This is a genomic window from Nonomuraea roseola (assembly GCF_039535395.1).
Lineage (GTDB): Bacteria > Actinomycetota > Actinomycetes > Streptosporangiales > Streptosporangiaceae > Nonomuraea > Nonomuraea roseola.
Genome location: NZ_BAAAXC010000015.1, coordinates 3,469,829 through 3,527,499, shown reverse-complemented (window position 1 = coordinate 3,527,499; position 57,671 = coordinate 3,469,829). Strand labels below are relative to the sequence as shown.

Genomic DNA, 57,671 nt, shown 5'->3' with positions numbered 1-57,671 from the left:
GGCCTCCTCCCAGCTCAGGTGGCGCGGCTTGGGCAGCAGCTGCGTCGCCTTCACCACCGCGAACTCCGCCAGCCCGCCGAAGTTCGTCTCGAACCCCCACGCGCGCAGGTCGGCGGCCAGCATGGAGTCGTGGTGGGCGACGGGGTCCTCGCTGTCCACGTACGCGGGGCTGGTCACCACCCTGTCGCCGACGTGCCACTGCCGTACGGCGGCGCCCTTCCGCACGACCACCCCCGAGGCGTCCGACCCGAGCACGTGCGTGTCCAGGTCGTGACGCGGGTCGCTCCTGCCCAGGCGTTCGAGGAAGGCGAAGGTCGGGATCGGCTCGAACATCGCCGACCACACGGTGTTGAAGTTGATCGCACTGGCCATGACCGCGACGAGCACCTCGTCCGGCGCGAGCTCCGGCATCGGCACCTCGCCCACGTGCAGCGACCTGCGCACGTCCTTGTCCACGCCCATCGTGCCGTGGGGCGCGCGGCCGAACATGCCGACCTCGTCCCTGCGGATGTGGGCGGCTCTGTAGACGGGCGGAACCTCTGCTCGCAGGAGCTCCTCCGGGTCGGCGCCCTCGATGACTGCCTGTGCCAGCGTCATAGGAGACCTCTCAGGTGTGCGGCGACGATCTCTACGTACGGGGGGTCGAGCAGGTTGAGATGGTGCGCCCCTTCGACGGGGACGATCTCGAGATTCTTGGCGTAGGGGGCGAACCCCCTGGCCGGATCGTTCTCGTGGGCGTAACGGGCGTCCCGCACGGCCCACGGGGTCGGCTCGGTGGAGCGGTAGAGGACGACTTTCCCGCCGTACGGCAGGCAGCGGTAGCGCTCGATCGCCCTGGTGTCCTCGTGGGAGGTCCGCTGGTGGCGCAGGATGGCGGGGCTGAGTCCTTCGAGCACGCCCGACTCCTTGATCCGCCGCTCGGTCAGGTCGAGCTGGGCCTGCTCGCCGAGGTGGGCGAGCTCCTCGTAGGAGAGGGTGACGGCGGCGCCGTAGGTCTCGCTCAGGTACCGCGAGAAGTCCACATACCGGCGCGCGTGGGCCGCTCGCAGCTCGTCCTCGGCCAGCTCGTCGGGCAGTCCCGAGTCGATCATCGCGACCAGCTCGACGTCGTCGCCGAGCTGCCTGGCGATCTCGAAGGCCAGGATGCCGCCGAACGACCAGCCGCCGAGCCGGTAGGGGGCGTGCGCGGTGCGCCTGACGGCGTCGGCGTAGACGGCGGCCCGGTCGGACACGTCCGCGGTGCCCTCCAGCCTCTCCAACCCGAGCACGGGGACACCGAGGAGCGCCGCGAGCCTGGTGTACACCCCTGTCGTGCCCCCCGCGGGGTGGGCGAGGAACAGCGGCCTCGCGGTCGACGGCGCAGCCGTCCCCGGGGTGAGCGCTCTGACGACCCGTCTGCCTGCCTCGCGCTCGTCCCACTCCCGCACCGCGTCCGCCACCTCGGCCACCGTCGCCGCCCCGTCGATCAGGGCCGCCTGGCCGAGCTCCTCCGCCAGGCCCTCCGCGACCAGGGGCAGCGCCTCGGCGGGGAGGGTCTCGCCGACGGCGGGGGCCCGGCCGAGCACCTCCTCCGCCACCCTGACCACCAGCCGCTCCGCCGCGTCCCTCGGCCCCGCCTCCTCCTGCGGCCCCCGGCCGAGCTCCGAGGCGACCATCCGGGCGATCTCCCCGAGGGTCGCGCCTCTCAGCAGGGGTCCCGCGGGCAGCGCCACCCCGAAGTCGTGCTCGATCGTCCCCCTCAGCCGCGTCGCCGCCAGCGAGTCCAGGCCCAGCTCTGTCAGCGCGACGCCCTCCCCGAGGCTCGGGGCGTCGAGCCCCAGCACCCCTGCCGTCCGCAACCTGACCCGCCCCGCGATCACCTCCAGCGCCTCGTCGTGCCCCAGCGCCGAGAGGTCCTCCCGCCCCGCCGTCCCCTCCACCACCATGGAGAAGTACGGCATGCGCCCCACCCGGGGGAACACCGCCACCGCCGTCGCGGGGTCCAGCCGCACCACTCCTGCCGACAGCTCCCGGCGCAGCAGCGCCTCCAACGCCTCCATCCCCTCGGAAGGGGTCAGCGGCGCGACGGCGGGCAGCGGGGCCGCCCCCGCCCACGTCCCCCAGCCGATCGACACCGCCGGGAGACCCTCGGCCCTGCGCAGCTCGCACAGCGCGTCCAGGTAGGCGTTGGCCGTCGCGTAGGCCGCCTGACCCGGCGAGCCCAGCAGCGCCGCCGCCGACGAGTAGGCCACCCACCAGTCGAGGCCGGCTCCACGCGTGGCCTCGTGCAGCCGCAGTCCGCCCAGCGCCTTGGCCCGCCACACCCGTTCCACGGACTCGGCGGTCAGGTCGGTGATCAGGCGGTCGTCCAGCACGCCCGCCGCGTGGACGACGCCGCGCAGCCGTATCCCTCCGTGGGTCGCCGCCTCCACCAGCCGCTCGGCCGTTCCCGAGGCGGCGAGGTCACCCGTGACCACCTCGGCCACGCCGATGCGCGCCAGCTCGGCGGCGGTCTCGGGCGAGGGGCCCGACCGGCCGTTCAGCACGACGCGGGCCGCGCCCCTGCCTGCCAGCCAGCGCGCGGCGAGCAGGCCGAGCGTGCCGTACCCGCCGGTGATCAGGTAGCCGCCGCCCTCCCGCACCACCTGCGCGCCAGGAGGATCGGGCAGGCCGGGCGGGTCGGGCAGGTCGGCGCGGCGCAGGCGGGCGGCGTAGCGGACACCGTCGCGCCAGGCCACCTCGTCGTCCCCCGTGTCCCGCGCGAGCTCGCTCGCCAGTGCGGACAGGTCGTCGACGTCGATCAGGGCCGTCCTGAGCTCGGGGTGCTCCAGCGCGAGCACCCGCACCAGCCCGCGCAGCGACGCGCCTGAGGGCTCTCCCCGCTCGCCGGGCAGCACCGGCTGGGCCCGTTCGGTGACGATCCTCAACCGTCCGCCCCGAGGCGCGAGCCTGGCCACCTGCAGCATCACCCGCAGGGGATCGGGGCGTGGCGGCACGAGGAGCAGCGGGTCGCCGTCGGGCGAGGTCGCGACGAGCGAGGCGAGGCGGCCCGCCCGTGAATCCCCCTCATCGGCCAGGATGAGCCATTCACGGGCCGGGACCGCCCCGCCCTGCGCCTGTGGCGCCTGCACCCAGATCCGTTCGACGAGCTTGTCCGCCAGCCTCACGGGGACCTCGTCCGCCCGGATCTCCTGCGTCACGATTCCCACACAGGCCCCGTCTACACCGGCGGTCGCCATCTTTTCGAGGGCGTGCTCCGACGGGCCCTCGCCCGCCGAGCCGTACATCCTCCAGACCCCCGCCGCGTCCTTGGCGTGCACCTCCACACGGCCGCCCGCCAGCGTGGTGGTGATCTGGGCGGGCAGCGGCAACAGGGCGTACAGCGCAACGTCGGAGACGGCCGGCCCGCCGAGCGCGGCCCTGGCCAGCTGGGCGACGGCCTCGATGGGCAGGACCGGGTGCCCGTGGCGGTGCCACACCTCCGCCGGCAGCCGCCACGGCGGCTGCGACAGGTCGTCGAGCGTGGTGGACCAGCAGTGACCCGCGGGCGTCTCCACGTGCGCGCCCAGCAGCGGATGCCCGCCCACGGGCCGCGGCCCGGCCGCCACCCAGTGCCGCTCGCGCCGCCATCGCGGCCGCGGCACGTCGGTGACGCGCCCCTCCACCCTCGGCGGTACGGCGGCCGCCACCCTGGCGACCTGCTCCTCGAACGCCTGTGGCCCGGCGTTCCTGACCAGCGAGTGGGTCACGAGGGCGCCGGGTGGAAGGGTGTCGCGCAGCGGCGCGGCCAGCACGGGATGCGGGCCGAGCTCGGTGAACACCGTGAACCCGTCCTCGGCTGCGGCCATCACGGCCTGCATGAGCCGTACGGGACGCCTGATGCCCGCCGCCCAGTAGGCGGGCTCGAACGTCGGAGTCTCGCGAGGATCCTCCAGCACGGTCGAGTAGAACGGCAGCGAAGGCTCGCCGGGCGCGATCGCCGCCAGCTCCGCGCGAAGCGCCGGCTGTAACGGCCTGACCTGCGGCGAGTGTCCCGCGCCCTCGGCCGTCAGCACCTTGGCCATGCGCCCGTGCGCCGCCACCTCGGCCGCGAAGGCCGCCACCCTGCCGGGATCGCCCGTGACCACGGTCTGGACGGGCGAGGAGTGGACGGCGACGTGCAGGTCCTCGGGAACCTCCTCGGCCGCCGCCTCCAGCACGGCCATCGCTCCGCCGCCGCCGAGCGAGCCGAGCAGCCTCGCCCTTCTGCAGATGACGCGCACCCCGTCGCTCACGCTGAGGCCGCCCGCGACGACGGCGGCGGCCACCTCGCCCATGGAGTGCCCGATGACGGCGGAGGGCGTGAAACCGTGGGCCTTCCACAGCCTGGCCAGGCCGAGCTGCACGGCGAAGATCAGCGGCTGGAGGGACGCGACGCCTTCGCCCTTCCATGCGTGGACGTCGATGCCCGCCTCGGCCGCCAGCAGGGGCGCCAGCTCGTCGACGGCCTCGCGGAAGGCGGGCTCGGCGGCGTAGAGGTCGCGGCCCATGCCCTGCCACTGCGTGCCGTACCCGCTGAAGACCCACACGGGGCCCCTGCCTCCGGCCTGGACCGGTTCGACGGAGGCGAGCGCGCGGGCCAGCTCCCCGGTGTCCCGTGCCACGACCGCCGCGCCGACCCTGCCTCTGCCCGCTCGCCTGGCGAGGGTGGCCGCCACGTCTCCCAGGGCAGCGCCCTTTCCTGCCTCGGTCCCGGCCCACGCCGCCAGGTCGGCGGCGTGGGCGCGCACCCTGTCGGCGGTGAGGTCGCTGAGCACGAAGACCCTCGCGGCGGGCTCGTCCTGCCGGGCGGCTGCGGGGAAGGCGTCGAGGACGACGTGGGCGTTGGTGCCGCCGAAACCGAACGACGACACGCCCGCCCGCGCTGCTGGGCGTGGCCATGGGGTCGGCTCGGTGACCACGGCCAGGCGGTCCCATGGGAGGTGCGGGTTCGGCTCGCGGAAGTGGAGGCTCGGCGGGATCACGCCGTGGTGCAGCGCCAGGACGGTCTTGATGAGGCCGGTCACCCCCGCAGCCGCCTCCAGATGGCCGAGGTTGGTCTTGACCGAGCCGACCAGGATCCTGCCCTGCAGGGCGACGGCGAGGGCTCGGCCCTCGATCGGGTCGCCGAGGAAGGTGCCCGTGCCGTGCGCCTCGACGTAGTCGGGCCCTCTGTCGAGGCCCGCGTAGGCGGTGCGGAGCAGCTCCTCCTGCGCCTCGGGGTTCGGCGCGACCAGGCCGTTGGAGCGGCCGTCCTGGTTGACCGCCGTGGCGCGGACCACGGCGAGCACGCGGTCGCCGTCGCGCAGGGCGTCGGAGAGCCGCTTCATGACGACCACTCCGCAGCCCTCCGCGCGGACCATGCCGTCGGCGGCGGCGTCGAAGGCCCTGCACCTGCCGCTGGGCGAGGTGCCGCCCGCCTGGTCGAAGGCCATCGTGACGACGGGCGAGAGCAGCAGGTTCACCCCCGCCGCCAGCGCCAGGTCGCTCTCCCCCGCCCGCAGGCTCGCCACGGCCAGGTGCACGGCGACGAGCGAGGACGAGCACGCGGTGTCGACGGCCATGGAAGGCCCGCGCAGGTCGAGGAGGTAGGAGAGCCTGTTGGCCGCGATGCTGAAGGCCGCGCCCGTCGCCGTCCACGCCTCCACCGAGGCGGGGTCGGCGGTGGTGAGGTGGGCGTACTCGTTGCCCGAGATGCCGACGAAGGCCCCCGTACGGCTGCCGCGCAACGACCTCGGCGCGATGCCGCCGTGCTCCAGCGCCTCCCACGCCGTCTCGAGCAGCAGGCGCTGCTGGGGGTCCATCGTGGCGGCCTCGCCTGGAGGGATGCCGAAGAAGACGGCGTCGAATCCCGCGATGTCGTCGAGGAAGCCGCCGTGCCTCGTGGTGCGGGCGATGGCGTCGGAGGTGCGGGCGCTGCCGTCGTCGAACGCCTCCCACCTGCCGTCGGGCACCTGCCGTACGGCGTCGCGCCCCTCCATCAGCAGCTCCCAGAGCGCCTCAGGCCCCTCGGCGCCCGGCAGGCGGCAGCCGACCCCGACCACGGCGATCGGCTCGCTCCCCCCGGCCCTGGCCACCGAGGAAGAGACCGGGGGAGAGGCGGTGACGGCGCCCGGCGCGAGGGCGGCGGCGAGGCGGTTGACCGTGGGGTGCTCCCAGACCAGCGTGGGCGGCAACTCCCTGCCCAGCAGTTCGGCGAGTTCCCCCGCGATCCCGACCGCGTCCCTCGACGACAGCCCGAACTCCTCCAACGGCCGGTCGGGGTCGACCTCCTGCGAGGGGAGAAGGGAGGCGATCCGCTCCGTGAGGAAGCGTCGGATGTCGCCTTCGCCGAGTACGTCCACACGCGCTCCCATACAGCCGGGTGATCGGTCAACTTACCGAGACGCACCTTTCAGGAGCAGCCCGTAGCCGAACATTCCTCCGGAGCGTTTTGTCACGGGGGTGATAATTGTCCGCGGAGCGCAACCGCCGGCCTCTTTTCGTTGCCCGCGGTGATAGCCCCCGCCCTTCACCAGGGCCTAGCCTCGCCTGCACGCTGAAGACGGTGGAGGGCATCATGCGATCCCGGAGCTTGCCGGCCGCGGCGCTGGCGACGGTGCTGGCGACGGTGCTGCTCGTGGGCGCGAGTGCCCCGCCCGTCCTCGCCGATCCGGGCTGGTCGCTGGTTCCCGAGGGCGAGAGCACGGCGGGGCCTTCGCAGGTGGCCCCCGTCCCCCAGGAGCAACCGCCTGCCGACCCCGGTGACGTGCCTCCGCAGGAGGCGCCGGACGACACGCGGCCGAAGCCGGGGCAGCCCGCGGAGGAACAGCCGCGCCCGCCGCGACAGCAGCCGCAGCCCCCGCGGCAGAACGGGCAGCCCAGGACGCAGGACAGCGGCGACGGGCGCTACGCCCCCTGGCAGCGGGCGCTGAAGGGCTCGGCGAGGGTGGTCAGGGAGCGCCGGCTCGGCCCCCGCATGCTCGACATCCTGATCTCCTCGCCCTCGGTCGGCCAGATGATGCCGGTGCGCCTACTCCTGCCCAGAGGCTGGTCCAAGTCGGCCAAGCGCACCTGGCCCGTGCTCTACCTGCTGCACGGCGGCGCCGACAACTACACCGCGTGGACCCGGATGACCGACGTCGTGAGCTTCACCGAGAACGTCGACGCGATCATCGTGATGCCGGAGGCGGGCAGGGCGGGCAACTACTCCGACTGGTACAACCGCGGCAGGGGCGGCACGCCGGCCTGGGCCACCTTCCACACCCAGGAGGTACGGCAGCTGCTGGAGATCGGCTACAGGGCGGGCACCCGCAGGGCGATCGCGGGACTGTCGATGGGCGCCTACGGAGCGGTGAAGTACGCCGCCCAGAACCCCGGCATGTTCTCCTTCGTCGGCGCCTTCAGCGGCATCATGGCCACCGAGCTGCCGGGCATTCCGCAGATCATCCAGAACGCCCAGCTCAGTGAGGGCCACGACCCCAACGCGCTGTGGGGCGACCCGTCCAGGGACAGGAAGATCTGGGCGGCGAACGACCCCTTGGTGCTGGCCCCGAACCTCAAGGGCACCGCCATCTTCCTGTCGAGCGGCACCAACAGCTTCGCGGGCCCCCTCGACCCGCCCGGCTCGCCATGGCACCCCGCGCACCTGGGTGAGCCGATCTCCGCCTACACCGCCAAGGCTCTGAGCAGGCGGCTCGACGCGCTCGGCATCAAGCACACCATGAACATGTACGGCAACGGCACCCACACCTGGCCGTACTGGAACAGGGAGTTCAAGAACTCCTTCCCCATGGCCCTGCGCGCCCTCGGGCTGAAGGGCGGCGGCGAGCCCGACGTGGCCACGATGAGGGACCAGCGCGAGTGGGAGTACGACACGCCGCTGCCGCCGATCACCCCGCCCGACGCCGTCCAGCCGGCCCCGCTCCCGCTGGGGGTGAAAGGCTGGACACTGGAGCCATGAACCTGCGCGACCGCAAGAAGGAACGAACCCGGCGGCTCCTGTCCGACACGGCGATAGAGATGTTCCTCGCCGAGGGGTTCGACCGGGTGGCGGTCGCCGACATCGCGGCGGCGGCGGAGGTGTCGAAGCCCACGCTGTTCCGCTACTTCCCCGCCAAGGAGGATCTGGTCCTGCACCGCTTCGCCGACCACCAGGGCGAGCCCGCGCGCGTCGTCGAGGGCAGGGCCGAGGACGAGAGCCCGCTGCGCGCCCTGCGCAGGCACTTCCTACGGGGCCTGGACGAGCGCGACCCTGTCACCGGCCTGTGCGACGTGCCCGAGGTGCTGGCCTTCCAGCGGCTGGTGTTCGGCACGCCCAGCCTGGCCGCCCGCCTGGTCGAGTACGGCACCGCCGACGCCGACGCGCTCGCGCGGGCGCTGGGCGGCCCCGCCCCCGGTCTGGTCGCCGCGCAGGTGATCGCCGTGCGACAGGTGCTGGCCAGGGACAACGTCGCCGCCATCTCGGCGGGACGCAGCGCCGACGAGGTCTACCCCGAGGCGGTCGAGGCCGCCGACACCGCCTTCGACCTGCTCAGCCACGGCGCCGCAGGGCGCGGCTACTGACCTCGGTCATGTCGGTGACGCCGATGGTCTGCTTGGTGAACGGGTAGCCCAGGGCGTCGAGCGCCGCGATCTGGGCGGCGGTGTCGTCCTCGGCGACGGTCTGGAAGCGGAAGGTGAACCACGTCAGCGCCCGGTCGTAGGCCAGCGAGCCCTCCTCGCTGAAGGCGATCAGGCAGCTGTCGACCCTGGCCAGCAGCCTCTCGCGCTGCTCGTCGCTCAGGCCGTCGAACTGGCCGCGGATGATCACTCGGTAGGTGTTCACGTTCTGCTCCCATAGGTGCGTACGCGCTCGCCGAGCAGGCTCTCGATGACGTCGAGCCGTTCCAGCGTCGCGATGGCTATGGCGGAGGGGTCCTGCCCCTCGGCCGTGCGTCTGCCGATCTCGCGTAGGACGTGCGCGTGAACCCAGCCGAGTTGCTCGGCGACGAGCGCGGGCATCGGATCGCCGGACCCGGCCTCCGCCTCCTCCGCCAGGACGGCGGCGAGGTCGTCGACCATCTGCTCGGCCAGGGTGACCAGCCTCGCGCTCAGGGTCGGGGCCGCGCGCATCATCTCGAGGAAGCGGCCGAACCCCTCGGCGAGGCCGAGGTTCCTGTCGCGCCTGCGCAGTTCGTCGCGCAGCGTGGCGAGGACGGCGTCGGCGGCCGACTGCCCTGGCCCGCGCCCGCGCACGATGGCGGCGAGCCTGTCGCGCGAGACGGGCGGGAGGACGAGGTCCTCCTTGACCTTGAAGTAGTTGTAGACGGTGTTGGCCGCCACGTCGGCCGCCTGGGCCACCTCGGCGATGGTGACCTGGTCGAAGCCCCGCTCGACGAAAAGACCAAGCGCCACCTCGGAGATGTGGCGCTTGGTCTCGGCCTTCTTGCGTTCCCGCAGACTCACTTAATGGAGTCTACTCCAAGTTTGGTGTCACACTACGGACAGGTACACCTGGCCGAAGGCCTCCGCGTACTTCTTCAGGTCCGTCGCCACGTCCACCTCGGGCGTGGCCGGGTTGTAGATCGTGGCCAGGCGGGGCTTGACCTCGCTCAGCCTGGTCAGCTGCTCCCAGGTGGCGTTGCCTGCGAGCTTCTCGCCGAGGACCCTGTTGACCGTGCCCTTCGGGTCCTGCCAGCGCGTCCACAGAGTGACCGTCTCGGCCGCGTCGGACTGCAGCGGCGCCGCCACCCGCTCCGTGATCGTCTTGAGCGCCTGGTCGGCGGTCAGCTGCGAGGAGCCGGGGGCGGTGAAGACCGCGTCCTCCGCGCCGATGGTGCCGTAGGCGTCCCACGCGCGGGCCCGCACCTGGATCCACTGGTTGCGCTGGGCGGTGACGGCGTCGATCTTCCAGGTGGCGTACTCGGTGGCCAGGTGGCCGTCGTCGAGCGAGAGCTGGTCCACCAGGCCCTTGGACAGCCAGGCGCCCACGCGCTCGGGGTCGAGCAGCGGGTACTTCTTGGCCAGCTCGGTCTTGCACGCCTCGTCGGCGCCGCAGCCGAGCACCGGCACGACCGTGTGCACGGCCAGCTTCCTGCCGGGGAGCGCGGCACGCAGCGCCTTGGTGGTCTCGGCCATGAACGTGTCGATCTCCTCGGCCGAGGAGAGGGTCTGGTTGTAGCCGAGCTGCGAGGTGAACCTGAGGCCCACCACGCCCTCCTGCATCGCCAGCGCGCCCACCCGCTTGACGGCCTCGGCGAGCTTGCCCGCCTTCCAGTCGTCGGCCAGGTCGGTGTCGATCCAGACCCGCAGCCCCGCCGCCGTCGCCGTCTTGACCGCCTGTCCCTCGGTGCTCTCGCCCGCGCTCTTCACCTCGGCCGCCGAGACCTCCGAGGGATCGACGTAGCAGTCCTTGCCGCCGCCCTCGCACTCGGGCGGGCCGCTCTCCTCGGGAGCCGGGCTGGGGTCGCCCCCGTCGCTCGACCCGCCGTCGTCGGGCACCTCGGGGCAGGTGTTGCCCTCCTCGGTGCAGTCGATCCACGGGCTGTCGGGCGGCCCCGCGTTCCTCATGTTCTCGCCGTCGTTGTCGAGCCAGAACCTGGCGATGTCCGCGGCCTCGTCAGGCGTCGCCATCCAGCGGCAGACGACGTAGGCGGGCGTGTCGCTGGACATCAGGTCGTTGCAGCTCCTGGGATCGTTGTCCGACCAGGCAGGCACCCCGATTCCCAGCAGGGAGAGCGCCAGACCGATGACGAAGATCTTGCGGAAACGCATGTCGCCTACTTCGCGGGGGGATCAAAGGTGGGCAAGTAGCACACTATCCGGACACTTCTAAGAGATCCACCGCTTGCCGTACGCCGTCTTCCTGCCGCAGCAGGGCTGACAGCCGCCGGTTCGGCACGGCCCTTGCGAGCCTCGCCGCCAGCTCTCCCGGCGTCAGCCGCCTGACCGGCAGCGCCTCAGGCCCTGCTCCCAGCGCCGCCACGCGAGCGCCCCAGAAGTGCTGGTCGGAGAAGAACGGGCAGACGAGGTTGGGCACGCCGGCCGTCAACCCCGTCGCGGTGGTGCCGGCCCCGCCGTGGTGGACGACGGCGGCGGTGAGCGGGAAGAGCGCCGCGTGGTCGGCCTCCTCGAGGAGGAAGAGCGTCGAGGACGCCTCCACGGGCAGCCCCTGGACCACCGCCCGCACACCGGCCAACTGCAGCGCCTCGACCACCCGCTCGCCAAGCCACGCGGGCGCGCTCATGCTGCCGAAGCCGACGTAGACGGGCGGCGGCCCCTCCTCGACGAAGGCCAGGAGCTCGTCCGGCAGCGGGCGCGGCGGCCGCCGCCAGTAGCCGGTGAGGTGGACGTGGCAGGGCCAGTCGCGAGGACGCGGCACGACCAGCGGGCTCACGCCGCACAGCACGGGTGTGTCGTCACGGCGGGCCCGCCGCGGGCCCAGGCCCAGCACGGTCGCCCTCAGGCGATTGACCATCCGGCCGAGGACCAACCAGCCCAGCCTCTCGATCAGCGCGTAGCTGGCCCTGTTGCCCCAGCTCCCGAGCGTTCTCAGCCGGACGAGGGGGTTGGGGAACTCGCGGGTGGGGTGGCTGGGCTGGAAGTGGAGTATCCGGTGCGGCATGCCGTACCGGTCGGACAGGTGACCGCCCATGCCGCCCAGCGCGGGCGCGAGGACCAGGTCGGCGTCGCGGGCCACGGCGTCCACCTCGGTGACCAGCTTCTCCGCGAGCGGCTCGACGATCCGCACGAAGCCCCTGACGAAACCGAGAGGGCCGCTGCGCAGCCACGCCTGCCCCTCCTCCGACTCCATGATCCGCACAGGGTCCACGCTCAGCGCCGCCATCGTGAGCCCGCCCATGAGCGGGGCGTACCGCTCGGCGGCCACGACCGTGACCTCGTGACCTCGCTCCCTCAGGCCCTCGCCCAGCGCGACGCACGGCTGGGTGTCGCCCCTCGACCCGAACGCCAGGATGGCCACCTTCACGACAGCGACACCACGCTCACCAGCGCTCCGGCCAGGACCAGCACCGCCGCCACCAGCAGCCCTGCCGAGTAGCCCCCCGCGAACGTCTCGGCCGCCTGCACGATCACGCCGATCGCGGCGATGCCGAACAGGCCCGAGATCTCCCTGCCGACCGTGAACACGCCGCCCGCCACGCCCGCCCTGCCCTCGGGTACGGCGCCCAGCACGGCCGAGCCCAGCGGCATCGTCAGCGCCGAGCCCACGCCGATCGCGCACACCGCGGGAAGCAGCTCGCCCCACCCGTCGCCGGGCCCGAGGAAGGCGACGGCGGCCATCCCCGCCGCCACCATGACCAGGCCCGCCGCCACCGTCCTCGCCGCCCCGAGCCGCCGCTCCACGAGAGGGACGAGCGGCGTCACGGCCACGACCAGCAGCGCCAGCGGCACGAACGCCAGTCCCGACGCCGTCGGCGAGAAGCCGAGCACGCCCTGCAGGAAGATCGCGGTGTAGAAGAAGACCCCGTTCACCCCCAGCCCCCAGAGCACCTGGGCCACGACCCCGCCCGTGAACGCCCTGGCGCCGAACAGCGCCAGATCCACCATCGGCTCGGCCGCCCGCCGCTCCACCATGACGAACGCCACCGCGCCCACCGCGCAGGCCGCCGCCGTCGCGACGATCAGCGGGGAGGTCCAGCCGTACTCCGCGCCGTGGATCAGCGTGAACGTCCCCGCCGCCAGGACCACCGCGGACGTCACCACGCCGGGCAGGTCCACCCGCGCGGCCGACGGCTCCCTGCTCTCCCGCACCACCGCCAGGGCCAGCGCGATCACCGCCAGCCCGGCGGGCACGTTGATCAGGAACACCCAGCTCCAGTGCGCGTGCTGGCTCAGGTAGCCGCCCACGACCGGGCCCAGCGCCAGCGCGGCGGCGCCCGACGCCATCCACACCGCCACACCCGCCGAACGCTGCCTGCCGTCCTTTCCCGCGAGGACGGCCAGCGTCGCGGGAAGGATCAGCGCCGCGCCCACCCCCTGGACCAGCCTGGCCGCCACGAGCAGCTGGATCGTCGTGGCCAGCCCCGCCGCCAGCGACGCCGCCGTGAACGTCACCAGCCCTGTGACGAGCGCCTTCCTGCGTCCGTACACGTCGGCCAGCCTGCCGCCCGCGAGCATGAGACCGGCGAAGGTCATGATGTAGCCCGTCGCCACCCATTCCAGCGCCGCCAGGCTCGCGCCCAGATCATCCCTGATGGTCGGCAGCGCGACGGTCACGACCGTGTTGTCGAGCGTGGTCACGAACCCCGCCAGACCGACGACCAGGAAGAGCGGCCACACTCTGGCGCCGCTCGCGGGCTGGATCACGCTCTGGGCCATCAGTCCACCTCCGCCCAGGTCCAGCCGGCGCCGTCGGTGCTCGCCCTGACCACCCGGGTCCTGGGCCGCACCTTCACCCACCCGAACGGCTCGCCGTCGCACTCCGACGTGCGCGGGCTCTCCTCCTCTGGCGTGACCTCCCCGCCGGACGCCGCCTCCCGCCGCGCGGGCTCCCTGACGGCGGCCGGGTAGGGGTTGATGCCCCGCTTGCGCACCACGGCGGCCGTGCCGACCTGCCCGCTGACGACGGGGACCACGGCAGGCGGCATCGCGGGCAGCGGCATCGGCGAGGGGATGGGGTCGGTGTCCATGCCGAACAGCGGAGTCGCGACCGGCTCGGGGGCGGGGAGTGAAGGTGAGGGCCTAGCGTCGTCCTCGGCCCACTGCCAGCCTGGCCCGTCGAGGTTGGGCCTGACGACCCGCCGCGGCGCCTCGGGCCCGCCCGCCGCGCCTCCCGGCGGCTCCACCCGCGGTACGGCGGGCAACGCCACGGCGCGCGAAGCCGGCTCCACCCGCGGTACGGCGGGCGACGCCACGGCGCGCGAAGCCGGCTCCACCCGGGGTACAGCGGGCGCCACGGCGGGCGAAGCCGGCTCCACCCGGGGGACGGCGGGCGACGCCACGGCCTGTGAAGGCGGCTTACCCTCGGGCTCGCGGAGCTCGATGCGCCGGTGCAGGCCGCGCAGCGGCCCCGGTAACCACCAGTTGGCCTCCCCCATCAGCCGCATCGTCGCCGGCACCAGCAGCGCACGCACCAGCGTGGCGTCCACCACGATGGCGACGAACATCCCCACCCCGAGCAGCTTCACGATGGTGATGCCCGCCGTCGAGAAGGCCCCGATGACGACGAGCAGCAGCAGGGCGGCGCTGGTGATGATCCCGCCGGTCTTCTGCAGCCCGACCGCCACCGCCGCGTTGTTGTCCCCGGTCCTCAGCCACTCGGCCCGCACCCGCGACAGCAGGAACAGCTCGTAGTCCATGGAGAGCCCGAAGACCACCGCGAGGATCAGCACCGTGACCGTCGCCTCGATGGTCCCCGTGGGTGTGAACCCCAGGAAGGAGGCGAGGTTGCCGTACTGGAAGGCCCACACGATCACGCCGAACGAGGCCCCGATCGACAGCACGTTCATCAGCAGCGCCTTCAACGGCAGCAGCAGCGAGCCGAACGCGGCGAAGAGCAGCACGAACGTGGCCCCGCACACCACCAGCGCCATCCACGGCAACGTCGCGGCCAGGCTGTCCATGAGATCCATCTGCGCGGCGGTGGAGCCGCCGACCACCACGGCGCGGATGTTCGGCTCAGGCGTCATCGACCTGATGAGCGTCACCACGGAGCGGGCCGAGGACGACATCGGGTCGCCCTCGTACCGCACGGCCAGCCGTACCGAGCCGTTGGTCTGGGAGAAGCCGGTGACGTCCACGCCGGTGACCCCCTCCAGGCGGCGCAGGCGGTCGGCGAAGGGCTTGACGTCGGCGGGCAGCACGGGCGTCACCGGGCTGACCACGGCGTGGCCCTGGCCGAGCGGGCCGGGCAGCAGCGGCTCGGCGTCCACGAACTCTCGCTCGACCAGCACGTGGACGTCGATCGGCGCCATCGTGTTCCTGGCGAAGTCGGTGTCGACGGTCTCGGCGACCTGACGGCTCTCGATCCTCGAGGGCAGCACCCTGTGGTCGACGTTGCCGAACTTCACGTCGACGAACGGCAGCGCCAGCGAGACCAGCACCGCGGTGACACCCACGAGATACAGCACGGGCGTGCGCATCACGCTGGAGGCGACGGCGTGCCAGGCCCCGCCCCCTCGGGGGCCGCCGAAGGAGGGCGTGATCCTGAGCGCGTCCACCCTCGGCCCCAGGATCCCGAGGACGGCGGGCAGCACGATCAGCGCGGAGAACATCGCGACCAGGACGACGGCCGCGGCGCCGAGCCCGATGGAGCGCAGGAACATCTGCGGGAACAGCAGCAGCCCCAGCAGCGCCGTGGCCACGGTCAGCCCCGAGAACGCCACGGTCCTGCCCGCGGTGGCCATGGTCGCCACCACCGCCCGCTCGCGCGAGGTGCCCCGCCTGATCTCTTCGCGGAAGGCGCTCAGCACGAACAGCGAGTAGTCGATCGCCAGACCGAGCCCCAGCATGGTCACGACGTTCAGCGAGAACACCGACACGTCCGTGACCTCGGTCAGCAGCCGCAGCAGCACCAGCGCCCCGAGCACCGCGAGCAGCCCGACCAGCAGCGGCAGGCCGGCCGCGACCAGGCTGCCGAAGACCAGGACGAGCAGCACCAGCAGGACGGGCATCGAGATCGCCTCGGCCCTCGCGAGGTCCGCGCCCGTCTGCGTGTTCAGGTCCCGGAGGAGCGGGACGGCGCCACCGATCTTGACGGTGAGCCCTTCGACGGTCCTCAGCCGCTGCTCGACGGCGGCGTAGGCGGCCTGCTTGTCGCCCTTCAGGGTGATCAGCGCGTAGGTGGACCTCGAGTCGTCCGAGATCATCTTCGCCGAGCGCGCGGTCCAGTACGTCGTCAGCTGCCGCACGTGGGAGGCGGGCAGCCGGCGCAGCGAGTCGTGGACGGCCTTCTTGTAGCGCTTGTCGCGCACGCTCACCGTCGGGTGGGTGTAGAGCACGACCACGTCGGGCGAGTCCCCGCTGTACCACTCCTCGTTCCAGGTGGCCGACGTCGTCGACTCCGCGGAAGGGTCCTCGAACCCGCCGTCCGTCATCCGCCCGAACAGCTCGAGGCCGTAGGGCGCGACGAGCACCGCGGCGGCCACGCTCAGCACGAGGAGCGTCCAGCGGCCCCGGTAGACGAACCTGCCGAGCGACTCAAACAAACGCGCCCTCCAGATAGGCCTGCCTGCAGGCCCGTCTGGCGATCTTGCCGCTGGAGGTGCGCGGCACGGCTCCCGCCTGGACCAGCACCACCTCGGCGGCCAGATCGTGGTTCCTCGAGATCGCCGAGCGGACCTCGCCGATCACCGTCTGCGCGTCCAGGGCCGCGCGCGACCGCTCGGCCACCACGACCAGCCGCTCGGTCTCCTCGCCCGCCACCGCGAACGCCGCGACGTGGCCCTTGCGCACCCCTTCCGAGGCCTCATGGGCGGTCGCCTCGATGTCCTGCGGGTAGTGGTTGCGGCCGTCCACGATGACCAGGTCCTTGATCCGCCCCGTGATGTAGAGCTCGCCCTCGTGGATCATCCCGAGGTCCCCCGTGCGCAGCCAGCCGTCCTCGAAGACCTCCGCGCTCTTCTCGGGGTCGCGCCAGTAGGCTCGCGCCACGTTCGGGCCCTGCACGAGGATCTCGCCGACGTGGCCGTCCTCCGCGTCGATCCGCACCCGCTGTCCGGTCGGCCGCCCGCAGGAGACCTGCGCGCTGGCGACCCCTTTTCCCGTGTACGGCACGGCCCGCCCCTCGGCCAGCGCGTCCCTGTCGAAGTCCGTCATGCGGGGCGGCTCGTCGATGGCGCCGGCCGCGACGAAGACCGTGGCCTCGGCCAGGCCGTACCCGGGGGTGTGCGCTTCGGGGCGCAGGCCGTACGGCTGGAAGACGGAGGTGAAGCGCGAGACGGTCGAGGGGCGCACCGGCTCGGCCCCGTTGAGCATGACCCGCACCCCCGACAGGTCGAGCCCTTCCAGCCGGCCCGCCCGAGCGGCGGTGTAGTCGAAGGCGAAGTTGGGGCCTCCGGTGTAGACGTCGTCGTACTCCGACAGCAGGCGCATCCACCGCATCGGCTGCATGACGAACGCCACGGGGTCCATGAACACCGCCTGGTTGCCGCCGACGATCGGGCAGGCGATGGTCGCGATCAAGCCCATGTCGTGGAAGAGCGGCAGCCAGAGCGCGGCCACCGAGGTGCGCGGCCTGGCGTCGAAGGCCTCCCACAGCTGGGCGGCGTTGGCTCCGAAGTTGCCGTGCGAGATCTCCACGCCTGCGGGCGTCCTGGTCGAGCCCGACGTGTACTGCAGGTAGGCGAGGTCGCCCGGTGCGATCGGTTCGTCCTCCCACTCCTCGGCGAGCAGGTCGGAGACGGTGTCGACGGCGATGACGGCCTTGGCGGGCGGCAGGTCGTCCGTGGCGGGGCCGCTCGTCAGCACGGCCACGGGGTCGGCGTCGGCGTAGGCGAGGGCCAGGCGTTCGGCGTGGCCAGGCAGGCCAGGGGAGAACAGCGGCACCGCGACCACCCGCGCGTACATCGCGCCGAGCATCGCGACCACGTACTCCAGGCTCTGCGGGGCGAGGATCGCGGCCCTGTCGCCGGGCTCGCACACCTCGCGCAGCCGTACGGCCAGCGCCCGCGCCCTGCGGTCGATCTGCTTCCAGGTCAGGGTGTGCTTGCGCCCGTCACCCAGGTAGTCGGCGAAGGTGTAGGCGGGCGCGTCCGGAATCTCGCGCGCCCACCGCGCGATCCGGCCGATCAGAACGTCCATGCCGAAACTCCCCGGTCCCGCCAACAGGGACCTAGCAAATTACGGCAGATAGGCGTGCGATTCTTGCCAAACGCCTGCACATTCCGCTTTCAGTCTTGTTACCGGAGTGACAAGTAGCGCTAGGCGATGATGAAGCGGACCACGACGCCCGAGCAGTCGCCCGCCACGCAGATCCGCACGGGGGCGTCGTAGCGGCCCGGCCTCGTCGGGACGCCGCCCACGTGCCCGTCGGGACCGATCGCGACGCCCGGCGGCAGCTTGCCCGCGTCGGTGACGGTGTAGGTCGCCAGCACGCCCTCGGGAGCGCCCTCGATCCCGATCGAGCTGTCGAGAAGCACGCCGACCCTGGCGGGGAAGGTCAGCTGAACGGGAGACCAGGTCGCCTTCCTGTGCACGATCAGCGTGATGCGCTCGTCGGCACAGATCTTGTCCTTGCAGACCGTGATCGTGGTGGAGTAGGTGCCTGGCCGCTTCGGCGTGCCGTACATGATGCCGGCCTCGTCGACGCCCACCCCCGGCGCGAGCGTCGCGCGTTCGAAGTCGACGTTGTCGTCGACAGGCAGCAGCCGTTCGTCGACGCCGATCCCCTCCGTGAGGTGGAAGGTGTTCTCGACCAGCAGCTTCGGGCTCTGCGCCTCGTGCAGCACGGGGGTGTCGCGAACCATGGACGCGGGCCTCACCCCCATCGAGGGCACCAGTGGCATGACCGCGCACAACGCGGACAGAGCGACGAGCGCCAGCCACTTCCACTGCATGCAGGGTACCTACCCCTTTCGCAGCTCAGCGTCACTCCAGACGCACACGGACATAATCAGGACATGGCTGAATCCGCCCAGACGCTCGAACGCGGGCTCCACCTGCTCAGGCTGCTCGCCGACGGTCACGGCGGACGCACGCCCACCGAGCTCGCGGCCCAGCTGTCGCTGAGCCGCCCCGTGGTCTACCGCCTGCTGACCTCACTGCAGAACGAGGGGTTCGTCAGGCGGGACCGCGAAGGGCGGGTCCATCTGGGGTACGGCGTGCTGGTGCTGGCCCAGGCGGTACAGCCGCTGCTGCGCGCGGCGGCGCTGCCCACGCTGCGGCGGCTGGCCGAGCAGGTGGGCGCGACCGCGCATCTCACGGTGGCCGAGGGCGACGACGGGCTCGCCGTCGCCGTGGTCGAGCCGTCGTGGACCACCATGCACGTCGCCTATCGGGAGGGCGCTCGGCACCCGCTCACCAAGGGAGCGGCAGGTCAGGCCATCCTCGCGTTGCGGTCGGGCGACACGGGGTATCTCGTGACGGAGGGACAGCTGCAGGAGGGCGCACGCGGTGTGGCCGCGCCGGTCGCCGGGCTGCCCTGGCTGGAGGCGTCGGTGGGCGTGGTGACGTTCGGCCCGCTGGGCCAGGAGGTCGGGCCGCGCGTGGTGGAGGCCGCCCGCGAGCTGACCGAGGCTCTCGGGTGAGCCGCCGGTTGACATCCTCCGCCGAATGAAGGAGCGTATTTACGCATAGAGGACACCTATGTCCGATAAACGGACGGAGCAGTGATGCCGTACTACCGCCAGGTGGGAGAGATCCCCCGCAAGCGCCACGTGCAGTTCAAGCGCCCGGACGGCGGCCTGTACGCCGAGGAGCTGATGGGTGAGGAGGGCTTCTCCTCCGACTCCTCGCTGCTGTACCACCGCTACCTGCCGACCGCGATCGTCAAGGCCGAGGCCGTCGACCCCGTCGTCTCGGTGAACACCGCGCCCAACCTGCCGCTGTCCCCGCGCCACTTCCGCACGCAGGACCTCACCAGCGCAGGCGACCTGGTCGCCGGGCGCGTCCTGCTGTCGGCCAACGGCGACGTCCGATTGTCGTACGCCACCACCGACCGGCCCAGCGAGCTCTACCGCAACTCCAAGGGCGACGAGTGCGTCTACATCCAGCGCGGCAGCGTCCGCTTCGAGTCGACCTACGGGGTCATCGAGGCAGGTGAGGGCGACTACGTCGTGATCCCGACCGGCACGATCCACCGCTGGGTCCCCTCGGGCACCGTGAACGCCCTGGTCATCGAGGCGTCAGGGCACATCAGGCCGCCCAGGCGCTACCTGTCGCAGTACGGGCAGTTCCTCGAGCACGCGCCGTACTGCGAGCGCGACCTCAGGACGCCGCAGGAGCCGCTGATCACCGAGGGCGAGGAGGTCCCCGTCCTGGTGCGCACGCGCGGCGGGCTCACCAGGCTGACCTACCGCAACCACCCCTTCGACGTGGTCGGCTGGGACGGCTACCTCTACCCCTACGCCTTCAACATCGAGGACTTCGAGCCCGTGGTGAAGAAGACGCACGCGCCGCCGCCCGTCCACCAGACCTTCGAGGGTCCGGGCTTCGTGGTGTGCTCGTTCATGCCGCGCCCGCTCGACTTCCACCCCGAGGCCGTGCCGATCCCCTACAACCACCACAACGTCGACTCCGACGAGTTCATGTTCTACGTGGGCGGCGACTACTCCGCGCGGGCGGGCTCCGGCATCGACGTCGGCTCGATCTCGCTGCACCCCGCCGGCTTCACCCACGGCCCGCAGCCCGGAGCGGTCGAGGCGGTGATCGCCGCGGGCGCCACGCACACCAGCGAGATGGCCGTCATGGTCGACACCTTCAGACCGCTCGACCTCGGCGAGGGCGCACTTGCCTGCGAGGACCCCGGCTACGCATGGACCTGGGCGCGATGACCTCCTTCGAGTGCGGCACCCAGGGGCCGCGTACGACCCTGTTCTCCTCGCTGGTCGACGACGCGGGGCTGTTCCCGCCGACCTCCCTGCACATGTCGGAGGCGCTCGCGCGACACCAGCGCGACCTCGACGCGGGCAGCCCCGTGCTGACCCACCGCTTCCTGTGCCCGTCCAGCAGGCTCGACGCCCTGCGCAGGGAGCCCCAGCAGCCCAGGAGGCTCGGCCTCATCGTCGACACCTCCGAGATCCCCCCCTTCGACGACCTGCCCGTCGATCTCGTCGAGGTACGGCTGCCGCCCGAGCAGTCGGTGAACGCGATGGCCGAGCGGCTGCAGGGCCACCTGCCGCCGAACGCCGCCCTCTTCATCGAGGTGCCTCCCACCAAGCTCGTGCCGAACATGCCGCAGGGGGTCGGGCTGAAGGTGCGCTGCGGCGGCGCCACCCCCGACGCCTTCCCGAGCGTCGGCCAGCTGGCCGCGTTCATCGGCTTCTGCGTCGCCCACGACATCAGGTTCAAGGCCACCGCCGGGCTGCACCACGCCGTGCGCCACTTCGACCCCTCGCTCGCCGTCGACCGCCACGGCTTCCTCAACCTCGTGCTCGCCGTCTGCGAGGCCGTCGAGGAGCGCGACCCCGCGCACGTGCTGGGCACCACCGACGTGGGCGAGCTCGTACGGCTGGCGCGGGCCGTCCCCGAGCAGACCGCCAAGCGGGCCAGGCAGCTCCTGGTCAGCTACGGCTCGTGCAGCACCAGCGCGCCCATCGACGACCTGCGAACCCTTGGATTGGACACCTGATGAGCTGGGGACTCGACAACCTGCCCTACGGCGTCTTCTCCAGGCGCGGACAGGCGCCTCGCGTGGGCGTGCGCTACGGCGACGCCGTCCTCGACCTGGCCGCCGCGCTGCACGACGAGGTGTTCGCCACCGGCTCGCTGAACGCCTTCATGGCCAGAGGGCGCACCGCCTGGCACGACACGCGCACGCTGATCCAGAACAAGCTCTCCACCGACCAGTCCGTCACCGAGGCCCACCTGGTGCCGCTCGACCAGGTCACCCTGCACCTGCCGTTCGAGGTGGCCGACTATGTCGACTTCTATTGCTCGATCGAGCACGCCTCGAACCTGGGCAGGATGTTCCGTCCCGACGAGGAGCCGCTGAAGCCGAACTGGCGTCACCTGCCCGTCGGCTACCACGGCCGCGCGGGCACCGTCGTGGTCTCGGGCACCGACGTCGCCAGGCCCAGCGGCCAGCTCGGCCCCGGCAGGTTCGGCCCGACCGCCAAGCTCGACATCGAGGCGGAGCTGGGCTTCGTGGTCGGCTCACCCGACGGCGCCGCCTTCGAGGAGCGCGTCTTCGGCGTGACGCTCGTCAACGACTGGAGCGCGCGCGACATCCAGGCGTGGGAGTACGTGCCGCTCGGGCCCTTCCTCGGCAAGTCCTTCGCGACCTCGATCTCGCCGTGGATCACGCCGCTGGAGGCGCTGCCGAGGGTCCGGGGACGAGCCCAGGATCCCGCGCCGCTGCCGTACCTGTCGCGGGAGGCCGACTGGGGGCTGGACATCGCGCTGGAGGTGGAGCTGAACGGCGAGATCGTCTCGCGGCCGCCGTACGCGACCATGTACTGGACCCCCGACCAGATGCTCGCGCACATGACCGTGAACGGCGCGACCCTCAGGACAGGAGACCTGTTCGCCAGCGGCACGATCTCCGGCGACGCCGCCGACACCCGGGGCTCGCTGATCGAGCTCACGTGGAACGGCACGGAACCACTCAAGCTCGGCAACGGGGAGATCCGCACGTTCCTGGAGGACGGCGACATCGTCACCATCCGCGCCACCGCCGGGGCCATCGCTTTGGGAGAAGTGTCCGGAACCATCACTCCGGGTGCTTGATCACTCACTCCCCGCTAAACTCTGGGACCTTCCCCCGGAGTGAAGGAGTGAGATGCGGCGCGCCCTTGTGCTGCTCGGCGGTCTGCCACTGATCGGTGGCTGCAGTCTGGTGAGGGCCGAGGGGCCCGTGCCGCCCGCTCCTCCGACGATCGCCGTCTCCCCCGCCTTCGACACCGACCAGGCCAGGCCCGACCGCGGCCTGGTCGTCAAGGCCAGCGGCGGCAAGCTCGGCAAGGTCGACGCCTACGCCGGCGCCGTCGCCATCCCAGGCAGGTACGACTCCACCGGCACGGTCTGGCGCTCGAGCTGGGCGCTGCCGCCCGGCGTCGAGCACACCGTGACGGCCACGGCCGCGGGCCCGCAGGGCGGCCCCACCACCCTGGCGATGGGCCGCTTCCGCACCCGCGCCGCCCAGCGCACGTTCAAGGTGGCGTCGGTCTCGCCGCTGCCGGGCGAGACCGTCGGCGTCGGCACCCCGATCATCGTCACCTTCGACAACCCCATCCGCCACAAGGCGGCCGTCGAACGCGCCATGGAGGTGCGCTCCACCAAGCCGGTCGACGGCGCGTGGCGCTGGACCAGCGACACCGAGGCCGTCTACCGCACGAGGCACTACTGGCCGGCGCGGCAGAACGTCTCCTTCACCGCCCACCTGTCAGGCGTCAGAGCCGCCCCAGGCGTGTACGGCACGGCCGACCACGCGCTCGCCTTCACGATCGGCCGCAGGCAGACCAGCTCCGTCGACACCGTCACCCACCAGATGGTCGTGCGCCGCGACGGCGCGATCGTGCAGGCCTTGGCGATCAGCGCGGGCATGGCCACCACCCGCGAGTACACCACCACCAGCGGCATCCACCTGACCATGGAGAAGGGCGACCCGGTCAGGATGATCTCGCCCGGCAGGCGCAAGGGCGACCCCGGCTTCTACGACCTGCTGATCGACCACGCGGTCCGCATCTCCAACAGCGGCGAGTACGTCCACGCCAAGAACAACGTCTGGGCGCAGGGCAGGGTCAACGTCAGCCACGGCTGCGTCAACGCCAGACCCGACCAGGCCGCCTGGTTCTACGACAACTCGCTGCGCGGCGACCCTGTCACCATCGTCGGCACCGACCGCGAGCTCGAGTGGAACAACGGCTGGGGCTACTGGCAGCTGCCATGGGACAAGTGGGTCCAGGGCAGCGCCCTGTACGACCCCAGGCCGTCGGGCGCCTGGGTCGCCGCCAAGCCCCCGCCACACGCCCTGCCGTGAATCGATTCCAATCCCGGTGGCCGCTGGCACTGCAAAGTGGGTAATCAGAGGATTACCGTAGAGACGGAACCACTTGAGGACATGGGCCCGTTTCCCTTACAGGAGGGCCGGAGTATGGATGATTGGGTCATCTGGATAATCCTCGCCGTCGTCCTCGGCGTGGCCGAAATCTTCTCCCTCACCGCCGCACTGGGTCTGCTGGGGGTCTCGGCGCTGCTCACCGCGTTGGTGGCGGCCATCGGGTTGCCGATACCCATACAGCTCCTGGTGTTCACCCTCACCTCGGTCGCGGGACTGGTCGTCATCCGGCCGCTCGCGATGCGCAACATCCGGCAGCCCCAACTCCAGCGCTTCGGCGTCGACGCGCTGGTGGGCAAGTCCGCGTACGTCGTCAAGGAGGTCACGGGCCGCCAGGGCCTCGTCCGCATCGGCGGCGAGGAGTGGTCGGCGCGGGCCTACGACGAGACCGTGGTGATCCCGGAAGGGGCGACCGTCGACGTCATCGAGATCGAGGGCGCCACGGCCCTCGTCTACCCCCGGGAGTGATCAAATGGCGCTACTCATAGCGGGACTCGTAGTCGCACTGTTCGCCGTGTTCACCGTGTTGCGTGCCGTACGCATCGTGCCGCAGGCCCGCGCGCGCAACGTCGAGCGGCTGGGCCGCTACCACCGCACGCTCAAACCCGGCCTGAACTTCGTGATCCCCTACATCGACCGCGTCTATCCCATGATCGACCTGCGTGAGCAGGTCGTCTCCTTCCGCCCGCAGCCCGTCATCACCGAGGACAACCTGGTCGTCGAGATCGACACCGTCCTGTACTTCCAGGTGACCGACCCGCGCGCGGCAGCGTACGAGATCGCCAACTACATCCAGGCGGTCGAGCAGCTCACCGTCACCACGCTGCGCAACGTCGTCGGCTCCATGGACCTCGAGAAGACCCTCACCTCCCGCGACACCATCAACAGCCAGCTGCGCGGCGTCCTCGACGAGGCGACAGGCAAGTGGGGGCTGCGCGTCAACCGCGTCGAGATCAAGGCGATCGACCCGCCCAAGACGATCAAGGACGCCATGGAGAAGCAGATGCGCGCGGAGCGGGACAAGCGCGCCGCCATCCTGAGCGCCGAAGGACAGCGCCAGTCGCAGATCCTGACCGCCGAGGGCGACAAGCAGGGCGCCATCCTGCGCGCCGAGGGCCAGCGGACCGCCAAGATCCTCGAGGCCGAGGGCCAGTCCCGCGCGATCGACCAGGTCTTCCAGGCCGTCCACCGCAACGACCCCGACCCCAAGCTGCTGGCCTACCAGTACCTCCAGGTGCTTCCCCAGCTCGCCCAGGGCCAGGGGAACACGTTCTGGGTGATCCCGAGCGAGGTCACGTCCGCGCTGCAGGGCGTCTCCAAGGCCTTCACCGAGGCCCTCCCGCCCTCCGCCGCGACGCTTCCGGCTTCGTCGGACTCGTCCGCCTCGGACGTCTCGGAGGCGGAGGAGGAGATCGCCAGGGCTTCGGAGGCCGCGGCGGAGGCGGTGGCCGACGCCCGGGAGGCCGAAACCACCCCAGGCCCTCGCCAGCTCACCTCGGCCGTCCCCGAGCCGTCGCCGTACCCCGACCTGGAGAAGAACCGCCAGGAGGCCTGACCCGACCATCCGCCCGACGGCATGGACCTCACCGGTGGGGCACTTCGCGCCGCGGAGTTCGGACAACCCGTGTGGGGGCACCACCCCCACACCTCCAAGCCAACGGCATCGTCCTCACTGAAGGCGCTTCGCGCCTTGGGGCTCGGGCAGCGTTGTGTGGGGGCATGCCCCCACACCCCCCGGCGAGGAGGCCCCACGCTGTGAGAGTAACCCTAGGCCGGGTCCGGGCCCAGGGGGGCGCCGGGGCTGTCGACCAGGGTGCACTCGGCGACGGGGCCGTTGGAGATGCCCGACCACACGCCCGCGACCGCCCACCCGTCGTTCTGGTCGAACCCGAACTCCAGCACCGCCGTCTGCCCCTCCTTCACCGCGGACGGGTCGATCGTGAAGGCCGACTCCTCCGTCGGCGGGAACACCGTCAGCTTCGCCTCCTCCCTCGGCACCCAGCTCGCGCTGCGCGGCTGCGGGCTGCAGCGCTTGCCGTTCGGGATGAAGTCGACGACGGCCCTGAGCCCCATCTTCTCCAGGTCCGCCTGCAGGGCCTTGGGGTTCTTCGCTTCGTTGATGCTGATCTGGATGGTCCCGTCGGCGTTCTTGGTGATCGCGTAGGCGGGCGCGCCTCCACCGAACACCAGGGGTACGGCGACCGCCACGGCGGCGGCCAGCCCCAGCGCGGGTGCCAGCAGGCGGACGGGACGCCGATGGGGCCTGGTCTGGATCTCGGTCATGACGAACTCCTTGAGTTGCCGGTGACGGCCCTCAGGAAGATCGCGCTCCACCGGGGTGAACTCGTTCATCGGATCTCCTTCAGCGGGCTCAGGTCACCATCTATCTGTCGCGACCGGGGTGGCGGTTCCAACCTTCTTCTGGCCCTGGACAATCGGGACTTCACGGTGCCGACGGGAATGCCGAGCGCCTCGGCCGCCTCGGCGTAGTCGAGCCCCGACCACACGCACAGCGCGAAGACCTCCCGCTCATGGCGGCGCAGGCCGCCGTAGGCCATCCGGACCGCCGCCAGGCGCTCGGTGTCGTCGAGCCGTCCGGCCACCTCGTCGGCGAAGTCGGGGATCGGATCGGGCCTCGGCACGCGCGCCATCGCGTCCTGGTGCCTGCGTACGGCCCGCCGCATGTTGCGCACCACGTTGGTGGCCACACCCAGCAGCCACGGGCGCAGCGACCCGCCGTCAGGGTCGATCCTCCGGCGCAGCCGCCAGGCTTCGAGGAAGGTCAGCGACAGCGCGTCCTCGGCGGCGGCCCAGTCGCCGAGCAGGCGGAAGGCATGGTTGTAGACCGAGCGCGCGTAGTCGTCGAAGAGCTGCGCGAAGGCTTCGGGATCTCCGTCACGTATCCGAGCACGAAAAGGCATGTCCACACCTAGGACTGTCCGCGGACGGAGGCGGGTTCCCACAGAATGAGGAAGCCCGGCCACGGTGGCCGTGGCCGGGCCCGATGTCAGCCGCTCCTCATGAGCTTCCCTGGGCGCACGTCGAGCTGGTGACGTTCAGGCGGTCCGCTGTTGAATCAGTCCCACTCCAGCAGCAGGTAGCCCCTGTGCGGCACCTCGGCCGTCGAAGGTGACACCCGTTCGGGGGGCGCGAGCGGGCGCAGCAGCGTCGCGACGGGCTCGGCGGCCAGGTCGACGACGGGCCGCGCGGGGTCGGCCGAGCCGTTGGCGATCGCCAGCCGCCACCTGCCGTTGACCCTGGCCAGCTGCGGCAGGAGGTGCGGGCCGCCGGTGACCATCGGGAAGTCCCCTCCGAGGAAGCGGATCGCCTTCTGGGCCAGGCGCTGCCCGTCGTCGCAGCGTCCGAGCTTCTCGGGAGCACAGGCCGCGATCGTGTGGACCCTGCCGCCGAGCTCGTTGACGAAGCTGACCCGCCCCGCGCCCCAAGGCTCGAAGCGCGGGCCGAGAAGCTCGGTCCACACCTCCGCGCCGGGCCCGGCCTCCAGCCGCGCCACGGCGTCCTGCACGTTCACGCTCAGCAGTTCGCCACCGTCCACCACCCTCTCCATGGCGTACGGCACAGCGGACGGCGTGTCTCGCAGCGCCACCTCGGAGACCGTGACGCCGAGCAGGTGACCGTACCCGCGCTCGGTCAGGATCGCGGCGGCCTCGCCGTCCAGCAGCAGGCCGCCGCGCAGCAGCTCGCCGGGGTCGGGGACGGCCCAGGCCAGGTCGCCGAAGAGCGCGGTCACCCCGGCCACGCCCGCCTGGATGGGCACGCCGTACCTGAGGAGGAACTCGGCGGCCCGCAGCGGGTCGGCGCTCAGCCCCGCCATGGTGCCGTCGCCGTGGAGGGAGGTCGCGGCCGTCGGCCACCAGGGGACGCCCACGCCGACCGTGGTCAGGGAGGGGGTGAGGGTGGCGTCGAGGGCGGGGCGCGAGGCGGTCAGCATGCGGCCGACGCGGGGGTAGCGTTGTGGCGCGCCCGTGACGAAGGGGAAGAGGTCGAGCAGCAGCGCGTCGGCGCCGGACAGGTGCGCGGCGACCATCTCCGACCACGTCTGGGTGTCGGACTTGGACCACTCGGTGTGCTTCCAGTTCTCCACCTCCGGCGCGACCTCGACGCCCGAGGGCCGTAGCGGGCGCTGGAGTTCGAGCATGGCGATCGAGTAGGAGAGCTGGCGGGCGACGGTGTCGCTGTAGGGGGCGAAGTGCGGCCGATGCGCCCCCGCCCTCTCGAACAGCGCGTCCCAGTCGCGGCCCTCGGCGGAGGCGACGCCCAGGCCCGAGCTCATGACGCCGAGCGTGGCCCTGCCGCCGACCGCCTGCCGTACGGCGTCGAGGGTCTCCAGCTGGGCTTCACGCCAGGTGCGCTGGAGCAGCTCCCGCCAGGGGTGCGGCGGCCCGGTGATCGCGGCCACCAGTTCCTCGCGGGACGGCTTCTCCCCCGCCAGCAGCGCGAACCGCTCCAGCATCTCGGGCTCGAAGCCGCCGCCCCACGTCAGCGGCGAGTGGTTGTGGAAGCGGTAGTCGTCCTCCAGCCACAGCACGCGGAAGCCGAGGGAGGCGAAACGGCCGTAGTGGGCGGCCAGCCACGCGCGCCAGGCGGGACAGGCGAAGGAGGCGGTCGTGGTGGACACCTCGCCCAGAGGGGAGACCATCGGGGCGAACCCGGCGTCCTGGATCCTGCCCCTGTCGGCGTGTCCGGTGGTCACCCACGGGTTCAGGCTGACGCTCAGCCCGTGTGCGGCCAGTACGTCCCTGGCCTCGCGGACCAGCTCGAACCACAGGTCCTCGTCAGCGCCGAGCGGGTGGCCGGCGTGCAGTTCCTCCGCGTTGAACATGAGCACGACCTCCTCCACGCCGTGCTCGACGCAGAAGTCGGCCAGCGCGCGGGGATCGGAGCCGGGCAGGAGCTGGTAGCGAAGGTGGTATCGGGTCACGCGTTCCACATCTTCCCCGCGAGGATGTCGAAGGTCGGCTCCACCAGCCGCCACACGTCCTGCTCGGTGTAGTCGGCCTCGGTCAGGTCGTTCCACACCGCCGACATGGCGCCGCGCAGCAGCGGGTGCTTCGGCTCGACGGTCATCCCCTCGGCGAAGACGTGCGGCTCCCACTCGCGTTCGAGGAAGTCCGCGTCCAGCCCCGTGGGGTGGTAGTAGTCGGCGAACGGCACGATGTACAGCAGGCAGTCGTCGGTGTTGACGAAGCGGTAGCCGTCGCGCACCGCAGAGAGCGGGTCGTACCAGGCGGTGCTCCAGGTGTTGATGGTGACGTCGCGGTCGTAACCCTCGGCGTCGCCCGTCATCCTGGTGAAGCTGCCCCACGCCCTCGGATGCTTGCCCAGCGACCTGACGTGCGCGGCCATGGCGTTGAAGTACTCGCGGAAGAGCTCGGGCGAGGAGAGGTACTCGTCGGCCCCGAAGTGCAACTCGGGTCCGCGGAACCACGGGACGAACTCGTCGAAGACCTCCTTCACGAAGGCCGTCGTCTCGGGCCTGGACAGGTCGAGATGGTCGCCCGTCCCCAACTCCGGCCGGTAGCGCGTGAAGGCCAGCGAGTGCGCGGGCCCGTCGATCTCGGGGATGAGCGTGACGCCGTGCTCGGCCGCCAGGTCCTCGAAGGAGTCCCACTCGGCCCTGCTGTAGGCGCCGTCGGAGGAGGCCAGGCCGGGGAAGCGCTCACTGACCAGCCGGAAGCCGGCCTGAACGCCGTCCCATGGGCCGGTCCTGTCCTTGCGGAAGCCGTTGTCGTTGAGGTGGAGCTGCAGCTCGTTGAGCTTCAGCTCGCCCATCCGCACGATGAGGTCGCGGACGAAGCCCGGAGTGAAGAAGCGGCGGCCCACGTCGAGCATGAAGCCGCGCACCTCGTAACCCGGCCAGTCCGCGCCCTCGCCTGCGGGGAGCTCGCCGTGCCTGTCGAGGTGCTGGAGCAGGGTGCGGGCGCCGTACCGCAGGCCGCGCGGGGTGGGCGCGGAGACGGTCGCGCCATCCTCACCGACCGAGAGCAGGAAGCCCTCCTGCGCGAAGCGCTCGCCGCCCTCCGCGTCGACCAGCTCGGGGTCGAGGAGCAGCGCGATGTCGCCTGGCAGAGCGGGCAGGCCCAGCTGCGCGCCCTCCGGGGCGAGCGAGCCGGGGCGCGGGCGAAGGACGCCCGCGCCCGGCTTCCACCGGCGTACCGCCGGTCTCACACCTGGCCTCGCTCGAAGTAGGCGATGAGCTCCGGGTCCAGCGGCGGCACGTCGTACGGCATGCCGCCGTCACGCAGGGACATCGTGGCCATGTACCCCGCCGCGACGCTCATCCTGGCCGCCACGGGAGAGGTGTCGGTGACGCCTCCCTCGCGCACGAACCTGTTGAACTCCGCGATGATCCCGGTGTCCGCCCCGCCGTGCGAGCCCTGCGCGTCCGGCACCTTGTAGGCGATGTCGCAGTCGTCGCGGTAGGAGGTGGGACCGGTGTTCCAGACCTTCACCGTGTCGCCAGGGCCGTCGCCGAAGTTCTCCAGGCGGCCCTCCGTCCCGATGACCGTGTAGTTGCGCACGTAGTCGGGGCTGAAGTGGCACTGCTGGTAGGCGGCGATGACCCCGTTGTCGAGGCGCATGTTCATCACCGACACGTCCTCGACGTCGACGACGTGGTTGAGGTTCCTGCGCTCGGTGGGGGGCCACTCGAACTCCCTCAGCCACCCGTCGGGCCGCGGCGTGCCGGGCTCGCGGCGCGGCAGGTCGCCGTAGAGCATCAGGTCACCGAGCGCGTTGACGCGCGTGGTGTAGCCGCCCGCCAGCCAGTGGATGACGTCGAGGTCGTGCGCGGCCTTCTGCAGGAGCAGGCCCGTGGTGCGGGTGCGGTCCGCGTGCCAGTCCTTGAAGTAGTAGTCGCCGCCGTAGGAGACGAAGTGGCGCACCCAGACGGTCTTCGGCTCACCGATGACGCCCTTCTGGATGATGTCGCGCATCAGGCGGACCACGCCCATGTGGCGCATGTTGTGCCCCACGTACAGACGGGTCCCTGTGCGCTTGGCGGTGCGCAGGATGTTGTCGCAGCCCTCGACCGTGATGTGCAGCGGCTTCTCCAGGTAGACCGCCTTGCCCGCCTCGAGCGCCTCGACCGCGATGCGCTCGTGGGTGTCGTCGGGCGTCATCACGATGACGGCGTCGATGTCCTTCCTGTCGAGCAGTTCGCGGTAGTCCTCTGTCAGGATGTCCGCCTCGAACTTCTCGGCCTGACGCTTGAGCACTGCCGGGTCGGAGTCGCACAGCGCGGCCACGACCGAGCCCTTGCCCGGCCGGTGCGCCGACAGCGCCAGGTTGGTTCGCAGCCCGAGGCCGATGACTCCGATGCGCAGGTCTTCCACTTCTGTCCTTTCCTCGACGTACGGCGGGGTCAGCCCTTGGCGATGGAGGCCTCGTACTCGGCCTTCATCGCGGCGCCGCCCTTGTCCATGTACTTCTTGACGAAGCTCTTCCACTCCGACAGCGGCTTGCGGCCGGTGACGAAGTCCACGATCGAGTCCGACGCCAGCGTGCTGAGCTCGCCGCTCTTCTGCGTGTAGGTGTCGGAGAAGTGACCCGTGGTGACGCGCTGCTGGAGCATCGGCGCGACCTTGGTCTCGAACTCGTGGATGAGCTTGGTGCGCTCGGGCTGACCCGGCAGGAACAGCGCCGAGGGCGAGCCGATGACGAACGAGATCGGCTGCTGGGTGGTGGGAACCTCGGTCTTGCCCTTGTCGGTGAAGGAGAGGTCGCCGTCCTTCTTGGTGAAGTGCGTGCCCTCGACACCGAAGTTGACGAGCTGGTACTCCTCGGTGCCGAACGGCGCGGCCATGAAGTTCAGCACGCCGAGCAGCGTCTCGATGCGCGCCTTGTCGACCTTGTTGCTGATCGCGGTGAAGCCGACCGAGCCGAGACCCGCGTTGTAGACGGGCTTGGAGGAGGGGGTGGCGGCGAAGGGCACGATGGCGCCGAGGTTGTACTTCTGCGTCTTGGCGTCGTTGAGGAAGCCGGGGAAGGACTCGACGTAGGCGCCGATCTGACCGTTGGCGACCTTGTCCTTGATGGTGGCGAGGGCGGGGTCGGGCCAGAACAGGTTGGCCTGGAAGCACTTGACCGCGAGTTCGAGGGCGGCGAAGTACTCCTGGGTCTCGTACTGGTGGGTCAGCTTGCCGCCTTCGAGCTTCCACGTGTTCGGCGCGCCGTACCAGTGGCTGAACATGTGCACGTGGTTCACGTACGACGGCTCGAGCGGGTACTTGTTCTTCTTGACGTCGAGCAGCTGCTTCGTCTTCTCGAAGAAGTCGTCGGCGCTGGTGAAGCTCGTGCCGCCGACCGGCTGCCAGTAGTCCTGGTTGACGAGGAAGACCTGGCCGAACTTGCTGTAGGCCACGGCCACGCCGTAGAGCTTGCCGTCGGTGACGGCCGACTTCCACGCCACGTCGCCGAGGTTGGCCAGGTTCGGGTACTTCTTGATCGCGTCGCCGCTCAGGTAGGACGTGAGGTCGTGGAACTTGGCGGCCAGGAGCTCGGGCACGCGCTGCAGTCCCTGGTTCGGCGGGAACCACACCAGGTCGGGCAGGTCGTCACTGGCGATGATCGCGTTGAACTTGTCGGGGTAGCCGTCGCCGACCACGATGTTCATGTCCCACTCGGCGCCCAGGGCCTTGTTGAGCTCCTGCAGGTAGGCGCTCTGGCCGGGGGCGGGAGGGGCCACGTCCCAGGTCTGGGTGAGCGAGGTGACCTTCTTGCCGTCGCCGGGCGGGGTGGCCACCGACTTCACCAGCTCGGTCGGGTACTTCAGGTAGGCGGGGTCCTGACCGGCGTCGATGGGCAGGTCGGGGGTCGGGATCTTGGCGGCGGTGAAGGTGGGGAGCGCGAGCTTCTTCGACAGCTCCGCGCCGCCCTTCTTGGCGCCGGCCGCGCCGCCGCCCTCGCCCCCGCAGGCGGACAGACCGGCGACCGTGACGCCGGCGATGGCGAGTCCGAGGAAACCGCGACGGGACATGGTTGAGGACATGGATGTCTCCTGGGGGTGTGTTCAGCCCTTGATGGCGCCGGTCAGGACGCCCTTGGTGAAGTACTTCTGGAGGAAGGGGTAGACGAGCAGGATCGGGACGAGGGCGATGACCAGCACCGCCATCTGGACCGAGGAGGCGGGCAGGTCGCGCACGATCGCGACGTCGGAGCCCGCGGCGGCGTTACCCCTGAAGATGAACTGCCGCAGCACGACCTGGATCGGGTGCATCGACTGGTCGTTGAGGTAGAGGATCGCGTTGAAGAAGGTGTTCCAGTACGAGACCGCGTAGAAGAGGCCGACCACGGCGATGACCGCCTTGGACAGCGGGATCGCGATGCGCCACAGCATCCGCCACTCGCTGCAGCCGTCCATCTTGGCCGCCTCGAACAGCTCGTCCGGCAGGTTCTGGAAGAAGGCCCTGACCACGACCACGTTGAAGGCGTTGACCAGCACGGGCACGATCAGCGACTGGTAGGTGTCGATCATGCCGAGCTCCTTGACCATCAGGTAGCTCGGGATCATGCCGGGGGTGAAGAGGAAGGTGGCCAGCACCATCAGCAGGATCGGCTTGCCGCCGAGCATGCCCCTGCGCGAGAGCGCGTAGCCGAGGAAGACCGTGCAGACCAGGCTCAGGGCGGTGCCGGCGAGTGTGATGCCGATGCTGATCAGCACCGAGCGGGTGACCGCGCCGCCCGAGAGGATCACGGAGTAGGCCTCGAAGGTCGGCTTCGAGGGGAAGAGCACGTAGGCGCCGCCGTTGGCGATGCTCTCCGCGCGGCCCATCAGGCTGGTGCCGAGCGCCAGGCCGAACGGGTACAGCACGGCCACGGTGATCGCGGTCAGGACCAGGAACTTCAGGGTGCGGCCCGCGATGGTCGGGCGCTCCATCCACGGTGGCCTCATCGGTAGATCCCCTGCTCTCCGAAGCGGTGTGCGAGCTTGTTCGCCGCGTAGATCAGCGCCGCGCCGATGAGGCCCTTCATGAGGCCGGCCGCGGTGCTCATGCCCCAGTCGCCGTCACGGATGCCGTGGTAGTAGACGTAGGTGTCGATCACCTCGGCCGCTCCCGCGCCGACCGCGTCCCTCTGCAGGACCATCTGTTCGAAGCCGACGGAGAGGATGTCGCCGAGGCGCAGGATCAGCATCATGAGGACGACCGAGCGGATGCCCGGCAGCGTCACGTGCCACAGGCGGCGCTTCCAGTCGGCGCCGTCGATCGCGGCGGCCTCGTAGTGGCTCATGTCGATGGCGGTGATCGCGGCCAGGAAGATGATCGTTCCCCAGCCGCAGTCCTTCCAGATCACCTGGGCCGTGACCAGCAGCTTGAAGGTGTCCGGGTTGGACATCAGGTTGCCGATGGTGACGCCGTGCGTGTTCAGGAAGCCGCTCACGGTGCCGGCGCCACCGATGACCTGCTGGAACATCGCGACGACCACGACCCATGACAGGAAGTGCGGCAGGTAGACGACCGACTGGATGAACCGCTTGATGCGGTGGCCGACCAGGGAGTTCAGCAGCAGCGCGAGCGCGATCGGCGCGGGGAAGTACAGCAGCAGCTGCAGCGCGGTGATCTGCAGCGTGTTGCTGACCGCGGACCAGAACTCCGGCTCCTCCAGGAGGGTGGCGAAGTTCTCCAGGCCCACCCACGGGCTGCCGTTGATGCCCAGGAACGGCGCGTAGTCCTTGAACGCGATCACGTTCCCGAGGAGCGGGACGTAGAAGAAGACCACGAAGTACAGGACTCCGGGCACGCACAGCGCCAGCAGGGTCCAGTCGCGCTTCAACCGGTCTCTGATGGACCGTCGCTGCGGGCGAGTGTCCACCAGGACCTCCGCCCGGGCGGCTGCCGTGGATGCGACCACGTCTCACCTCCAAGTCAGAACGAGTTCGCCTGGAGGCTAGCGCCCATTTATGCAAGTAACTAGAGTAAATCTTGCTCGTACGGACATCCTGGACGAATCGATGCCCTCCGGCAATCGGCCCGTGATGGAAGAGTTATCTCGCTGACCTGCGAAGATGCCCCGAAGCCCGAGTTGGAGGGCTCGGGAAAGATTTTTCAAGCAGGCGGCGTAAAGAGCAGGCGGTCGGCGTGGTTGAGCGCCAGCCGTACGGCGCCGAGCATGATGCACTCGCTCCCGAGACCCGACGCCGTGACCTTGGGCGGGTAGAGGCAGTACTCGTCGAGCAGTTCCTGGATGGGGTCGACGAGCAGGTCGCCGGCGGAGGAGAGGCTGCCGCCGATCACCACCATCTCGGGGTCGAGCGGGTTCACCACGGGGATCAGCCCGGAGGCCAGCCCTCGCGCGAAGTCCCTGACCGCCTGACCGGCGCGCTCGTCGCCGTCCCTGGCCCTCGAGATCGCGAACTCGGCGCTCTGCCTGCTGGAGCGCAGCTCGCCGGGCTCGGCCGACATCGCGTAGTCCATGACGTGCCTGAAGGCCACCCAGTTGTCGTTGGGCTGCCTGCCGATCTCCCCTGAGGCCGCGTGCGACCCCCTGTACGGCACGCCGCCGATGAGCAGGCCCATGCCGATCCTGTTGCCGGTGAACAGGTAGACGACGTTGCTGCGCCCCTGCGCCGCTCCGCGCCAGTGCTCGGCGAGCACCGCGAGGCGCATGTCGTTCTCGACGACCACGGGGACGGGGAGCCTGGCCCCGAGCTCGGCCTGAAGGTGCAGGCCCGTCCAGCCGGGAAGGGCGATGCTCTTGACCACCCTGCCCTCGCCGTCGACGACGCCGGTGGTGCCCACGCCGACCGCGACCAGGTCGCCGACGGCGATCTCGGCGTCGGCGGCGGCCAGCCACACCTGCTCGACGGTGGCCGCGAGACGGTCGGGAGCGGCGGTGTCGGGTGCCAGCCTGCGCCTGCGCACCGACACGAGCCCGCCGTTGAGGTCGGAGACCGTGGCCCGCACGCCGGAATGGCCGATGCTGACGCCCACGACGTGCGCGGCGGAGGCGCGGAACCTGAAGCGCCGGGCGGGCCTGCCGCGCTGGCGGTCGCCCTGCTCCTCGACGCACTCCTCGGCCCAGCCCTCAGCCAGCAGGTCGTCGACGACGCCCTCCGCGGTCGGCCTGGAGACCCGGGCGGCCTTGGCCAGCTCCGTCAGGGTGGCGTCCTCGGACGCCCGCATGATCCGCAGGATGGCGGCCGAGTTGAGCCTCCTCAGGAGGGACGCGTCACCGCTCACCTGTCTCATGATGGGCCATTCTATTTCAAAAGGTTCCTTCGAAAAACCGTGAAGATTCCCTGACGGGCGCGTTAAGAAAACCTCGATGGACACGCAAGGTGATCACCGGCACAGTGCGTAAGGTTGTCAGGAGGGGGAAACGACCGTCATGAAAGCGCTGGTCAAGCAGAAGGCCGAGCCCGGCCTGTGGCTCGTCGACGTGCCCGAGCCCGTCGTCGGCCCTGGCGAGGTGAAGATCCGCGTGCTGCGCACCGGCATCTGCGGCACCGATCTCCACATCAGGAAGTACGACGACTGGGCGAAGAGCACGTTGACGCTGCCGCTCATCGTCGGGCACGAGTTCTCCGGCCAGGTGGTCGAGGTCGCCGAGGGCGTCGAGGACATCCAGGTCGGCGACCTGGTCAGCGGCGAGGGCCACATCGTCTGCGGGAAGTGCCGCAACTGCATGGCGGGCCGCAGGCACCTGTGCATCAACACGGTCGGGCTGGGAGTCAACCGCGACGGCGCGTTCGCCGAGTACGTGACCCTTCCCGCCTCGAACGTCTGGGTGCACCGCATCCCCGTCGATCCCGACATCGCGGCGATCTTCGACCCCTTCGGCAACGCCGTGCACACCGCGCTGTCCTTCCCGATGGTCGGCGAGGACGTCCTGGTCACCGGGGCGGGCCCCATCGGGCTGATGGCCGCCGCCGTCGCCACGCACGTGGGCGCCCGCAACGTCATGATCACCGACGTGAGCCCCGAGCGCCTCGACCTGGCGGGCAAGCTGGGCGTCAGCCTCGCGCTCAACGTCGCCCAGAGCTCCATCGCCGACGGCGTGAAGCAGCTGGGCATGCGCGAGGGCTTCGACGTCGGCCTGGAGATGTCAGGGCACCCGCAGGCCATGCGCGACATGATCGCGAACATGACCCACGGCGGCAGGATCGCCATGCTGGGCCTGCCCTCCGAGGAGTTCGCCATCGACTGGTCCACGGTCGTCACCTCGATGATCACCATCAAGGGCATCTACGGCCGCGAGATGTACGAGACCTGGTACAACATGTCGGTCCTGCTGGAGAAGGGGCTCGACCTCTCCCCGGTGATCACCGACAGGTTCTCCTACCGCGACTTCGACGCCGCCTTCGACACGGCGGCCAGCGGCCGTACCGGCAAGGTCATCCTCGACTGGAGCGACGCCGCGCCCCGCGCGTGACCGCCTGCCGTACCCACCGAAGGACCCCGGCGGCCACCGGTGGCGACCTCGGACGGGGCCGCTCCCGAAGGTCCCGACCTGCGACCGGGGAGAGGGTCGCGCGGACCGCGGGGTACGACCCCAGTCGGGCTGCTCCCGAAGGCCCCCACCTGCGACCAGGGAAAGTGCCGCGCGGACCGCGGGGTGCGACCTCCCCCTCAGAAGAGACTAGGAGCGTGTGATGTTCGGAAAGACGCGGGATGACCTGCGGGCGACGCTGGACGAGATCACCTCGGCCGGGCTGCTCAAGCCCGAAAGGGTCATCACCACCCCGCAGAGCGCCACGGTCGGCGTCGCGGGCCGCGAGGTGCTGAACTTCTGCGCCAACAACTACCTCGGGCTCGCCGACAATCCCGAGGTCATCGAGGCCGCCAAGCAGGCGCTCGACCGCTGGGGCTTCGGCATGGCCTCGGTGCGGTTCATCTGCGGCACCCAGGAGGTGCACAAGGAGCTGGAGTCGCGCCTTTCCGACTTCCTCGGCATGGAGGACACCGTCCTCTACAGCTCGTGCTTCGACGCCAACGGCGGCGTCTTCGAGACGCTGCTCGACGCGCAGGACGCGGTGATCTCCGACGCGCTCAACCACGCCAGCATCATCGACGGCATCAGGCTCTCCAAGGCACGCCGCCTGCGCTACGCCAACCGCGACATGGCCGAGCTCGAGGCCAGGCTCAAGGAGGCGTCCGACGCGCGGCGCAAGCTGATCGTGACCGACGGCGTGTTCTCCATGGACGGCTACGTGGCGCCGCTGCGGGAGATCTGCGACCTGGCCGACCAGTACGGCGCGATGGTCATGGTGGACGACTCTCACGCGGTCGGCTTCGTCGGCCCGACCGGTCGCGGCACCCCCGAACTGCACGGGGTGACCGACAGGATCGACATCATCACCGGCACCCTGGGCAAGGCCCTCGGCGGCGCCAGCGGCGGCTACGTGTCGGCCCGCAAGGAGATCTGCGACCTGCTGCGCCAGCGCTCGCGCCCCTACCTGTTCTCCAACTCCCTCGCCCCGGTGATCGCCTCGGCGTCACTGCGCATCCTCGACCTGCTGGAGACCTCGAGCGAGGCCCGCGAACAGCTGCGCGCCAACACCACGCGCTTCCGCACGAAGATGACCGAGGCGGGCTTCGACGTCCTGCCCGGCGACCACCCGATCGCGCCCGTCATGATCGGCGACGCCGCCGAGGCGGGCGCCATGGCCGAGCGCCTTCTCGACCAGGGCATCTACGTGATCGGCTTCTCCTACCCCGTGGTGCCGCACGGCCAGGCGCGCATCCGCGTGCAGCTGTCGGCCGCGCACTCGGCCGAGGACGTCGACCGCGCCGTCGAGGCCTTCATCACCGCCAGGTCCGCCTGACAGGGCGCGGCAACCGAAGAGCCCACCGGTCATCGGGCCGGTGGGCCGGGTCACATCGGCTGCACGTAGGCCGCCCGCCACTCCGGTGAGGGGTCGGATCCCAGCTCCGTCCAGTATTCACGCCCGGTGATGATCCTGCCCTTCTCGATCGTCCAGAACGACGCCACGCGGTGGACGCCCATCGTCTCGTGCGGGACCTCCACCTCGGAGACGACCGAGTCGCCGTCGGCCACGACGCGCAGCACCCTGATCGACCACCCTTCGGGATACTCCGCGTTGACGCGGACGAAGTGGTCGCGGCCCACGATGCGCTCGCCGCTGACCGGCCACTCGACCACCAGCTCGTCGGCGAGCAGGGCACCGAGCCCTTCCCAGTCGCGGGCCTGCATGCGGTCCCAGAACTCCTGAACGACCTTCGATGGCTCCATGGGCCGCATCCTGCCAGAGCCGGCCGACAGGAACCGGCCGCCAGGCGGGTGACAATGGGCGGGTGATTGACACTCGCCGGCTGCGGACCCTGCGCGCGGTGGCCGACCACGGCACGGTGACCGCGGCGGCCGCCGCGCTGCACCTGACCCCCTCCGCCGTCTCCCAGCAGCTCGGCGCGCTGGAGCACGAGGTCGGGCATCCGCTGTTCGCCCGCGACGGCAGGGGCATCAGGCTGACCGCGGTCGGGCGCATCATGCTCGCGCACGCCGACGAGGTCCTCGCCCAGCTCGAACGCGCCAAGGCGGAGGTGGCCGCCTACACCACCGGCTCGGCGGGCGAGGTGTCGGTGGCCTCGTTCGCCACCGCGATCAGCGTGGTGCTCGCGCCCGCCCTTCGCGAGCTGCGGCTCAGCACCCCCGCGCTGAAGATCAGGGTGCTCGACGCGGAGGGCGACCGCGGTCTCACCATGCTGCTCGACGACCAGGCCGACCTGGCGATCGCGGTGGAGTACAGAGGCGCGCCCGACGACCAGCGCCTCACCCGCATCCCGCTCTACGCCGAGCCGTTCGACCTGCTGCTGCCCCACGAGCGCGCCCCTGCCTCGACGCTGGCGGAGCTGGCGGGCGACGACTGGATCGGCCCCTACCCCGGCAATCCGGTCCACGACGTGATCACGTTCGCCTGCGAGAGGGAGGGCTTCACGCCCGGCTTCGCCCACTCCTCCGACGACTTCCGCGCGGTCGTCGCCCTGGTCGGAGCGGGGGCGGGCGTGGCGCTCGTGCCCAGGCTCGCGCTGCGCGACCTCGACCTGTCCGGTGTGATCGTCCAGCGGATCCCCGGGCCCGAGCGCCGTGTCTTCGCCGCCGTCCGCAAGGGCGCCGACCGGCATCCCCTGCTCCGCCCGCTGCTCACCACGCTGACGGCGAGCCACCCCCTGGACTGAGCCGCACAGGGCGTCACCTCTCGCACTCCGAGGCGTGGCCGAGGTGCTCGGCCGTCAGGCAGAAGGCCGGATAGTCGCTGTAGCCCTCGGGCCCGTGCGTGTAGAGCAGGGCCTCGTCGATGGGGGCGAGCGGGGCTCCCAGAGCGAAGCGGAGCGGCAGATCAGGGTTGGCGATGAAGGACCTGCCGTAGGAGACCAGGTCGGCCAGCCCGCCGGCGAGCACCGCCTCCCCCTGCTCCCTCGTCGTGGGCTCGCGATTCTCCCCCACGTTGGCCACCAGCGTGCCGTGCCAGCGCGGACGCAGGTCGGCCAGCGCCTGGTAGCCCTCCGTCTCGGTGAGATGGAGATAGGCCAGGCCCAGAGGATCGACCGCCTCCACCAGCCGGCGGTAGACAGGCCCAGGGTCGGCCTCCTCCATGCCGAACTGCGGGTTGCCCGGCGAGAGCCTCAGCGCCGTCCGTGACGCACCGACCTCCGCCGCGACCGCTTCGACCACTTCGAGGGCGAAGCGCGGCCTGTCCCCGTACCCGTCGGAGCGCAGGTTGGTGTTGTCGGCGAGGAACTGGTGGATGAGGTAGCTGTTCGCGCCGTGCAGCTCGACGCCGTCGAAACCGGCGCGGATCGCGTTGCGCGCGGCGAGCACGTGGTCCTCGATCGCGACGGCGATGTCCTCGCCGGTCATCTCCCTCGGCACCACGGGGTCGCTCTTGCCGTCCCTGGTGTGCTGCCGGTACGGCACCGCCACCGGCGAGGGCGCCATGGGATGCCCGCCGTCGATCCTGGCGAGCGGATGGGCGATGCGTCCTCCGTGCATCAGCTGCGCGAAGATCTGCCCGCCCGCCTCGTGCACGGCCTCGGTCACCCGCCGCCAGCCCGCGACGTGCGCCTCCGTCACCAGCCCCGGCATGCGCCAGCCGCTCTGTCCCCTGAAGGAGGGCCAGATGCCCTCGGTCACGATCAACCCGGCCCCCGCGCGCTGGGCGTAGTAGTCGGCCACGAAGTGCTGGGGCGCCCCGCCCTCGTCGGCCCTGAACCGCGTCATGGGAGCCATCACGATGCGGTTGCCCAGGTCGAGCGCGCCTGAGAGGTACGGCGTCAACAGCGAAGAAGTCATGCCCAGACCGTAAGATCTCACATTGATGTGAGATTCAAGGGAGGAACCGTGCGGATCGGCGAGCTGGCACGTCGGACCGGGGTGAGCGAGCGGTCACTGCGCTACTACGAGGAACAGGGCCTGCTCCACCCCGAGCGTACGGCAGGCGGCCACAGGGAGTTCCCCTCCACGGCCGTCGAGACGGTGGTCCGCATCCAGGAGCTCTTCGCCGCCGGCCTGTGCAGCGCCAAGATCGTGCAGTTCCTGCCCTGCATGGGCGAGGAGGGGCGCAAGCGGGCCACGCCCCTCCTGGTGGAGGACCTGCTCGTCGAGCGCGAGCGCATCAACCGCATGATCAAAGACCTGGCGCGCTCGCGTGACGTCCTCGACCAGGTCATCACCGAGGCGCGCGACACCGTGGGCGACCCCTCATGAGCGGGCGACCCCCAGCGCCTCGGTGAAGCTCCGGTACCTGTCGAGCTCCTCGGACACGGGCCCGAGCACCAGCCGGTCGCCGACCTCGCCGACCCCCTCCCTCAGCGCCTTCGCCACCTTCCTCGCCCTGCGGCGCCCGCCCGCCCACGCGGCGATCCTGGAGAGCAGCGCGATCAGCACCCCTGCGACCGCCCCGCCGATCAGCAGCACGGTCGGCCACGGCACCTCCACCACCGTGGGCAGCGGCGGATCGGGCAGCCGCAGGTAGGTCAGGACGAACAGCACGCTGAGCCAGACCGCGCCCAGCACCATCGCCGCGAACACCATCCACTGCAGCCCGCCGATCACGGCCCACCATCGCGGCCTTCGCGCGGCGCCGACCGACTTCGTGGCCACCACCCTGTCGAGCGCCCCGGCCAGGTCGTCGTCGTGGGAGCGGGCCGCATGCCGTACGGCCGTCGCCCACGGTTCCGGCAGGTCGCGCGCGGCCGCCTCGCCGACGTCCCTGATCGCGGTCTCCATCCGCGCCTTCTGCACGGCGGAGGGCTGGGGCACGGAGGTCCTGCCCACGATCTCGCCGCGCGCCCCCGAGCCGATGCCGAGCCTGCGCAGCGGATCGGGCCTGAACCTGCGCATCCACCTCGTCATCGGCCAGCCGGTCGCGGCCACCGCCCTGTGCGTGTGCGCCTTCGCGACCGCGTCCACCACCAGCGGCACGCCCGCGGCCTCCGACAGCGCGCGCGTGAGCCGTCCGCCGTCGGGTGTGCCGGCGGAGACGGCCTCGTCGCCGGCTCCCGAGAGGCGAGCGGCGGCGGTGGAGACGTCGGCCGACAGGCGTTCGGCCCACGACCTGCGCCGGGAGACGCGCTCCTCCAGCAGGCCGCGCAGCTCTGGCAGGCCCTTGCCCGTGCGCGCCGAGGCGCCCAGCACGGGAACTCCGGCGAGGCCGTCCTCCTCGAGGAGGCGGCGCAGGTCGGCCAGGCAGCGTTCGGCCTGGGTCGCGGAGAGGCGGTCGATCTGGTTCAGCACGACCACCATCACCTCGCTGTGGCGCGACAGCGGGCGCAGGTAGCGCTCGTGCAGCGCGGCGTCGGCGTACTTCTGCGGGTCCACCACCCACACCAGGAGGTCGACCAGCTCCACCAGCCGGTCCACCTCCAGGCGGTGGGTCAGCTCGATCGAGTCGTGGTCGGGCAGGTCGAGCAGCACGAGGCCTGGCAGGTCGCCCCCTGCCTCCACCTCGTGGCGGTGCGGCACGTCGAGCCAGGTCAGCAGCGCCCCTGCGCCCTCGCCGTCCCACAGCGCGGCCTGGGCCGTCGAGGTGGTCGGCCTGGTGACGCCCACGGCGGCCAGGTCGCGCCCTGCCAGGGCGTTGAACAGCGACGACTTGCCGCTGCCCGTGGCGCCCGCGAGCGCGGCCACCGTGTGGTCGACCGAGAGGTTGCGCCGTTCGCCTGCCCGCTCGGACACCTCCCTCGCCTGTGCCACGAGCTCCAGAGGGAGCCTGCCCTCGGCCAGGCTGGCCGCTTCGAGCAGGGCCGTCAGCCTGTCGTCCAGCGAGGGGCCTTCCTTGCGCCGCAGCAGCTTCACTCGCCCTCCCTCACGCCGGAAACGTCATCGGCAGGAGCGACCCTCGGGGGCGGCTCGGGCGGAGCGGTTCCCGGGGGCGGCTCGGGCGGAGCGGTTCTCGGGAGCGGCTCGGGCGGAGCGGTTCCCGGGGGCGGCTCGGGCGGAGCGGTTCCCGGGAGCGGCTCGGGCGAGGCGGCCTCGGGGATCGCGGGTGGCTGGGGCGAGGTGGCCTCCGGTCGTTCGCCGCCCGGCAGCTCGCTCTGGTGGTCGCGCACCGCCCGCTCCGCCGCCAGCAGCGCGGGAGCCGTGTCAGCCGACACCGAGACCCCTTCCAGCAGCTCGGTGAACCTGGCCGCCTCCTCGTCGAGCAGCCCCTTCACCCTGGCCCGCAGATCGTCCCTGGCCATGGCGGTCAGCGTGCGCACCGCCTGGTCGCCGAAGATCGCCTCCAGCACCTTCTGCGACAGCACCGACGTGCCGCCCGCGATGCCGACCTCGATCCCCGTCAGCCCTCCTGTGGAGGCGAAGACCGCCAGCATGAGCAGCAGCCCCGCCCCGTTGACCCCGAAGGAGGCCACGCGAGCCGTGGTGCGCCGCGACGCGCCCTCCTGCCTGACCAGGTCGAGGACGTAGGCCTGCCAGCCCCTCACCACGTCGTCGTAGTCGAGCCCCGACGAGGCCCTGCCGAGCTTGGCGGCCCGCACCGCCCCCGCCCGCTCCAGCAGGTCGCGACCGCCGGGCGCGGCGCTCCAGCCCTCGAGCGCCCGCTCCGCCGCGCCGTCGGCCGCCCCTCTGATCAGCGAGGCGACGCCGCTCTCGAGTGCGACCCGCAGCTTGGCCTGGGGCGCCTGCCGTCCGGTGAACAGCGCGGAGACCCGGTCGCGCAGCCAGCCGACGCGCGACTCCAGCGACCGCATGAGGTCGCCCGTGCCGATGAAGTCCTGCCACCTGGCCATCACCTCGCCGCGCAGCAGCGACCCGTCGCGCATGCCCTCGTCGAAGGTGGCCATCCCGCCCGAGTAGGCCGAGGAGACGATCTCGGCCAGCCTGTCGGCGCCCTCCCGCTGCCGTTCGACGGCCGCGGCCAGCGCGGGCACCCTGGTCGCCAGGCTGTCGAGCGCCCCGGCGAGCGTCTGCCTGACGACGTCGGCGCGGGCCTGCGAGGAGGCGGCGAGACCGGCCAGCCAGGAGACGATCGGCTCCACCGAGCCCTCGGGAAGCCTGCCGTTCTCGCTCAGGAGCACCGCCTCGGGCACGGTGAACAGCGGCGTGCCCGCCAGCCCGTTCTCCTCGAGCAGCCGCCTGAGGTCGGCGGAGACCGGATCGACGGCGTCGGGCGGCACCCTGTCCAGGATGATCGCGAGCGCCGCGCTCCTCTCTCTGGCCGAGCGCAGGAAGCTCCACGGCACCTCGTCGGCGTAACGGGCGGCGGTGGTGACGAACAGCCACAGGTCGGCGGCGGCCAGCAGCTGCGTCGCGAGAGTCCTGTTGGCGGTCACGACCGAGTCGATGTCGGGCGCGTCCAGCAGCGCCAGCCCAGGAGCCAGCGTGGGCACAGGCACCACGCGCAGCGTCCCGGGATCGCCCGACGACCCCGTCACACGGGGCAGCCCGGGCAGCACCTCCAGCGACATGAACCACGCGGTGTCGTCAGGGCTGACCGCCAGCGTGGGCGCCAGCGTGGTGGGCCGCAGCACACCCGGCTCGGAGACGTCGGCCTCGACCAGGGAGTTGACCAGCGTCGACTTGCCCGCGCCGGTCGATCCTCCCACCACCGCGAGCAGCGGGGCGTCGAGCGTCAGCAACCGCGGCAGCAGGTAGTCGTCCAGCTGTCCCGTCAACTCGGTCAGCGCGCGCCTGTCGGCCTCCACATCACCGATGGCCAACGGGAACAGATCGGCGGAGAGCAGGCGCCGCAGTGACCGCAACGCCTCGAGGAGGTCCATAACCCCCACGCTAGTCGGGTGGTGGCTCCCTGAGCACGTAGCCGACGCTGCGGAGCGTGTGGATGAGTCGTGGCTCCACGTCGTCCACCTTGCGACGCAGGTACGACACGTACGACTCGACCACGCCCGCGTCGCCGCCGAAGTCGTAGTTCCAGACGTGGTCGAGGATCTGCGCCTTGGACAGCACCCGTCCGGCGTTGGCCATGAAGTAGTGCAGCAGTTTGTACTCCGTCGGCGACAGGTGCACCTGCCGCTCGCCGCGCCGCACCTCGCGCTCGGCCTCGTCCAGCACGAGATCGGCCACCTGCAGCCGGACGCCGCCGCCAGACTCCCCCCGCGTACGGCGAAGCACCGCCTGCACCCTGGCCAGCACCTCCTCCAGGCTGAACGGCTTGGTCACGTAGTCGTAGCCGAGCCCGAGCCCGGTCAGCTTGTCGTCGGCGGCGTCGCGCGCGGTCAGGAACAGCACGGGCGCGTCCAGCCGCTTGGCCACCTCGAACCCGTCCAGGTCGGGCAGCATCACGTCGAGCACCACGAGATCGGGCTTGACCCGCTCGGCGATCTCCACGGCCTCGAGGCCGTCGGCCGCGGTCAGCACCTCGAAACCGGAGAAGCGCAAGCTGGCGGAGAGCAGGTCACGGATGCTCGGCTCGTCGTCCACCACCAGGATCAGCGCCTCAGGTGTGTTCACACCTGCCAGAGTGCCCGAGGAGGCTGAGAGAAAGCTGAAGGCTTACTCAGGGGCGAGTGGGAGTTCGACGCGGAAGACGCTGCCCTCGCCCGGCACGCTGTCGACGACCACGCTGCCGCCGTGCGCCCGCACCAGCGCCTCGACGATGGCCAGGCCGAGGCCGCTGCCCCTGTCGTCCTCCGAGCGGCGGGCGCGTGCGGAGTCGGCGCGGTAGAAGCGCTCGAAGACCCGCTCGGCCTGCTCGGGCGTCAGCCCCGGCCCCTTGTCGACCACTTCGAGGAAGGCGGTCTCACCCGAGGCGCCGACCCTGATCGTGACGGGGGTGTCGCCCGGGGTGTGGGTGAGCGCGTTGGACGTGAGGTTGCCGACGACCTGGCGCAGCCGTACCTCGTCGCCCGAGACGATCAGGGCGGCGCCGCCGACGACCTCCAGCGAGATGCCCCTGTCGGGGGCCAGGATGCGGGCGTCGTGGACGGCGTCGGCGGCCAGCGCCAGCATGTCCACCGGCCGCATCTGCAGCGGGCGCTGCTGGTCGACCCTCGCGAGCAGCAGCAGGTCGTCGACCAGCAGGCTCATCCGGCCCGCGGCGCGCTCGACGCGGTGCAGCATCTCGGCGGGGTCGGCGTCGGGGTTCTGCCTGGCGTACTCCGCGAAACCCTTGATGGTCGTCAGCGGGGTGCGCAGCTCGTGGGCGGCGTCGGCGACGAAGCGCCGCATCCGCTCCTCCGACCTGCTCGCGGCGTTCTCCGAGGCGGTCCTCGCGGCGAAGGCCGACTCGATCTGGGCCAGCATGCCGTTGAGCGCGCGGGCCAGGCGTCCCACCTCGGTGTGCGGGTCGCCGTCCGGCACCCTTCTGCCCAGCTCGCCGCCCGCGATGGCCTCGGCCGTACGCTCGATCTCGGCGAGCGGGCGCATGCTGCCGCGCACCGCGGAGACGCCCACCACGGCGAGGATCAGCAGGATGCCGCCACCGCCGAGCAGCTCGATGAGCGCCAGCCTGCGGGTGATCTGGGTGACCTCGTCGAGGTCCACGGCGACGAGCACGCTGCCGCTCTGCGGGCCGCGCACCAGCTGCACCCGCCACTCGCCGTCGCCGGAGACGGCCGGGACGGTCGTGGCGACAGCGGGAGGCGGGTCGGGCACGACGGGCCTGGGCCTGTTGTCGGCGTCGAGCCCGCTGAGCCAGGGCCCACCGGCCCTGATGATCGCGTCGGGCTCCAGGACGAGGTTCTTCAGCCCTGGCGAGCCCTTGTGCTGGATGCGGATCAGCGCCCTGGTGGCCACCACCGAGATCTGGGTGTCCACCCTGTCGATGAGGTAGTTGTGCAGCACCGAGACGCTCAGCACGCCGATGAAGGTGAATCCGAACGCCAGCAGCGCCAGCGTCGCGGCGATGAGCTTGATCCTGAGCGTCATGACTCGGGAGGGCTGCGCAGCACGTATCCCACACCGCGCAGGGTGTGGATGAGACGTGGTTCCCTGTTGTCGATCTTGCGGCGGAGCACCGACACGTACGACTCGACGATGCCCACCTCGCCCCTGAAGTCGTAGTCCCAGACGTGGTCGAGGATCTGCGGCTTGGACAGCACCCTGCCGGAGTTGGCCATGAGGTAGCGCAGCAGCTTGAACTCGGTCGGCGACAGCGAGACCGGCCTGCCGCCTCTCCAGACCTCGTGGCTCTCCTCGTCGAGCTCGATGTCGGCGAAGGTGAGCCGCGGCGGCGGCGCCTGCGGATCACCCGAGGTACGGCGGAGCACCGCGCGGATCCGCGCCACCACCTCCTCCAGGCTGAACGGCTTGGTGACGTAGTCGTCGCCGCCGATCGTCAGCCCTCTGATCTTGTCCTCGGTCTCGTCACGGGCGGTGAGGAACACCACGGGGGTGCCCTGCCCGCTGCTGCGCAGCCTGCGCACGACCTCGAACCCGTCGAGGTCGGGCAGCATCACGTCGAGCACGACGAGGTCCGGCCTGTGCCGCTGGACGGCACTGACCGCGTCGAGACCGTTCTTGGCGGTCGACACGTCGAAACCCGCGAACCTCAGGCTCGCGGCGAGTAGCTCGAGGATGTTCGGCTCGTCCTCGACGATCAGCAGGCGTGCTTCCACGGCGTCCATAGTGGCCATCACATCTAAGAATGCCCTTAACGGGCGAGTGCTGGGACAATCCCCGCGATATGCCTTGCGATCGCGAGGCTGGAGGTGGCGGCGGGCGAGGGGGCGTTGCGCACGAGCGCGACGCGCCCGTGGACGTCGACCACGAAGTCGTCGACCATGCCGCCGTCGCGCGAGACCGCCTGGGCGCGAACCCCTCCTTCGGTTCGCTCCAGGTCGTTTCCTGTGATGGCGGGGACGTAGCGCCTGGCCGCGCGGACGAACGCGCCCTTGACGGCCGAGCCGTACAGCTCCCCGAGGCCGGTGCGCCAGTGCTTGACGGCCAGGCGGCGGGTGCCGGGCCAGGTGAGTAACGCGCGCACGTCACCGAGCACCGCGTTGGGCCCGACCAGCACCTCGCCGTCGATCCTGCGGGTGAGGTGGATGCCGAGGAACGGGTAGCGGGGGTCGGGCACCGGGTAGATCAGGCCGCGCACCAGGCCCTTGGCCGACCCCGCGAGCGCGTAGTACTCGCCCTTGAAGGGGACGATCCGCACCTCGCCCGGGTGGCCCGCCATCTTCGCGACCGCGTCGGTGCCGAGCCCCGCGCAGGCCACGACGGCGTCGAAGGCGAACTTCCTGCGCCCCGCCAGCACCTCCACCTGGGTGGCGCTCTCGCGCAGCGCCCTGACCCGCTGGCCGAGCCGTACCGACCCGCCCAGCTCCGCGACGTCCTGGGCCAGCCTGCGGGCGACGGCGGAGAAGTCGGTGATCGCGGTGTGCGGCGAGTGGACGGCGGCGACGCCGACCGCGTGCGGCTCGATCTCGCGCAGGCCGAGCGCGTCGAGCTCGGCGATGTCCGGCACGCCGTTGGCCCTGGCCCGCTCGGCCAGCGCGCGAAGGGCGGGCCGCTCCGCGCCGGTGGAGGCCACCACCAGCTTGCCCACCTCCTCGTACGGCAGGCGGTGCTCGGCGCAGTAGGCCCGCAGCAGCGCCGCACCCTCCCTGCACAGGGTCGCCTTGAGCGAGCCTGGCTGGTAATAGATGCCGGCGTGGACGACGCCGCTGTTGTGACCCGTCTGGTGCGCCCCGACCCTGTTCTCGCCCTCGAACACGGTCACCTCCGCGCCCCTGCCGCGCGCGAGCTCCCTGGCGACGGCCAGGCCGACGATGCCCGCTCCGATGACGCCGATCCGCTCTGTCATGAGGTCAAGTGTCCTTCAGCGACGAGCCAGCGCACGGTGTCCGCCACGCTCTCCTCCACGGGTCTGAGTGTCAGCCCCAGCTCCTGGAGCGTGCGGGTGTCGTCGGTCGGCACCAGGGTGAGCATGAGGTCGGCGGCGTCGCGAGTCAACGGGTAGTCGATGGGGACCACGCGCTTCAGCAGGTCGAGGCTCGAGCCCGCCGCCCTCAGCAGCCCGCCGGGCATCCTCAGCCGCCTGACCCCGCGCCCGGTGACCTCCTCGCAGACCGCCGCCACCCGCTCCCAGGTCAGGAAATGACCCCCGAGCATGTACCTGCGGGCGCCCTGGCCAGGCCTGAAGCACCTGGCCAGCGCCATGGCCAGGTCGCGCACGTCGAGCACGCTCACCCCGCCGGGCACGATCGGCCAGCCCTGCCGCAGCCCCGCCCTGAAGCCCTCGTTCAGTGTGTCGAGCGTGGGCTGGCCAGGCCCGATGACGCCGCCGGGATAGACGATCGTCACGCCGTCGAGGTCCCTGGCGTAGCGCTCGCCGTACAGCTTGGTCTGGCCGTAGGCGTTGCGCGGCCTGGCCAGCGGGCTGTCCACCGTGAGCACCGGCTCGCTCGGCGGCACGAACACCGCGACGCTGGAGACGTGCACGACCGGGTCGAGGCCCAGATCGACGGCCTGCGCCAGCACGTTCTTCAGCCCGCGCACGTTGGCGCCGCCCAAATCCACATCACGTCCCGTGACGCCCATGTCGGCGGCGGTGTGCAGGACCGCGTCACACTGCTCCAACGCCTTGCGTACGGCGTCGGCGTCCCTGATGTCGGCCTCGTAGAGGACCCCGGGAACCTTGAAGATCTTCCGTGCCTTCTCCGGGTTCCTCACCAGGAGAAGGCATTCATGACCCGTCTCACGCAAAGCGGTGACCGCATGCGAACCAACGAAGCCTGACGCACCGGTCACCAACACGCGCATGGCCTGGAAGCTAGCGCTTGGACGTTTCCCACCTCAATCGAACACGCGTACGATGAAGGGGTGTACGTGCCTCCGGAATGGCCGTCCGAGGTCCGCACGCCCGACATCCCCGACTGGGAGACGTCCGCGGTCGCGTGGTTGCTCGACGCCGTCCCACCCGACTACCGCGCCTACGAGGTGCTGCGCCGCCACCCCTACGCCCTGGCCAGGATGGCGGGCCATCATGTCCGCGCGTCGATCGAGGCCGCCCGCGCCGGGTACCGCGGCGCGGCGGTCGAGCTGAAGGGACATCTGCCGCCCCACGCGGTCGAGGCGGTGCTCGACGTCTACCGCCGCGAGGGGCCGAGGCTGGTCCAGCTGGCCCGCTCGATCGAGGCCGTCGAGCGGGCGCTCAGGGGCGAGGGGTTCACCGCAACCTTGCGACGGCGTCCCTGAGCCTGCGGACGTCGCGCTTGCGCGCCTCGTAGGTCGCGCCGACCACCAGGAGCAGCAGCCCGCCGAGCGCCATCGGCACCCAGCGGGGCACCGCGCCCATCAGGTCGGCGATCCACGGGGCCAGCTCCCGCACCGCCACGATCGCCACGGTGGCCCCGCCGATCAGCGCGGGCGCCTGCAGCCGTCGCCACGCCCCCGCCACCGTCACGGCCAGCGCCGCCGCGCCCAGCGCGAACGCCCTCAGCGGGGTGGCCTCCTGCAGCAGGCTCGGCCCGAACGCCAGCGCGAGGCCAGGACCGTAGGCGAGCCACGACGACACCCCTCTGCCGCGCCACGCCCCGACGAGCAGCATGAGCAGGGCGAACGGCACGGTGTACGCCTCGAAGGCCCGCACCTCCAGGGAGGCCGCCACGGCGACCGCCTCGCCCGCCACGAGCACCCCCGCCAGCACCACCCACCAGAACCCGGCGCCCCGCTCCAGGCGTGCCACCCCCACCGCCGTCTCAGGCGCTGCCTTCTCGGGGAGGGGCCGCCAGAGGAGGCCGGTGGCCGCGGCGATGGCGGCCAGCGCGGGGAGCACGGCGAGCGTCGCGGTCTCGTCCGCCAGCGCCCATCCCAGCGCCAGCGACCCGAGCCAGAGCGCACCTCCCGTGCCCGCCACCCTGCCTGCCACCCTGCCCGCCGTCCCGCCCGCCGTCCCGCCCGCCGACCTGCGCACCGTGCCGCCCGCCGTGCCAGCCGCCGTGCCAGTTCCCGTGTCGCCCGCCGGGCCGCTCCACCCGCCGGCCGCCGTCCACGCCGCACCCGCCGTCGCCACGACCATCCCGACCAGCACCACGACGTACGGCATGCGCACCGCCACCGGGGCCGCCGCCACGACGACGACCCCCGCCAGCACCACCAGAGCGGGCCGTACCGCCAGCGTGAGCACCACCCCCGCCAGCCCGACCGCCGCCAGCCCCAGCGGCCGGCCCCCCGTGAAGTCCGGCCCACCGCGCCAGGGGTCGAGCACAGGCAGGTAGCCGCCGAACGCTCCCGCCAGCACATCCGCGACGACCGCCAGCGCCAGGGACGCCAGCACGACCGCCGTCACCCTGCCGACGACACCGCCACCGGCCATCCCACGACCGACCACACCGCCACCGGCCATCACACCGCCGGCGATCTCACCACCGGCCACACCGCCGCCGAGGCCCCCGGCTCCTTCGGCCATACCGCCACCGACGACACCGCCGGTCAGGCCTGGTCCAGCTCCGGCGCCGGGTGCGCGGGTGCCGTACCAGCCGAGCAGGGCCAGGCCCGCGCCCACCGCCAGCCCCGCGGCCGCCGAGTCCCGCACGGGCAGGCCCAGCCCCTCGAGCGCCACCCACACCAGCCCCGACCCCGCGAGCGCCGCCCCCACCAGCGCGGCCGGCCTGCGGTACAGCAGCCCCCACACCACCAGCAGCGCCCCCAGCACCGCGTACGCCACCGGCCGCTGGTCCAGCGACCACAGCACCGCGATCGCGCCCACGATCCCCGCCACCCACGGCGCCGCCGGGACCCTGAACCGCACGGCGGCGAAGGTGAACCCCAGCGCCACCGCCAGCTGCACCCCGACCACCACCAGGTACGGCAGGCCGTACACCACGGGTGCGACCACCACGGCCGCCACCGCGGGCACCACCGCCGCCCACCGCGCCCTCCCCAGGATCAGCGGAAGGCTCACCAGCAGGGCGAAGACGACCGGCGCCGCGGGCAACCCGACGACCATGAACGGGTCGCGCCAGGTCGTCACAGGGGCGTCGAGCACCGCCAGCAGAGTCTGGGGTGTCACCACGAGCCCGCCGAGCAGCGCGAGCCCCGCCCCCGAGAGGGCGTAGGGCGTGCGCAGCCGTACGGGAAGCGCCCGCGCCACGGCCGCCACCACCAGCGCCGCCACGACGTACGGAACCACCTGCCAGTGCTCGGACAGCAGCCCGATCCCCGGCGCCCCGGCCGCGGCGACCAGCGCCGTCGCCGAGCCGATGGCCGCGAACACGCGCCCGACCTCGTCCTTGGTGCGGAAGGCCACGAAGAACCCCGTGGCGGCCAGCACGACCAGCGAGGGCGCGTGCAGCAACCGGTCGGGCATCATCGTCGCCACCGACGTCCCCAGCAGCGCGACCGACCCCGTGAGCGCCATGCAGATCACCGCCGTCACGCGAAGCCCCCGCGTCCGCGCGACGGACCAGACGGCGGCGTTCAGCACGACCGTGGCGGCGAGCGCGGCGGTGGGCCAGCCGTGCCCCTGCCCCGTCGCCAGCATGGGCAGCGGAGCCTGCGCCAGCACGACCGCCAGCGGCAGCGGCACCTTCAACGGCAGGAGCCTGGCGTAGAGCGCCGCCGCCAGAGCCACCACCGCGATCGTCGCGGCGGTGTAGTCCCACATGTCCACGGAGCCGACCAACCCCGCGGCGGCGGCCGCGTAGCCGTCCAGCAGCATCAGCGCCAGCCCCAGGACGCCGACGGTCTCCGCCGTCGCGTTCAGCTTCCGCCTGAGCAGCACCGCGGGGACGGCCAGCGTCACGGCCGTCAGGCCCGTGAGGATCGCCGCCCTGCCGCCGATGCCCAGCCGGCCCCAGCTGACGACCGTGAACACGATCGCCGCCACGGCGATCAGGAGCCCGCCGAGAACGAGCAGCAGGTTCTGCGCGGTCTTCCTGGACACCTCGCCCTGCGGGCCGCCTGGTGAACCGGCGCCGTACGGCATCCCCTGGTACTGCGGCCCTCCGGGGAAACGCGGGTCACGCGGCATCCCTGGCTGCTGCGGCCCACCCGGGTCACTCGGCGCTTCCAGGTGCTGCGGGCCGCCGGGGAGGCCTGCGTCCTGCGGCGTCCCCGGAGTCGAGGCCGGTCCGCTCGCGACGGTTCGTGGAGTCGCGCCACCTGTCTCCGGGGCTGCCTGAGGAGCCGTCCGGCCGGCGAGCCTCGCACGGTCGGCGCGCAGGAGCGAGAGGAGGCGCTCCCGCCGTCCTCTGAGCTCGGCCTCCTGCACTCTGAGCCCCGCCAGCGCCCCGTCGACCTTCCAGAGCTCCACCGCCACGGGCCCGGTCAGCGGCAGCCCGCACCGAGGACAGGCGCCGGCGGGCCCAGTAAGAGAAAGGCCGCAATCGGGACAGTTCACGCGCATGGCGAGAACAATGCCGCACCCGGCTTGATGATCGCTTGCGGTGTCGTACTCAGAAGGGACTAGGCACCACGACTCATCGGGACTTCCTGGCGATGATCGTGATCACCCCGGTCGCGCCCGTCGCCACCGCCAGCCAGAGGAGTACGTCCGTCCCTGTGATGCCACCGGGCGGGTCGGCGGCCACCGTCTCGCCGTCCGCGGCCTCGAGCAGGGGCTCGGACGTCGACGGCGTGGGCGTGGGTGTCGGCGTGGGCAGCGCGTTCTCCGGCAGCGGCACCCGGTAGACGGGGCTGTTGGCGCCCTCGCTCCCGACCAGCAACGCCTTGCCGTCGCCGGTGTAGGCGATCGACTCGGCCTGGTCGAGCGCGGGCATCGGCACGCGCGTCAGCGGCTTGTCCAGCGCCTTGTACACCGTCGCCGAGAAGTAGGTACGCACCACGAAGCTCGACCCGTCCGGCGCGTAGGCGGCGTCCGTCGCCATGATCGGGGCCGACCCGACCTTGCGCAGGACGTTCGTCCTGCTCGCGCTCAACCGTCTCGGCGCCGCGTAGATCGCCCCCGCGAACTGCTTGGTCACCACGTACAGGCGTCCGGTCCTCGGGTTGACCATGATGCCCTCGGCGTTGTGCCCGCCGTCCTCGTACCTGAAGCGATACCGGACGGCGGGCAGGACGGCGTCCCTGACCGTCGCGGGCTCCATCACCTTGTAGACCGAGATGTCGGGCCACGCGCCGTCGAAGTTGTCGCCGATGTCGGCGAACCACAGCACGCCCCGCCCGGTCTCAGGGTCCTTGGAGGCGGCCATGGCCTCCCAGTCGCGGGCCTGGGCGCCGCGCAGCGTGAAGGTCGCCCTGGTCGCGCCCTTCGGACCGAGCGCGAAGAAGGTGGGGCCGGCGTCGCTGTCGTTGTGGGTGTAGACGACTCCGTCGTGCGTGGGGGACAGCGCGAGGCCGCTCGACTCGGTGATGCGCGGGTCCGGGATCGTGAACGCGACCTCGTCATCGGCCTCGCCGCTCCCCCGAGCCTTCGCGGTCTCGGAACCCTGGGGCACGGGCGCCGCGGTACCGGGACCCGCGACAACGGGCACGTCCGATACCGAAAGCCCGGCACCCCCCACCACGCCCCCCGCACGATAGATCTCCGCGCGGGAGATCTCCGGGAGAGCGATCTCCGGGGAGGCCGAGGTCAGGGCGACGGGCCTCGTGAAGGCGTGGCCACCTGGCACGGAGGAGCCGGAGGACGCGAAGGCAGGCGTGGCAGGGAGCGCAAGGGCCATCACGAGCCCCGCAAGCGTGCGAATCAGGACATCCCCCATCCAGCGATCATGCCTCGGCGGCGACCGTCCCTGTGCGTGCGCTCTGCAGGAAGAACCCGCCGCCTTGCAGAACGACGAGCGCGAGGTTGGTCACGAGCACCGCCACCCACAACGTACCCAATCCACCCGAAGCCGCCACGGGAGCCGCGACGACCGCGAGCAAGCCGTACCCGATCGAGAAGGCCCCCAAGCTCCACGTCGACCGCCTGAGCCCAGCCAACGCAACCCCCATCACCGCCTGCACCCCGTCGGGTGCTCGTCAGCCGTGGCCGACAGAAAGGCGGTGGCCTGGAGGGTCAGGAGGAGGAGGTTGGTGGCCAGCATGGCGGTCCAGAGGCCGGGCAGGCCCCAGGTGTCGGTGACCGGGCCCGTCGCGACGACCAGCAGTCCCCAGCCGGTCGCGAGCGAGCGCAGGCTCGAGCTCGACCGCTTCATCGCGGTCAGCCCGAACCCCATGACCGCCGAGCCCGCCTCGGCCAGCGTCGACACCAGCATGATCCCCACAAGGGCCGTCACCAGGCCGCGCACCGCCTCGTCGGTGGTGAACAGGCGCAGCAGCGGGCCGCCGAGCAGGGTCACCACGGCCGCGCCGATCCCCGCCGCCCCGGCCGCGAGCGTGAGCGCCGCCCGCGCGGTGTGCCGCCTGCTCCTCATGCCGTCGGCGCGGGCGATCTCGGGGACCGCCGCCTGGGCCACCGCGATCGCGGGCACCATGAGGAATCCGGACAGCGCGTAGAGGATCGCGTGCCCGGCCGAGCCCGTGACGCCCGTCCTGGCGGCGGCGTAGGCCAGCACGCCCAGCCCCGCGAACTTGATCAGCATGGTGCCCGACAGCGGGAGACTCACTCTGCAGATGCGCAGAATCTCCTGGACGCGCGGCCTGCCCCTGCCGACCGGCTGCCCGAGCGCCGCGCGCAGCGCCAGGTTGGCGACCGTCACCCCGGCGAGGGATGACGGCCATCGAGGCGGGGCTGTGGACCGCCATGGTCAGGGCGAAGGCGGCCAGCGCCCCCGTGTCGTGACGGCCGAGCACGGAGGTGACGACCAGGGATCCGGCCAACGAGGTGAGGGAGGAGAGCAGCAGAGGGAGCGCGGCCGTCGCGATGGTGCGATGCATGAGACGCACAGTCCCGAGGCTGATCGACCCCGGGACTCGCGATCATCATATCGAGAGGGGGCTGGCCTGGAGTGCACTCCAGGTTCTTAGTGTGGGTGTCATGGAATACGTGAACCTCGGACGCACCGGGCTCAAGGTCAGCCCGCTCTGCCTCGGCACGATGAACTTCGGCCCCCAGACGACGGAGGAAGACTCCTTCGCCATCATGGACAGGGCCCTCGAACTCGGCATCAACTTCTTCGACACGGCCGACGTGTACGGCTGGAAGCTGGGCGAGGGCGTCACGGAGAACATCGTCGGCCGGTGGTTCGCCCAGGGCGGGGGCCGCAGGGAGCGCACCGTCATCGCCACCAAGTTCCACGGCAAGATGGGCGAGTGGCCCAATGAGGGCATGCAGTCCGCGCTGCACATCCGCAGGGCCTGCGACGCCTCGCTCAAGCGGCTGCAGACCGACTACATCGACATCTTCCAGGCGCACCACATCGGCAGGGAGACCCCCTTCGAGGAGTTCTGGGAGGCGATGGACATCCTGCGCCAGCAGGGGAAGATCATCTACGTCGGCTCATCGAACTACGCGGGCTGGCACATCGCCAAGGCCCAGGAGAGCGCCGCCAGGAAGGGCATGCTCGGCCTGGTCAGCGAGCAGTCCCACTACAACCTGCTCACCCGCAAGGTCGAGCTCGAGGTGCTGCCGGCGTGCGAGGACTACGGGCTCGGCGTGATCCCGTGGAGCCCGCTGGCGGGCGGCCTGCTCGGCGGCGTGCTACGCAAGATCGACAAGGGCCGCTCGGCCTCCGAGAACATGGTCAAGGAGCTCGACAAGCACCGCGAGAAGATCGAGCAGTACGAGGCGTTCTGCGACGAGCTCGGTGAGGACCCCGCGCACGTCGGCCTGGCCTGGCTGCTGACCCGCCCTGCGGTGACCGCCCCGATCATCGGCCCGCGCACGCTCGACCAACTCGACGGCACCATGCGCACGCTGGAGATCGAGCTCGACGACAAGGCCCTCGCCAGGCTCGACGAGATCTTCCCCGGCCACAGGACCGCGCCGGAGGACTACGCCTGGTGATCCGGGGGGCCCATCCCCAGGACGGGCTCGACGGGCGCCTCGTCGGCCGGGAGGTCCTTGCGGCGCTTCCGGCCGACGAACCAGTAACCGAAACCACCGAAGACGATGCCCGCCACGCAGGTCCAGATCCACCATGTGTTCTCGGGGGCTGGCCGTACGATGAGCAGCACGACCAGGGCGAGCGCCCACAGGGCAGTACCGCCGAGCACAGCGGCCCTGTCGTTGGTCTCGAGCGGCTCCGGATCCGGACGCCATGGCTGCTTCACGTGATCCAGCCTAGTCGACGTGCTGTTTCGCGCGATATGGCGGCAAATCCGTCTCGATCAGGTCGCGGGGTCTTTTCGCAGGTCGCAACCCCTGTCACTCTTCGCGCGTGAAAGACACGCACACCACTACTCCATCCGGACTTGACCGATTCTTCTCGATCACCGCGCGGGGCTCGACCGTCTCCCGCGAGGTGCGCGGCGGCCTGGCCACCTTCTTCACGATGGCCTACATCGTCGTCCTCAACCCCCTCATCATCGCGACCGTCAAGGACGCCGACGGCCAGTTCATCGGTGACGGCCTGGTCGCCAACGTGCCGCTGGTCGCCTCGGGCACCGCGTTCGTCGCGGGCATGCTCTCCATCCTCATGGGCGTCGTCGGCAGGGTGCCGTTCGCGATGGCGGCGGGCCTCGGCCTGAACGCCTTCGTCACGTTCGGCATCGCCTCCCAGATGTCGTGGGAGGCGGCGATGGGCCTGGTCTTCCTCGAGGGCGTCATCATCGGCATCCTCGTGCTGACCGGATTCAGGGTGGCCGTCTTCAA

The 57,671-nt window shown here is 71.4% G+C and carries 49 protein-coding genes (2 of these 49 running past the window's edge); 16 read left to right on the top strand and 33 right to left on the bottom strand.

Going from position 1 to position 57,671, the window contains the following annotated elements; all coding sequences use genetic code 11:
* Both ccrA and ABFX55_RS40110 read right to left on the bottom strand, forming a co-directional pair.
* On the bottom strand, nt 1-597 hold the 5' end (the start) of the coding sequence (gene ccrA / locus ABFX55_RS40115) for a crotonyl-CoA carboxylase/reductase (protein ID WP_346128539.1). The gene continues 714 nt to the left of window position 1, outside the view; 597 of the gene's 1,311 nt are visible here — the first part of the coding sequence; its start codon is at nt 595-597; the stop codon falls past the left edge of the window.
* Nucleotides 594-6,341, bottom strand: coding sequence for an SDR family oxidoreductase (locus tag ABFX55_RS40110; RefSeq protein WP_346128537.1), 5,748 nt, complete (start codon nt 6,339-6,341; stop codon nt 594-596). Before ABFX55_RS40110 ends, ccrA begins: the two co-directional genes overlap by 4 nt.
* A gap of 215 nt (nt 6,342-6,556) precedes the next feature.
* Between ABFX55_RS40110 and ABFX55_RS40105 the strand changes: the two genes are divergently transcribed.
* A complete protein-coding gene (locus tag ABFX55_RS40105; RefSeq protein WP_346128536.1) occupies nt 6,557-7,939 on the top strand; it encodes an alpha/beta hydrolase in 1,383 nt (460 codons plus the stop codon).
* Complete coding sequence (locus tag ABFX55_RS40100) at nt 7,936-8,541, top strand: TetR/AcrR family transcriptional regulator (protein ID WP_346128534.1); 606 nt, start codon at nt 7,936-7,938, stop codon at nt 8,539-8,541. Before ABFX55_RS40105 ends, ABFX55_RS40100 begins: the two co-directional genes overlap by 4 nt.
* On the opposite strand, the gene ABFX55_RS40095 is transcribed toward ABFX55_RS40100, so the two are convergent.
* From ABFX55_RS40095 to ABFX55_RS40060, 8 genes are all read right to left on the bottom strand, one after another.
* A complete protein-coding gene (locus ABFX55_RS40095; protein WP_346128532.1) occupies nt 8,510-8,803 on the bottom strand; it encodes a DUF6204 family protein in 294 nt (97 codons plus the stop codon). The genes ABFX55_RS40100 and ABFX55_RS40095 overlap by 32 nt on opposite strands.
* Nucleotides 8,800-9,423, bottom strand: a complete 624-nt coding sequence (locus ABFX55_RS40090) for a TetR/AcrR family transcriptional regulator (RefSeq protein ID WP_346128530.1) — start codon at nt 9,421-9,423, stop codon at nt 8,800-8,802. Before ABFX55_RS40090 ends, ABFX55_RS40095 begins: the two co-directional genes overlap by 4 nt.
* Before the next feature lie 27 nt (nt 9,424-9,450).
* Nucleotides 9,451-10,731 (bottom strand): hypothetical protein, encoded by a 1,281-nt coding sequence (locus ABFX55_RS40085; protein WP_346128529.1) that lies wholly within the window; start codon nt 10,729-10,731, stop codon nt 9,451-9,453.
* Nucleotides 10,732-10,774: 43 nt separating this feature from the next.
* Nucleotides 10,775-11,944, bottom strand: coding sequence for a glycosyltransferase (locus tag ABFX55_RS40080; protein ID WP_346128527.1), 1,170 nt, complete (start codon nt 11,942-11,944; stop codon nt 10,775-10,777).
* Nucleotides 11,941-13,296 (bottom strand): DHA2 family efflux MFS transporter permease subunit, encoded by a 1,356-nt coding sequence (locus ABFX55_RS40075; protein WP_346128525.1) that lies wholly within the window; start codon nt 13,294-13,296, stop codon nt 11,941-11,943. Before ABFX55_RS40075 ends, ABFX55_RS40080 begins: the two co-directional genes overlap by 4 nt.
* Entirely contained in the window at nt 13,296-16,124 is a 2,829-nt protein-coding gene (locus tag ABFX55_RS40070) for an MMPL family transporter (RefSeq protein WP_346128523.1), read from the bottom strand. Before ABFX55_RS40070 ends, ABFX55_RS40075 begins: the two co-directional genes overlap by 1 nt.
* Complete coding sequence (locus tag ABFX55_RS40065) at nt 16,117-17,718, bottom strand: fatty acyl-AMP ligase (protein ID WP_346128521.1); 1,602 nt, start codon at nt 17,716-17,718, stop codon at nt 16,117-16,119. The genes ABFX55_RS40070 and ABFX55_RS40065 overlap by 8 nt, the downstream gene beginning before the upstream one ends.
* Before the next feature lie 119 nt (nt 17,719-17,837).
* Nucleotides 17,838-18,473, bottom strand: a complete 636-nt coding sequence (locus ABFX55_RS40060) for a hypothetical protein (protein WP_346128519.1) — start codon at nt 18,471-18,473, stop codon at nt 17,838-17,840.
* Nucleotides 18,474-18,536: 63 nt separating this feature from the next.
* On the opposite strand from ABFX55_RS40060, the gene ABFX55_RS40055 reads away from it, so the two are divergent.
* The 7 genes from ABFX55_RS40055 to ABFX55_RS40025 all read left to right on the top strand — a co-directional run bounded on the left by ABFX55_RS40055 (nt 18,537) and on the right by ABFX55_RS40025 (nt 25,187).
* The gene (locus ABFX55_RS40055; protein ID WP_183654719.1) at nt 18,537-19,163 is read left to right on the top strand and encodes an IclR family transcriptional regulator; all 627 of its coding nucleotides are present in this window, start codon (nt 18,537-18,539) and stop codon (nt 19,161-19,163) included.
* Between the two features lie 84 nt (nt 19,164-19,247).
* The gene (locus ABFX55_RS40050; RefSeq protein WP_346128517.1) at nt 19,248-20,408 is read left to right on the top strand and encodes a homogentisate 1,2-dioxygenase; all 1,161 of its coding nucleotides are present in this window, start codon (nt 19,248-19,250) and stop codon (nt 20,406-20,408) included.
* Nucleotides 20,390-21,205, top strand: a complete 816-nt coding sequence (locus ABFX55_RS40045) for a hypothetical protein (RefSeq protein ID WP_346128515.1) — start codon at nt 20,390-20,392, stop codon at nt 21,203-21,205. Before ABFX55_RS40050 ends, ABFX55_RS40045 begins: the two co-directional genes overlap by 19 nt.
* The gene (fahA, locus tag ABFX55_RS40040; protein ID WP_346128513.1) at nt 21,205-22,302 is read left to right on the top strand and encodes a fumarylacetoacetase; all 1,098 of its coding nucleotides are present in this window, start codon (nt 21,205-21,207) and stop codon (nt 22,300-22,302) included. The genes ABFX55_RS40045 and fahA overlap by 1 nt, the downstream gene beginning before the upstream one ends.
* A 52-nt stretch (nt 22,303-22,354) precedes the next feature.
* Nucleotides 22,355-23,554 (top strand): L,D-transpeptidase, encoded by a 1,200-nt coding sequence (locus tag ABFX55_RS40035; RefSeq protein ID WP_346128511.1) that lies wholly within the window; start codon nt 22,355-22,357, stop codon nt 23,552-23,554.
* A 114-nt stretch (nt 23,555-23,668) separates the two neighbouring features.
* Nucleotides 23,669-24,100: an NfeD family protein gene (locus tag ABFX55_RS40030; RefSeq protein WP_346128509.1), complete on the top strand. Its 432-nt coding sequence runs from the start codon at nt 23,669-23,671 to the stop codon at nt 24,098-24,100.
* A 4-nt stretch (nt 24,101-24,104) separates the two neighbouring features.
* Entirely contained in the window at nt 24,105-25,187 is a 1,083-nt protein-coding gene (locus tag ABFX55_RS40025; protein ID WP_183654707.1) for an SPFH domain-containing protein, read from the top strand.
* A gap of 212 nt (nt 25,188-25,399) precedes the next feature.
* Here ABFX55_RS40025 and ABFX55_RS40020 read toward each other — a convergent pair whose 3' ends face one another.
* From ABFX55_RS40020 to ABFX55_RS39980, 9 genes are all read right to left on the bottom strand, one after another.
* Nucleotides 25,400-25,984 (bottom strand): hypothetical protein, encoded by a 585-nt coding sequence (locus ABFX55_RS40020; RefSeq protein WP_346128507.1) that lies wholly within the window; start codon nt 25,982-25,984, stop codon nt 25,400-25,402.
* Nucleotides 25,981-26,553 carry an RNA polymerase sigma factor gene (locus ABFX55_RS40015; RefSeq protein WP_346128505.1) on the bottom strand — a complete coding sequence of 191 codons (573 nt, stop codon included), beginning with the start codon at nt 26,551-26,553 and terminating at the stop codon, nt 25,981-25,983. The genes ABFX55_RS40020 and ABFX55_RS40015 overlap by 4 nt, the downstream gene beginning before the upstream one ends.
* A gap of 155 nt (nt 26,554-26,708) precedes the next feature.
* On the bottom strand, nt 26,709-28,574 hold the full coding sequence (locus ABFX55_RS40010; RefSeq protein ID WP_346128503.1) for a hypothetical protein: 1,866 nt from the start codon (nt 28,572-28,574) through the stop codon (nt 26,709-26,711).
* Nucleotides 28,571-29,821, bottom strand: coding sequence for a beta-N-acetylhexosaminidase (locus ABFX55_RS40005; protein ID WP_346128501.1), 1,251 nt, complete (start codon nt 29,819-29,821; stop codon nt 28,571-28,573). The genes ABFX55_RS40010 and ABFX55_RS40005 overlap by 4 nt, the downstream gene beginning before the upstream one ends.
* Nucleotides 29,818-30,987 carry a Gfo/Idh/MocA family protein gene (locus ABFX55_RS40000; RefSeq protein WP_346128500.1) on the bottom strand — a complete coding sequence of 390 codons (1,170 nt, stop codon included), beginning with the start codon at nt 30,985-30,987 and terminating at the stop codon, nt 29,818-29,820. The genes ABFX55_RS40005 and ABFX55_RS40000 overlap by 4 nt, the downstream gene beginning before the upstream one ends.
* A gap of 29 nt (nt 30,988-31,016) precedes the next feature.
* Nucleotides 31,017-32,642 carry a type 2 periplasmic-binding domain-containing protein gene (locus ABFX55_RS39995; RefSeq protein ID WP_346128498.1) on the bottom strand — a complete coding sequence of 542 codons (1,626 nt, stop codon included), beginning with the start codon at nt 32,640-32,642 and terminating at the stop codon, nt 31,017-31,019.
* Between the two features lie 21 nt (nt 32,643-32,663).
* Nucleotides 32,664-33,545: a carbohydrate ABC transporter permease gene (locus ABFX55_RS39990; protein WP_346128496.1), complete on the bottom strand. Its 882-nt coding sequence runs from the start codon at nt 33,543-33,545 to the stop codon at nt 32,664-32,666.
* Complete coding sequence (locus tag ABFX55_RS39985) at nt 33,542-34,426, bottom strand: ABC transporter permease (protein ID WP_346128495.1); 885 nt, start codon at nt 34,424-34,426, stop codon at nt 33,542-33,544. Before ABFX55_RS39985 ends, ABFX55_RS39990 begins: the two co-directional genes overlap by 4 nt.
* A gap of 272 nt (nt 34,427-34,698) precedes the next feature.
* Nucleotides 34,699-35,841, bottom strand: a complete 1,143-nt coding sequence (locus tag ABFX55_RS39980; protein WP_346128493.1) for an ROK family transcriptional regulator — start codon at nt 35,839-35,841, stop codon at nt 34,699-34,701.
* A gap of 139 nt (nt 35,842-35,980) precedes the next feature.
* Between ABFX55_RS39980 and tdh the strand changes: the two genes are divergently transcribed.
* Complete coding sequence (tdh, locus tag ABFX55_RS39975) at nt 35,981-37,024, top strand: L-threonine 3-dehydrogenase (RefSeq protein ID WP_183654690.1); 1,044 nt, start codon at nt 35,981-35,983, stop codon at nt 37,022-37,024.
* Between the two features lie 220 nt (nt 37,025-37,244).
* Nucleotides 37,245-38,417 (top strand): glycine C-acetyltransferase, encoded by a 1,173-nt coding sequence (locus tag ABFX55_RS39970; RefSeq protein WP_346128491.1) that lies wholly within the window; start codon nt 37,245-37,247, stop codon nt 38,415-38,417.
* 50 nt (nt 38,418-38,467) lie between these two features.
* On the opposite strand, the gene ABFX55_RS39965 is transcribed toward ABFX55_RS39970, so the two are convergent.
* Nucleotides 38,468-38,845: a nuclear transport factor 2 family protein gene (locus ABFX55_RS39965; RefSeq protein ID WP_346128489.1), complete on the bottom strand. Its 378-nt coding sequence runs from the start codon at nt 38,843-38,845 to the stop codon at nt 38,468-38,470.
* 62 nt (nt 38,846-38,907) lie between these two features.
* On the opposite strand from ABFX55_RS39965, the gene ABFX55_RS39960 reads away from it, so the two are divergent.
* Nucleotides 38,908-39,789: a LysR family transcriptional regulator gene (locus ABFX55_RS39960; protein ID WP_346128487.1), complete on the top strand. Its 882-nt coding sequence runs from the start codon at nt 38,908-38,910 to the stop codon at nt 39,787-39,789.
* Nucleotides 39,790-39,802: 13 nt separating this feature from the next.
* On the opposite strand, the gene ABFX55_RS39955 is transcribed toward ABFX55_RS39960, so the two are convergent.
* Nucleotides 39,803-40,903: an alkene reductase gene (locus ABFX55_RS39955; protein ID WP_346128485.1), complete on the bottom strand. Its 1,101-nt coding sequence runs from the start codon at nt 40,901-40,903 to the stop codon at nt 39,803-39,805.
* Between the two features lie 48 nt (nt 40,904-40,951).
* Here ABFX55_RS39955 and ABFX55_RS39950 point away from each other — a divergent pair, with 48 nt between their 5' ends.
* Entirely contained in the window at nt 40,952-41,317 is a 366-nt protein-coding gene (locus ABFX55_RS39950) for a MerR family transcriptional regulator (RefSeq protein WP_346128483.1), read from the top strand.
* Here the strand turns inward: ABFX55_RS39950 and ABFX55_RS39945 are convergent.
* The 7 genes from ABFX55_RS39945 to ABFX55_RS39915 are packed head-to-tail and all read right to left on the bottom strand — an operon-like array spanning nt 41,312 to nt 49,777.
* A complete protein-coding gene (locus ABFX55_RS39945; RefSeq protein ID WP_346128481.1) occupies nt 41,312-42,907 on the bottom strand; it encodes a GTPase family protein in 1,596 nt (531 codons plus the stop codon). The two genes, ABFX55_RS39950 and ABFX55_RS39945, sit on opposite strands and share 6 nt — an antisense overlap.
* The gene (locus ABFX55_RS39940) at nt 42,904-44,832 is read right to left on the bottom strand and encodes a GTPase family protein (protein ID WP_346128479.1); all 1,929 of its coding nucleotides are present in this window, start codon (nt 44,830-44,832) and stop codon (nt 42,904-42,906) included. The genes ABFX55_RS39945 and ABFX55_RS39940 overlap by 4 nt, the downstream gene beginning before the upstream one ends.
* A 10-nt stretch (nt 44,833-44,842) precedes the next feature.
* The gene (locus tag ABFX55_RS39935) at nt 44,843-45,523 is read right to left on the bottom strand and encodes a response regulator transcription factor (protein WP_346128477.1); all 681 of its coding nucleotides are present in this window, start codon (nt 45,521-45,523) and stop codon (nt 44,843-44,845) included.
* A gap of 42 nt (nt 45,524-45,565) precedes the next feature.
* Complete coding sequence (locus ABFX55_RS39930) at nt 45,566-46,939, bottom strand: HAMP domain-containing sensor histidine kinase (protein WP_346128475.1); 1,374 nt, start codon at nt 46,937-46,939, stop codon at nt 45,566-45,568.
* Nucleotides 46,936-47,637 (bottom strand): response regulator transcription factor, encoded by a 702-nt coding sequence (locus tag ABFX55_RS39925; RefSeq protein ID WP_246452186.1) that lies wholly within the window; start codon nt 47,635-47,637, stop codon nt 46,936-46,938. Before ABFX55_RS39925 ends, ABFX55_RS39930 begins: the two co-directional genes overlap by 4 nt.
* A 26-nt stretch (nt 47,638-47,663) precedes the next feature.
* A complete protein-coding gene (lhgO, locus tag ABFX55_RS39920) occupies nt 47,664-48,818 on the bottom strand; it encodes an L-2-hydroxyglutarate oxidase (protein ID WP_346128474.1) in 1,155 nt (384 codons plus the stop codon).
* Entirely contained in the window at nt 48,815-49,777 is a 963-nt protein-coding gene (locus ABFX55_RS39915; protein ID WP_346128472.1) for an NAD-dependent epimerase/dehydratase family protein, read from the bottom strand. The genes lhgO and ABFX55_RS39915 overlap by 4 nt, the downstream gene beginning before the upstream one ends.
* A gap of 60 nt (nt 49,778-49,837) precedes the next feature.
* Here ABFX55_RS39915 and ABFX55_RS39910 point away from each other — a divergent pair, with 60 nt between their 5' ends.
* Nucleotides 49,838-50,212 (top strand): hypothetical protein, encoded by a 375-nt coding sequence (locus tag ABFX55_RS39910; protein WP_346128470.1) that lies wholly within the window; start codon nt 49,838-49,840, stop codon nt 50,210-50,212.
* Here the strand turns inward: ABFX55_RS39910 and ABFX55_RS39905 are convergent.
* The 4 genes from ABFX55_RS39905 to ABFX55_RS39890 form a co-directional block, all read right to left on the bottom strand.
* Nucleotides 50,184-52,988 carry an SCO7613 C-terminal domain-containing membrane protein gene (locus ABFX55_RS39905; protein ID WP_346128468.1) on the bottom strand — a complete coding sequence of 935 codons (2,805 nt, stop codon included), beginning with the start codon at nt 52,986-52,988 and terminating at the stop codon, nt 50,184-50,186. The genes ABFX55_RS39910 and ABFX55_RS39905 overlap by 29 nt on opposite strands.
* A gap of 448 nt (nt 52,989-53,436) precedes the next feature.
* The gene (locus ABFX55_RS39900) at nt 53,437-54,414 is read right to left on the bottom strand and encodes a hypothetical protein (protein ID WP_346128466.1); all 978 of its coding nucleotides are present in this window, start codon (nt 54,412-54,414) and stop codon (nt 53,437-53,439) included.
* 271 nt (nt 54,415-54,685) lie between these two features.
* Nucleotides 54,686-54,841 (bottom strand): hypothetical protein, encoded by a 156-nt coding sequence (locus tag ABFX55_RS39895; RefSeq protein ID WP_346128464.1) that lies wholly within the window; start codon nt 54,839-54,841, stop codon nt 54,686-54,688.
* Nucleotides 54,842-54,909: 68 nt separating this feature from the next.
* The gene (locus ABFX55_RS39890; RefSeq protein ID WP_346128462.1) at nt 54,910-55,617 is read right to left on the bottom strand and encodes an MATE family efflux transporter; all 708 of its coding nucleotides are present in this window, start codon (nt 55,615-55,617) and stop codon (nt 54,910-54,912) included.
* 278 nt (nt 55,618-55,895) lie between these two features.
* Here ABFX55_RS39890 and ABFX55_RS39885 point away from each other — a divergent pair, with 278 nt between their 5' ends.
* Complete coding sequence (locus ABFX55_RS39885; RefSeq protein WP_346128461.1) at nt 55,896-56,864, top strand: aldo/keto reductase; 969 nt, start codon at nt 55,896-55,898, stop codon at nt 56,862-56,864.
* On the opposite strand, the gene ABFX55_RS39880 is transcribed toward ABFX55_RS39885, so the two are convergent.
* On the bottom strand, nt 56,852-57,130 hold the full coding sequence (locus ABFX55_RS39880) for a DUF2530 domain-containing protein (RefSeq protein WP_346128459.1): 279 nt from the start codon (nt 57,128-57,130) through the stop codon (nt 56,852-56,854). The two genes, ABFX55_RS39885 and ABFX55_RS39880, sit on opposite strands and share 13 nt — an antisense overlap.
* A gap of 107 nt (nt 57,131-57,237) precedes the next feature.
* Here ABFX55_RS39880 and ABFX55_RS39875 point away from each other — a divergent pair, with 107 nt between their 5' ends.
* Nucleotides 57,238-57,671, top strand: partial view of an NCS2 family permease gene (locus ABFX55_RS39875; protein WP_346128457.1) — the beginning only. The gene runs 1,015 nt beyond the window's last position; the window shows 434 of its 1,449 coding nt (coding positions 1-434); it begins with the start codon at nt 57,238-57,240; its stop codon lies off the right edge, out of view.

Bases quoted from the DNA above. Each gene is read 5' to 3' on its own strand.
- ABFX55_RS40105 (WP_346128536.1), top strand. From the start codon at position 6,557: ATGCGATCCCGGAGCTTGCCGGCCGCGGCGCTGGCGACGGTGCTGGCG.
- ABFX55_RS40100 (WP_346128534.1), top strand. From the start codon at position 7,936: ATGAACCTGCGCGACCGCAAGAAGGAACGAACCCGGCGGCTCCTGTCC.
- ABFX55_RS40085 (WP_346128529.1), bottom strand. From the start codon at position 10,731: ATGCGTTTCCGCAAGATCTTCGTCATCGGTCTGGCGCTCTCCCTGCTG.
- ABFX55_RS40075 (WP_346128525.1), bottom strand. From the start codon at position 13,296: ATGGCCCAGAGCGTGATCCAGCCCGCGAGCGGCGCCAGAGTGTGGCCG.
- ABFX55_RS40065 (WP_346128521.1), bottom strand. From the start codon at position 17,718: ATGGACGTTCTGATCGGCCGGATCGCGCGGTGGGCGCGCGAGATTCCG.
- ABFX55_RS40060 (WP_346128519.1), bottom strand. From the start codon at position 18,473: ATGCAGTGGAAGTGGCTGGCGCTCGTCGCTCTGTCCGCGTTGTGCGCG.
- ABFX55_RS40055 (WP_183654719.1), top strand. From the start codon at position 18,537: ATGGCTGAATCCGCCCAGACGCTCGAACGCGGGCTCCACCTGCTCAGG.
- ABFX55_RS40050 (WP_346128517.1), top strand. From the start codon at position 19,248: ATGCCGTACTACCGCCAGGTGGGAGAGATCCCCCGCAAGCGCCACGTG.
- ABFX55_RS40045 (WP_346128515.1), top strand. From the start codon at position 20,390: ATGGACCTGGGCGCGATGACCTCCTTCGAGTGCGGCACCCAGGGGCCG.
- fahA (WP_346128513.1), top strand. From the start codon at position 21,205: ATGAGCTGGGGACTCGACAACCTGCCCTACGGCGTCTTCTCCAGGCGC.
- ABFX55_RS40035 (WP_346128511.1), top strand. From the start codon at position 22,355: ATGCGGCGCGCCCTTGTGCTGCTCGGCGGTCTGCCACTGATCGGTGGC.
- ABFX55_RS40030 (WP_346128509.1), top strand. From the start codon at position 23,669: ATGGATGATTGGGTCATCTGGATAATCCTCGCCGTCGTCCTCGGCGTG.
- ABFX55_RS40025 (WP_183654707.1), top strand. From the start codon at position 24,105: ATGGCGCTACTCATAGCGGGACTCGTAGTCGCACTGTTCGCCGTGTTC.
- ABFX55_RS40020 (WP_346128507.1), bottom strand. From the start codon at position 25,984: ATGAACGAGTTCACCCCGGTGGAGCGCGATCTTCCTGAGGGCCGTCAC.
- ABFX55_RS40015 (WP_346128505.1), bottom strand. From the start codon at position 26,553: ATGCCTTTTCGTGCTCGGATACGTGACGGAGATCCCGAAGCCTTCGCG.
- ABFX55_RS39995 (WP_346128498.1), bottom strand. From the start codon at position 32,642: ATGTCCTCAACCATGTCCCGTCGCGGTTTCCTCGGACTCGCCATCGCC.
- ABFX55_RS39990 (WP_346128496.1), bottom strand. From the start codon at position 33,545: ATGAGGCCACCGTGGATGGAGCGCCCGACCATCGCGGGCCGCACCCTG.
- ABFX55_RS39980 (WP_346128493.1), bottom strand. From the start codon at position 35,841: ATGAGACAGGTGAGCGGTGACGCGTCCCTCCTGAGGAGGCTCAACTCG.
- tdh (WP_183654690.1), top strand. From the start codon at position 35,981: ATGAAAGCGCTGGTCAAGCAGAAGGCCGAGCCCGGCCTGTGGCTCGTC.
- ABFX55_RS39970 (WP_346128491.1), top strand. From the start codon at position 37,245: ATGTTCGGAAAGACGCGGGATGACCTGCGGGCGACGCTGGACGAGATC.
- ABFX55_RS39965 (WP_346128489.1), bottom strand. From the start codon at position 38,845: ATGGAGCCATCGAAGGTCGTTCAGGAGTTCTGGGACCGCATGCAGGCC.
- ABFX55_RS39955 (WP_346128485.1), bottom strand. From the start codon at position 40,903: ATGACTTCTTCGCTGTTGACGCCGTACCTCTCAGGCGCGCTCGACCTG.
- ABFX55_RS39940 (WP_346128479.1), bottom strand. From the start codon at position 44,832: ATGGACCTCCTCGAGGCGTTGCGGTCACTGCGGCGCCTGCTCTCCGCC.
- ABFX55_RS39930 (WP_346128475.1), bottom strand. From the start codon at position 46,939: ATGACGCTCAGGATCAAGCTCATCGCCGCGACGCTGGCGCTGCTGGCG.
- ABFX55_RS39925 (WP_246452186.1), bottom strand. From the start codon at position 47,637: ATGGACGCCGTGGAAGCACGCCTGCTGATCGTCGAGGACGAGCCGAAC.
- lhgO (WP_346128474.1), bottom strand. From the start codon at position 48,818: ATGACAGAGCGGATCGGCGTCATCGGAGCGGGCATCGTCGGCCTGGCC.
- ABFX55_RS39915 (WP_346128472.1), bottom strand. From the start codon at position 49,777: ATGCGCGTGTTGGTGACCGGTGCGTCAGGCTTCGTTGGTTCGCATGCG.
- ABFX55_RS39905 (WP_346128468.1), bottom strand. From the start codon at position 52,988: ATGCCGCGTGACCCGCGTTTCCCCGGAGGGCCGCAGTACCAGGGGATG.
- ABFX55_RS39885 (WP_346128461.1), top strand. From the start codon at position 55,896: ATGGAATACGTGAACCTCGGACGCACCGGGCTCAAGGTCAGCCCGCTC.